Genomic DNA, 56825 nt, shown 5'->3' on the forward strand with positions numbered 1-56825 from the left:
GTTACGTTCTACCTTGGCTACTGATATAATAAGACCAAAATAAATAAGGTCAACCAGAAATATTTAGCATTCTGGTTAACCTTATAATACGAACGGGGCAGTTTAGTTTTTTTACTCTTTTTAAGGGGGTGTAAGGAATGAGGTCCGCAAAATGAAAATAATGAACGTAGTATGGGTTTTATTAATCGTAATAGGTATTATGTTATCTGGTTGTTCCGAAGGTCCTCAAATTGACCACTTTAAAGAGAAAATAGTAGAAGCAACCGTAGTCAAAAAAGAATACGTAAGAGATGATGTGTCGGAATGGGAACTCACCCTCCGATATAAAGATAACGTCATCGTATATGGATATGACCATTCGGACTATTACAATCAGATAAAAGAAGGGGATAAAGTGCCTGTTACCTTAAGAAAAGGTTACACAAAGGAAAATAAATTAGAAGCTGAAACGATAGAACCAGTCAACGAATAAAAAAAGCGATGAATTATAAAGATTCTTATGGAACTAACGGGTGCGTTAGTTGATATATTTAAAGATGGGATGGCTATTACGAACCCATCTTTTTTATTATTCAACTTAAAGGGTTAAAATACCTAAATGTCTAGGTAAGAGAATTTACAGGGGCTGGTAGGCAATGCTTCAAATGAATCTGATTAAAAAATTGAAAACTTCATATCAAATTAAACTTTCGAACAACCACCGTTTTTTATGCCATACTATGGGTAGTAAAACCATTGTTTTTGATTCAAGTTCTTGGGAAAAAATTGCGGAGCTTAGTAAACCTAAAGATCCTGGCTATACCCAGTTCTCACAGAACGATAACTACTTATATATAAAAAGGACAATCGGGGCATTTTGTGTTTATGATACAGAGGGGTTTCAATTAGTCAAAACCCTTAAATCTAATAAAAAATATGGATTTGTCGAAGGGGACTTTGTAGTAACTAATACTCCCTTCCTTATCCTTGATACACTGAAAACCAAAAATGGGCAACAGCTGGCATTAATCAACATTGATAAGGGGGAACACAGAATCCTAACGGAATTTGAAGATTCAACAACAACCCTTATCAATTATAATCAGTATATCAAAAATGCAAATTCCTATTTATTTACTTTGAGTTATGAAAATCACGAAGGTTACAGAGTTAATAAAATAGTAAAAGTAAAAGACCCCTTAAATACAGGGTCGATTAAAGTGATGGAGAATTCAGAAATCTGGCACTGGAAATCAGTTATCTATTGTTCAAGTTATAACACATATATTGTTGTGGATAATTATGAGGTATTTATACTCGATGGACAGTTTGAAGAAATACTAAAGACAGTCTGCTTATCAGAACAGGATTATCCTGACCACTTGGGCTATTTTCAACATCTTCACCAGTCAAACGATGGTCGATATATTATCCTTACATATAGTCAGACAGTTTTAATACTGCGATACGATGATTTAAAACCCATAGTAGTTGAAAAAATTAGATACGCTTGTTTTGGGGAATTCAGTAGCGATGACCTATTTTTACTAATAGGAACTTGGGAAAATGGCTACATTCTTGAAAACAATTTACGTTAAACTGTAGTTAACATTGGTTATACCCCATTAGGATGTTACTTTTGATCTAAAATAAGATTGTGAAGAAATGTACTTAAACAAACGGGTGCGATAGTTGTACAACGCTTTAGAGCCGATAATTATAAAAGAAATGGTGGTTAAAGTATGGATAAAAATATCGATAAAAAAAGTTTAAGTGAATTTTTTGATTCTGGTGTAGGTTTAGATTTCTATATCAAAACTAAGGATTCTCGAAAGCATATAAAGTTTAGAGAAGAATTACAAGGTTTTCTTTGCATAAGTGAAAAATATTGGCAACGATATAGAGCAAATGGACCAAGAGAGAAGTTTGATTTACTTTTAGGTTTAGATCAATATGGTGACAAAGATTTTTCCATACAAGAGATAAAGGAATTAATAAACATTTGTGATGGTTTATCGGAAAAATACAATTCTAATAACATAGATGACCAAAAAGTAAGATACTTTTCAATAAAGTTAAAGGAGTTATGTGAAGAAGCACTCCGAGGGAAAAATTTAGTAGAAGCAATAGGAGATTGAGATAATTGTTTGCCTTATGTAATTAGTTGGAATTGCAAAAGATGGTATTAGGATTATAAAATCCTGTATTGAAACTACTGATTAAAATTTAAAATGCGTCTTACCGAGGCGTTTCTTAAACAAGCAGTAACACTTTATTATTAGTTTGAAGGTCTTATGATTATTGAAATTGACTATACTGGCTTTTTAAAGTTTGTGAATATTTGTACTTAAACTAATGGGTGCATTAGTTAAAGTAATGGAGGTTGCTTCAGCAGCCTTCGCTAGAAGTATTTATTGTAGAAATCTTTCCTTATTTTCCCGCTAAGATGGGCGTAGACCCTGGTTGTTTCACTTTTTTCGTGTCCGAGTAAAGTCTGAATAACTTCAAGAGGGGCCCCATTATTTAATAAATGAGTCGCATAACTGTGTCGGAATTGGTGAGGGTGGATATTTTTATTGAAGGCTGCTCTTTTCGAAATTCGCTTTATGATGTAACGTATCTGGGCTGTACTCATCCTATGAGGACAGCGTTCCGTGACAAATAGGGCTGAATCTTGATCCTGCCGTTCATCCAGGTAACGCTTTAACCAAATGTCACTGCGAGTATTGAAATAAACTTCGCGTTCTTTATTACCTTTCCCTCTGACTATCGCTGATCTGCTGGGCCAATCTATGTGCTCTTTGTTAAGTATTGCAACTTCACCAATCCTGCACCCCGTCGAAAACATAAATTCAAACAATGCATTTTCGAATGGGGAATAACAAGCCTCTCTAAGTAATTCAATCTCGTGATCAGTAAGAAATTTCGGTATTCTGCCCCAATTTAGGCTCTTTTATTTTTACGGCTGGGTTGTTATATAGATAGCCCTCTTCATATGCCCACCTAAGTAAGGACTTTAAGAATCGTATACGGTGTGCAAGGCTCGCCGGCTTCAAATGATTCCCAGTACTTATAAGGTATTGTTTTAAATCTTCTGTGGTAAGTGTTTTAATATCAATATCCTTGAAATATCTTATCAGTAAGTACAATTGGAATTTGTATGCTTTTATCGTATGAGGTGAGTAACCCTCAATACGTTTATCGAATTCATAATTTTCCCACGCTTTGGATAATAACATATAATCTCCTCCTAATTATCTATCTAGAAGGGATTATCCCCAGTTAAAATATCACTTAGTACACTTTTGTCTGAATGTTGGCCTTAAGCGAGCGATAGTTGAACAAAGTTATTTGTTATTCCGCTAACTGGCAGGTTAGTAGAAGAAGAAGTCCTTCTTATTCCATATCCTTTATTAGTGATTACCACTTGTTCTTAATATTCTTGTTGTAGGAATGTAACGGAACCTAGAAAACATCCGTTTATAGAAATAGGAGGAATGTTCATGAAAAAACCCATATGGCTAGTAGGACTGGTTGGTTTGATTCTTTTTGGAGTATACATAGGTGTGGGGATGCTTCAGGCAGAACCACCACAACCCGCTGTGAACGCAGATGGTAAATCCATACGGGTATATCCCGGGTCGTATTGCTGGAATTCCATGTTTAACGCAAGGTGCGTTGATACCATCGGTCCAGTTGGAATAATCCAACACCACCAAGCTAAGCCCATATCGATATCTCCAGGATCTACAATCACATTTGGATACGGGAAGAAGCCGAACAAGGGCAGCGTGGGGGCGAACCGTTGGAATCCGGATAATGAAAGTGCAACAGTTACCCTAAAAGGGAACTCCTTTACAGCACCAAATGAAAAAGGGACATATGTATACGATGTCTTTGCAAGTTGGGAAAAGGGCAGTGCAAGCCACGTGTTTGTCGTAGAAGTAAAATGAAGCATCACAATTGCGGAATGTTCTACAGTGGAAAGAGTGCCGATGTAGTTAAGGCAGAGCCTTCTTGTTCAACTAAAGGGGCAGAATAGTTCAATAAGGATTTTTGGTAAAAACATGATAATACCTTATATTTTTCATAAAAAGAACACTTCTTAAGTTAGAATATATAGATACTGTAAAGAAAAATATTTAAATATAAGTAGGTAAACAAATAAGAAAAATGAGGAAAAATATGAAAACTTATCCTTTAACAGAAAATGATTTTAAATTAATTGATGAAGCTAAAAGTAAAATTACTCACCTCTATGAAGATGATAGGCATCATGTAGGAGCAGCGTTAAAAACAAAGTCGGGAAATATCGTTTCTGCGGTACATATAGAAGCATACATTGGACAAATTACAGTATGTGCTGAAGCTATCGCGATTGGAAATGCAATTTCAAACGGAGAAAAATACTTTGATACAATTGTTGCCGTTAGACATCCTTATTCTGATGAAAAAAATAGAGAGTTAAGAGTAGTTAGTCCGTGTGGATTGTGTAGGGAATTAATCTCCGATTATTCACCAGATTGTTTTGTTGTTTTAGATATAGATGGCGAGTTACAGAAAACTAAAATTGGTGAACTAATTCCACTTAAATATAGTCGGGAATCATAAATGAAAAACCTTAATGAACTAACGGGTGGTTTACTTCAATAAGAGAGTTGCTTTGGCAGCTCTTTTTGTTATGGAACTATCGGGAGGGGGAATTTGACCTTGGACAAAACTCAAGTAAAGGTTTACTTCAGCTTGTATGGAGCTGAATTTCCAATAAATTATGCGACCAAAACGTTGGAAGTTAAACCAACAAAAACCTATAAAAAGGGTGAAGTGATTGTAAGACCTTATAATCCAAATGTTATTTCAACGAAAACTCTATATCGAAAAGAAACAGCCTGGGAATTAAGTACGGGCTATCGAGAATCCTTTGATGTGAAGGAACAAATGGACCAGATTTTAGGACCGTTAAAAAATAAAGCAGCTACAATAAATCAGTTAAAAACAAAGTATAAACTCGAATGTAAAATCTTCATTGATTATTATGGAAAATGGAGATTCACCGGGTTTGTATCTGGATAACGAACAGATTGAATTTGCAAATAGTGTTAAAGCTGAAATTGATATTGATTTGTATGCAAACCCTTATGAAAATGATTTTGAAGACTAAGCACAAACCTTCTTCAACTAACGGGTGCGATTGTTCAATAAGAGCAGTCGCTTTTCTTGTTTCGCTAACGGTGCAGGATAGTTAAATATGAGGGATAATATGTAACTTTGAAAAACAAAGTCGGAAACTGACTTTTTAGTAAGTGAGAACAAAGTTGGCTACTCCACCTAAAAATCCTGTTTAACCGATATATATTAACCTATCAAATAAAATTAATCGGTTTAAATTTGGTGTTTGGTTGGTTCCCATCCTTTTTTAGTTACCGACTTTTTCATTCTGTTATCCCTTCACTATTCCTCTTTGCTTCCTCCGTAAATAAGATGACCATCTGCTCCATAAACTGTTATATCCGCTGGTTTAATCATTTCATCTTTAGAAGTAATATACCAAACCCACAACGCAGCCGTACCTGAACCTCCGCTCATTCCAGCCAAGTCGTCCCGAACATAAAGTTTATTTGGCTGTATATTGCCTTCACTATTTATAATGATGGTCTTTGCCTTGTCTCTGGCAAATCCGTATAGAATGGAGAAATCCTTTTGGACATTATTTTCAACTCTCCAGGTTATTGGTCCATTCTCCTCCTTTTCCTCTCTGAATTCTTGGAAATCTAATCCTGGAATCATTTTTACCATTTTGGTATGGTCTTTGCTGATAAGAACAGGATGGATTCCGAATTCAGTCTCGACAAAAGCCACATTTGAATCGGTATCAATTAAAATCACTTTTTTGCAATCCTCATTCTGTGCTTCTACTTTTGCACAGATTGCTTCTTCCAAGGATGTAGTAGGAATATAATTAGAACCAGGACTTGAACCAGGACTTGAACCAGGACGGGAAGCTGAAAAATAAAGTACCACAATTAATCCTAAGCAGAGTAAAGCTATTAAAATTTTTTTACTCATCTCCATCGCTCCCATAATTTTATACTACTCAGATAATTTCAATTATAAACCACACTCTTTCATCTTAGGAATAAATAGGGATTTTATATTAATACTCTCAAATTCTTGTTCAACTAACGGGTGCGTTAGTTAAAGAAGGAGGGCTGCTACATCAACTTTTTGTTCTTCAGCTAACGGGCAGGTTAGTTCAACAAGCTGATAACTCTAATAAGCCAGTGAAAACAACAGTTTCAAGTAGTATATAATAAAAATATAACTATCCGACCCTTTTAAGAGAGGCGAATAACATGAAGGTAGAAATAAGCTACTTCCCTCAAGAAAAAATAATAACTGTACCTGGCCCAGAAGCCACTTATCCTTTTGAGATAACCGGTGAGTTCCAAAATATCGTAGAGTTTTCTTGTTATATTGATGGGGACTATACAGATGTCCATGAAGAATTCTTTTGCAATTGGCTGGAAAACCCAAATTATTACCCTATTTATTCACTTGCGGAAATCGATGATTTTCAACTAGCAGAGTACGAAGAGCTGTTTAAGGTGCAAAATATAGAGTTCAATTGTATGAAGGGAAGTCGTAAAGACATGTTCTTTGTAAAGGCAATTATCCGCAGCCCACAGCAATTTAAACAATACTATCCTTATTTGCATGGGAATGGGAGCATGTTGAACTTATCATTATGGTCCTTAAAACAGGATATATTCAAACTAGAGGAAAGGGAACATGAGTCACCTTATCCTGTAAAAAGGACTAAAAATAACCGAACCAGACTTATTAAACTAAAATGGATAGCCAATACCCCGATAGCAACTTTAACTGAGAGTTCCACTATGTTTTGGGTAGGGCATGATGGCGATTATATAGCCGCATTCTCAAACGATGAACACTTTTCAACAATAGACTCTCTTCAAAAAATAATGCCAGAAAAGGTTGAGCTGGTGACTGATTATGAATGGGAATAGTGTTCTCCCTTTCCATACCCTAATAGAACTAACGGGTGCTTTACTTCAATAACAAGGGTTGCTGCGGCAGCCTTTTTCTTATGGCACTAACGGGGCAGGTTAGTTGAAGAAGTTACTCCCTTTTTAGCTCGTTGCTAAAGCCCGGAGACTTACGTTCTCTTTTTTTTACAATTGAGGTAAGATAAATTTAAAATAGTTTAGAAAGGAAAATTATGAACAGTAAACAAGTTGCAGAAATGTTTGACCTATCGGTCGACACTCTTCGTTACTATGAAAGAATTGGTGTGATACCACCAGTTACACGTGATAAAAATGGTTATCGTAATTATCAAACCAGTGATTTGAATTGGATTTTTCTTGTAAAAAGTCTTCGTTCGGCAGGATTATCCATTGAGTCATTGATTGAATTCGCTTCACTTGCGAGGCTTAGAGAAACCCAAAATGTGGAGGAGGCTCAAAAACAAATATTGGTTGACCAATTGGAGGAAGTTGAAAAAAATATAGAGAAAATGAAAGAAGTACATTCCCTCTTACAATATAAGATTGACACCTATGACGTTCATATAGCGAAGTTCAAAAGTGGTGAATTGACGAAAGATAAAGTGGAGAAGTTATGGGAGATGAAACATTTCAAAAAACTCGAATAAATTTCTTGCTATGGAGTTGACTCCATAGTTTATAGTAGCCTTATGTAATTAACCAATACGGAGGCAGAAAAAATGAAAACTATACAACTCAATAATGGTGTTGAAATTCCAATTTTAGGTTTTGGAGTATTCCAAATCCCTGGAGAAAAAACAGAGCAAGCTGTGATTAATGCTATCAAAGCTGGTTACCGTCATATTGATACTGCACAATCTTATATGAATGAAACGGAAGTCGGATTAGGAATTAAAAATTCAGGCGTTGCTCGCGAAGAGCTTTTCATTACAACCAAGATATGGATTGAAAATGTATCGTATGATGGCGTAATGAATTCTTTTCAAGGTTCACTTAATCGTCTTGGCTTAGACTATGTTGACTTATTACTTATCCATCAGCCTTATAATGATATTTATGGTGCATGGCATGCGATGGAAGAACTTCAAAAAGAAGGGAAAATACGTGCCGTTGGTATTTCAAATTTTGCGGTTGACCGGGCAGTGGATTTATCATTGTTCAACGAAGTAACTCCAGCTATCAACCAAATTGAGATTAACCCATTCAACCAACAAACAAAAGCTATTGAAGCGTTAAAAGCACAAGGGATTTGTCCTGAAGCATGGGCTCCTTTTGCAGAAGGGAAAAATGAGATTTTCCAAAATGAAATTCTTAGTGAAATAGGTAAGAAATATAATAAGTCAGTTGCACAAGTCATTTCACGTTGGCTCGTGGAGCAAGAAATTGTAGTCTTAGCAAAAACAACAAATCCAGAACGTATGGTAGAAAATATTGATGTCTTTGACTTCAGCTTAACTGATGGAGACAAAGCAGCTATTGCGACCTTAAATATTGGAGAAAGCCAGTTCTTCTCACACGCAGACCCAAATATGATTAAGTGGCTTGCCGAAAGAAAATTAGATTTATAAGAGAATTAGAATAGTAATCGCATGAAATTAGCTCATTTAGAGCGTTGATTTCATGCGATTATTTTTTTACCGATTAAAGAAAAACCATCCTTTAATAAATTCACAAATATTCCTGCTTTAAAGTGTGTTTTAAGGTTTCTAGTAAACCCAACTTAAATAACTCTTCTTCAACTAACGGGTGCGTAAGTAAACAAGTGGCTAGCCTTTAAGGGTAGCTTTTTCTACGATGTAGGAGAGTTCAATAAGATAAAATTATGGATATGTATAATTATTCTATATTTTCTTTTGAGAATTGTGCTTGTTATGATAAAGATGAAAAATGGGACCTTATTTCTTAAAGAAGTATGTATAGGAGGGGATGGAACAAATGCAGTATTCTATCAAACCAATTGCCTTTGTAAATAATACTAGAAAAGATATCTTGGATGATAATTGGGGTTCAATCATATCTACAATTGAACTAGCGGAAAATATAAATGATTCTTCATTGAAAGGTATTAATGAATTCTCACACTTAGAAATCATTTTTTTCTTTGATAAGGTATCAGATGATAAAATTCAGTATGAAGCAAGACATCCAAGAAACAATAAAGATTATCCCGAGGTTGGAATATTTGCTCAAAGAGGAAAAAATAGACCAAATAAATTAGGTGTAACTATTGTTGAACTTGTTGAACAAAAACAGCGTATATTAATAGTTAAGGGATTAGATGCATTAGACGGAACTCCGATTATCGACATTAAGCCAGTATTGAAAGAATTTCTACCAAAAGATGAAGTAAGCCAACCCGATTGGTCAATCTCTTTGATGGAAAATTATTGGGAGGATTTAAAGTAATTATTTCATAAACTCTGTAAAAGTAACTTTTGACCGTTTATTGAAATGAAGACCGAAATTAGATTGTGAAATATTGTACTTAAACTAACGGGTGCATTTGGATAAGTTATTTTGATGAAGGTGTTTTCGGAAATGGAATATCAACAGAAGGTTTAGTTTTATTCGATTTTACTGGTAGTGTTATTTTTAGATATCGTTCCGACTTAATGGATAGACCATTCATATCAGATTGTTATGCTATTTGTAAAGGGGAGGGGTCCTCCGTTTGGCTATTCCCCACACCGACTTTCCTTTATTACAGATTTATCCTGAATCTAAAATAATAAATTATCATAAAGTCCCAGAAAAATTGTACGGTTCACATGCTTTATGTGTTAGAGGAAATTATGCTTATTTTTTTGGTAGTTATGATTCTAATGGTGAGTTGTTCTCTTGGTATATTGGTAAGAAAAAACCTCAATTTCTTGGAAAGATTGATGGTATGGTAAGAGGCTTAAGTCATCGTGAGAATAACCACTTTATTTCTATATCTGAAGAATTCGTTACGTTATATAAAATAATTAATGATGAGGAATACAGCAACTAGTTCTTGTTGAACTAACGGGTACGTTCGCATTATAGAGTTAACCAGTTTTTACTGGTTGCTCTTTTTTTATAGGACCTATTATTTCGTAGCCAGGGTAGAACGTACGGGTGCGTGGGACTAAGATCTCGTGAACTAGACTGTTCGCCCCCTACTTGTAGAAAGATGTTTGAGGCTGGTTGGGACAAGATCTCGCATAACAAGCGAAGCTATGACCAATCTCCCCGGTACCAAAAACTACAATCCGACGATCATAAAACATATTTATAATTCGTAGCATCACTTTTAGTGGTCCAATTCTTTCCGATTGCTGGACCCATATCCTTTGATATATAAAGCTCTGTGCTGAACAGCTGAACTCCAGAATATTTCTTGAATGGCTAACGACTTTGTACTAGCATCATAACAATATTGGGCTTTCACTTGTTTCACTACTGGATCATAATGTGAATACTTAATGAAATCGTGTTGTTCTTGGTAAAATCCAGTTTTATCTTTGTTATAAACGGAACTCCAGGCACTAACAAAAGAAGAATTGTAATCCACCAATGCTAGTTATGAGAGATTAAGATTATCGACATATAAGTTATAGTGGTCCATTTTTTCTTGAACTACGATGTATTTAGTTAAACAATATATGATAAAAATACTTAATTTATGGAGGGGAATATGGGTTTAGAACACAAATTTTACCTTGTTTCTGAAACGATTGAAATTAATGAAATTTGGACGCTTATAGAAAACATCAGGGTGATTGATAATGTTGTAATTCACGATGATATTGTCCATTACATTTCAGACTCATTAGAATGGATACCAAGTAAAAATCCTGCGAAAAAAGGGAATCCAAATGGTCGAGGCATTAATTATTATGGAGTCACTCTTTTTGATGAACAATCTTCTAAATTATTAAAAGGTATTTTTACATCTTGGAGAGATTTATTTGAGAATGCACCAAATACCTTTGAAATAACAGGAAATTTTGTTTATGGAGATAATGAACAAGATGGAGAATACGAAAGAATTAATATTAATCGTGATGAAGTGATTAATCAGCTTGGAAAGATTATTTCTATGTCAGAACATTTAGCAAAAGGTAATTGTTATCTTTACCATTTGGGCATATAAAGTGTTTTACAATACTCTTCAATAATATAAAACAAGGACCAAATCTAAGGTCCTTGTTTTATATTCCATTATCAACAGTATTATTTAACAGAGCCCTTTTTAAACATCAACACTATTCTTTAACATAGCTAAATAAAAAAGGGTGATCCATTCACCCTTCAGTCCGATGCAGGCAATATAAAGTTATTAAATATGGGTGTCTGTTCTTTGGGGTTTTGATTTTACTGTAAAGTAAACAATAAAATATAGAATTAAACCAATGATAAAAGTATAAGTTGAACGATAGATAAAAAATCCAGTAATCAATGTGGCGATGCCAATAAGATATAATAATATTTTTTTAAAATCCAAGCTGGACATCTCCTTAAAAAATCATTTTCGTTCATTGTACCATATTATGGAATTTTAAGTTTTGCATAAGTAGTTGTCCTGCTATATCCTTTTGCAAAAAAAACGAATGTTTTCATACACTGCGTCTAGTAAAAGCATGCTCCATCGCCTGCTGATAATGACTGAATGTTTTAAGGACAAAGAAGTGTAAGGTCACAAGACAAGCAGCAGCCTTTAAGGCGGCTGTTTTTTTCTTCAGACAAACTCGCTCGAATGGAGGCCGATTTCGCTCGAATGAAGCTGAATTTGGCTCTAATCATCAAGGAATTGGCTCTAATTACAGCGATTTTGAACTTATTATCCATTTAAATGGAAAAAGTGAAGTCTCTTATACCCGCAAAATAGGAGAATTAAATGAGATTTGTCCCTATTGTTGATGAATTATGATCTTTTCCTCAATAATCATGACATTTGCAGGTTCATCCTGAATACATTTGTAAGTAAGTTTCCGAGAGTTGACTGTGCTATCTGATTTTGAAAAGGATGATGAAAATTTTATGATGAGTGACAATCAGAGAAATGCCTATCTTGATGCGATATATGCGGCTATTGAAAAAGGGATGGCTGCGAAGGAAGTGGTGTGCTCGATTACAACGGGTTTTCGTTCGGTTAAAACGTTGCGGGTCCAGCCTGGCCTTAATCCGTATCATGCTTCTGTTGCGGATATTGGTTATGGATTTGATGCTGTGCAGGGAACGATTGACCGTTTACGAAGAGGTGTGACCTCCAATAAGCTGGCCATGCTTGTTTTTGATCTGGATACTTTAAGAATTTCTGAGCAGTAGCTGAGCCCTAACTTTGAATTGGCTGTAAAAAATGCACCTCCTGATGTTTATTATTTAGTTGATTACAGCAGGAAACTGAACAGGCAAATTGCAGGCAGTATTTGGGAGGGAAATGATCTTTGCAAAGAGCTGCTTGGATCTCAGTGGGATATGATTTTGTCGCAGACTGAACCGGTTCAAGCCATTCCGCGCCTTTAACGGTAAGGAGGATGTGAATGAATCATGATGAGAATGAGCTCCTGCTGGATTGGTGGAAGATGATGGAGGAGGCAAAACCATTGGTGCGAAGGGTGATGTCATTGATGACGGAGCTCCGGCTGCATCCGGAATCAAGCCATAGCACCGGAATGATTTTGCTGTATAGAGCTGCGTCTGAGGTATCATACGGGTATGCAGGAGTAAGGGGCTGCATCAGGCGCGCGTTTACAAACGAGTACGGAGAAACATTGAGAGTCAATATGGCGAGGTGCCATAGCTTTGTGCATAAATTTTCAGCGGATACTAAAGTACTTTTGAAGCATGTGAAAGCAAACACTGCCGGTGCCCATGCTCAGCAAATCATCATCCAGCTTGAAGAGGTGTTAATGGAAAATGACCGCTTTTTAATAGAAATAGAAGAAAAAGCATAGGCCTTTTTTGGAAGGGACACATTCATGGCTTTGAATGAAAAAATGAAAACATAAACAAGAAGAGTGAAGCCAACTCTTCTTGTTTTTTGTCTTAGACACTTATTGTGTTTTCAGCCTGTAATAGTATTATTGTGCAGAAGATAAAGTATATTGTTGTGCAGTGCATGTGACAATAAACGGACCCAAAAACCGTACAGTTTTTGGTTGTAGTGCTGTATGGTTAATTCATAGGAGGATGAAAGATGCAATTAGATGAACGAAGTGCTCACTTACTGCGGATATTGCAGCAGTCGTCTCCTTTAAAGATGGATGAGCTTGAAGCGCAGACCAGCTTGACCCGAAGACAGGTGCAATATGGGATAGGGAAGGCGAATGATTGGCTTCACTATCATGATTACAAGCCTATCGGATATGAACGTAAAGCAGGTTATTACTTGTCAGACAGCATCCTTGCTGAAGATTTGCAGGTGAATCTGACTACGCGCACATATTTGTTTTCCGAAGGAGACCGTGAGAAGGTTTTTTCTTTGACCCTTCTGCTTAGCAGGGAGGAATTGTCTCTTTATCACTTTCAGTATATTTCAGGAGTTTCCCGAAATACAGTATTAAAGGATCTGCAGCGATTAAAGGAAAAAATGAAGCAGGCAGATCTTACAATTAGATATTCCAAGCAGGATGGCTATCTTGTAAAAGGCTCGGGCACAGCAAAAAGATATGTGGCTGAACAGCTGATACATGAGGTTCTCCATAGTGCAAACAGTTCCCTCATCATGGAATGTGTATGGGGACATGCAGCAAAACAGATTCATTCCATCCAGCATGAGCTCGAAACCATTGAACGCAAGCTCGGCATTACTTTTACAGATGAGAGGCTCCAGGAATTGACGTATCTGTTTTTGACTGCAGATGCGCTGATTGCAAAAGGAGACCCGCTGGAATCCATTGACAGCTGGAAAGAGCTTACGGCTGCGAAGGAATGTAAGCTTGTTGAAGACATGGTAAAAACGGATGGCTTTCAATCAAAATGGAATGAAACCGACATACTTTATGGAACGCTGCATTTATTAAGCATGAACCGGACAAGGGATGTGTCTCCACTGCAGGAGGATCATGTCATTTTGCAGCTTTTGAAAAACATTGTTGAGGAATTTGAGAGGCTGGCATGCCTGCATCTGCAGGATAAGGAATTGCTTTTAAATCAGCTTTATATTCATTTTAGGCCGGCTTATTACCGCATGCAGTACCGCATTTCACATGCAAACAGCATGGCAGAGCGGATTCAGAGGGTTTATCCGGAGCTGCACCATTTGACTCGAAAAGCCATGAGCCCAATGGAGCAGGCAATAGGCTGCAAAGTTCCGGAAGATGAAGCAGCGTATTTTACGATTCATTTCGGCGGCTGGCTCCGAAGGCAGGGCACTGCGCTTGATGACAGGAAGCGTGCGATTGTGGTTTGCCCGAATGGAATAGGCATCTCAAGCATCCTGATGTATACGCTTAGAGAGTTATTTCCTGATGTACTGTTTTTAGATGCATTATCGATCAGAGATATGGTGAATTACCCTTTATCATATGATCTCGTATTTTCCACAGTCCATCTTAGGACAGATGCCGCCTTATTTATTGTGCCGCCGATTTTGGAGATTGCAGATAAGCAAAAACTCCGGCAGCAGGTTATGCAAAAGCTTTACGGTTATTCAGGGCAAAGCCTTGATGCCGGTGCGCTTTTGAAGGTTATCGCACAATATGCGGACATTCGTGATCATGAGCAGCTTGAGGCAGCTCTTTCATCCCACATTTTTGCCGGGACACAGAAGATGAACAAGCATTCAATAGAGGAGGCAGAGAAACCTGTGCTGGAAGAATTATTAACATCACAAACCATTCAATTAAAAGCGTCTGTATCTGATTGGAAGGAAGGCATTAAAGCTGCTTCACAGCCCCTGGTGGATTTAGGGACGATAGAAGAAAGATACGTATACAGCATGATTTCATCCATTGAGGAAAACGGGCCATATGTCATCATTACTCCAGGTGTTGCCATTCCCCATTCAAGGCCCGAAGCTGGCGTGCGGTCATTATCTATGAGTCTATTAAAGCTCGATGAAGCTGTGGATTTTGCGCCGGGTAAACCGGTCCGTCTGATCATTGTGCTTGCAGCAGCGGACAGTGAATCGCATTTGCGGGCATTAGTCCAGCTGACACAATTGCTTGGTGAGCCATCAAACATTGAAGATATTCTGCAAAGCTCAGATAAAAACGTTCTGCTGAACTATATTCATAAATATTCGAAGGAGGAAAAGGTATGAAAATCATGGTGGTATGCGGAAATGGATTAGGAAGCAGCTTTATTATGGAGCTTAACGTGAAAAAGGCACTTACAGAGATGGGAAAAACAGCAGAAGTGGATCATACGGATTTAACATCCGCAAGAACGGTCCAGGCTGATATTTTTATAGGAGCGGCTGATATCATGGGCCAGCTTGATGATGGGAAGCGCACGGTTGTTACCCTGGAAAATATGATGAGCATTCCGGAAATCAAATCTAAACTAGAATCGCATTTAGCGTAATAAGGAGGAAATAGTATGAAGAAAATCATGGTAGTATGCGGAAATGGATTAGGAAGCAGCTTTATTATGGAGCTTAACGTGAAAAAAGCGCTTACTGAAATGGGTAAAACAGCGGAAGTGGATCATACGGATTTAACATCCGCAAGAACGGTCCAGGCCGATATTTTCATAGGGGCGGCTGACATTATGGGCCAGCTTGATGATGGAAAACGCACGGTTGTAACCCTGGAAAACATGATGAGCATTCCGGAGATCACATCAAAGTTAGGTTCCGTTTTAGAATAATACGAGCAGAAGGAGATAAAAGCTATGTTAGATCTTTTAATGAATGATATCCTCGGTACGCCATCTATATTAGTCGGGCTTTTCGCTCTTATTGGTTTGCTGCTTCAGCGCAAATCTGCGGCTGATGTAGTATCAGGCACGCTAAAAACAGTGATGGGCTTCATTATTATAGGAGCAGGTGCTACTGTTTTGACTGGTGCACTGACCATTTTCAGCAAAATGTTTGTCCACGCCTTCCATGTGCAGGGCGTGATACCGACAAATGAGGCGGTTGTAGCGGCTGCGCAGGGCAAATTCGGAGCCTCAACAGCGCTTATCATGGTATTTGGAATGATCGTCAATATCATTCTTGCCCGTTTTACCCGTTTCAAATATATCTTCTTAACAGGCCATCACACGTTATTTATGGCATGCTTGCTGGCTGTTACCTTATCTGTTGGCGGATTGAAAGGATTTCCGCTTATCCTGGCAGGTTCAATTCTTTTAGGGTTATGTATGGTACTCTTTCCTGCTTTACTGCAGCCATATGTCCGCCAAATTACAGGCAGCGATGATTTTGCAGTCGGCCATTTTGGCTCCATCGGATATTTTACTTCTGCAAAGGTCGGAAAATGGTTTGGCAACAAGGAAAAAACAACGGAACAAATCAATGTTCCAAAGTCATTGGGATTTTTGCGCGATACATCCGTAGCGGTTTCTCTGACAATGACCATTTTCTTTGTCATCGTAGCCTTGTTCGCCGGGCAGGGATATATTGAATCGAAGCTTTCAGGCGGTTCGAATTTCATCATCTTTTCATTAATGCAAGCGATCACATTTGCTGCTGGGGTTTATATCATACTGGCTGGTGTACGTATGCTGATTGCTGAAATTGTTCCTGCATTTAAAGGAATTGCAGAAAAGATTGCACCAAATACGAAACCTGCACTGGATTGCCCGACGGTCTTCCCGTTTGCGCCAAATGCAGTCATTATCGGATTTTTATTCAGCTTTCTTGCCGGTCTTTTATCCATGTTCATTCTTCCGGTCATCGGTTTGAAAATCATCGTTCCAGGCCTTGTTCCTCACTTCTTTACAGGTGCAGCGGCAGGGGTATTCGGGAATGTGACAGGCGGAAGACGTGGAGCTATGTTTGGTTCGTTCGCCAACGGCCTTATTATCAGCTTCATTCCAGCCATTCTTTTAGTCTTAATGGGGAATGTGGGCTTTGAAGGGGCAACATTCGGAGACTCGGACTTCGGAATCGTCGGAATCATCATTATAAGCATCCTGAAGTTTTTTGGATTATCATAAGGTACATAGAAAGAGGGGACTATGGTTCCCTTCTTTTTTTTGCATTCCGGTAAGACTCGACAAGGAGCAAACAGCATTTGCTTTGCCTTTGTCTAAAAAAGTCGATTTATTTTAATAGCTTCAGAGAGTAAGCTTCTGTTCAAATATGTTACAATTTTGATAAAATAAAAGTTTGAAATTAAAAGATAAAGGGAATCGTGAAATAGAGAAATACTAGCAGATTACTCTTTTTTGGATATGAAATTGGCTATGAGGTGGATGGCTGCTCATATGGACTGCCAAAGGCTAGCGCGACAAACCCTATAAAAGCCCTTTGTGCTGCCAAAAAATACTTGCTGCTGATAAGAAGCTAGGGAGTTGTCCAGTATGGAAATAGTACCGGAATTGATAAAAAACCTAAAACAAACGAAAGGCGGTCATATATTTTATCCTTTTGATAATATCGAGAGCTACCTTTGCAATGCCGTTTCGTTTATAGTCACCGCAGCTAAAAATGGTGATCATGTCATGTTTATTGAAAATGACCGAAATCTCCTTTATATCAATAAAATACTGCAAAAGAAGTTAAGCCATGCTGAAATGGCTAAAGTACATATCATGAATAATTTTGACTTTTATTATTCAAATGGAAACTTCCACCCGCATACCGTTCTTAATTACTTTTTAACCAGTATTGCTCCTCATCAGGAAGCCGGTGATTCCATATGCACATGGGGTCTGATTGAATGGGGAAATGATCAGGAAATCCACAATGAAATTGAAAAATATGAGCGTGAATTAAATAAATACATACTAAATAAAGGAGTCATTTCTGTTTGTGCATATGATGCCGGAAGAACTCCTGAATCTTTAAAAAAGCTCTTAATGGAATGCCATGGAATTTTATTGACGGATAAAGAATTCAGATTTTTGCAATAAAAGAATATTGCCGGTGCGTTTGGGGCAATTAAACAGGGCGCACAATCTGCTGTGCGCCTTTTGTTCAATTTTGATATTTATTCGGGAGCGTCCGCCCATTTGATGAAATGGTCTTCTCCCGGGTCATATGCAAGAATTTCAGAATTCGATCCTTTTTAATCCTTGGAATAACCTGATCAGTCACCATTTTTAAATGGATATAAAGCAGGGAATGTAAAGCCTTTTTAATTCTGGCCGGATTCGCTTTGCTATGGAAAACAGCGATATCATCTTCATTTCTGAACCATTCTGCGTTATATTTTTTAATCATTCTGATTGCCGCTTTTGGCAGCATCATAAGGGTATGTCAAAAAAGATATCTACCACCTGCAAAACGTGAACAACTATCATAAACGTTTAAAGGGGTGGATGGATAGGTTCTAAGGAGTGGCGACCAAGTATTTGGACAACCACCTAAACTGGTTCAGTTTCCTTCAGCAAAGTAAGAAGATGGCGGAAAAAGAGCAGATAAACCAAATGCTCCTCAGTTCTTGTCAGAATTCAAATAGTATAACTGTGAAGTTTTTGCGTGAGGTGTAAAAAAAACAACCATTCCATTATGAAAGGGCTGTATCCTTTTATATATTAAATAATTTTCCATCTATTTGCTTCAACCCTTTTAGCTGAACTCTGTACACGTTGAGCGGCATCTTCTCTTATTACGCGATGAAATGCATCATATAAGCGAGTAAACTTTAATTCATTCATCCTTTTAAAGATTCTCTCAATAGTCACACTTGGCAAGGGGATGAGGTTAGGATAGCTGTACATAAAACTTACCCAATTTCGGTCAGCTACTACGCGTATAATATCTCCACAAAGTAGAACCCCGTTTTGTATATTGCCGTTTCATTCTAGAACGGTACCACCTTTAAAATGTCCGCCTATCCTAAGTAAGCTTAGCTTTTCCCCTGGAATTATCACCACATGATGTTTATGTCCAGGAATTTCCATAATATGTGTAATTATTTTTAAGCAATTTTAGAGATTTGATTCAGAATAAGAAGCGAGGGAATTGCGGAGGAATTAAATTCGAAAAATGGTGGGTATTAAACTGTTTAGTTGACGTGCATTCTGTTCATGCAGCACTACAGACACATATTGCGAAAAAAAAAGAACTGTACCAGAAGGTCAGTTCATTTAGAGTTATTTTTTTGAGGGGAGATAACATTATTATAAAAAAATCTCTCCCAACGAACTAGCAAACTGTTTCCGTTTTCACCACGTTGTATTTCAGTTTCGTGTTTTTTGTGAAATTCTGCTACTCGTTTATTATGCTCTTTGTGCCATTGATTTAAAGAAACTTGCTTCATTTTCAAATCCTCCTTTTAGTTTATAACTTAATTATATTTGTGAGCTCAAAAAAATGAAAGGCAATTTAAAAATCGTTTTAGTGCACATTTCGTTTCTAATGCGTGACAGACAAAAACTTTGAGGGAGTGAAAACCATTTTTGAAAACATATAAAGCAAAAGTATCTGCAACTGTAGAAATCACTGCAATTGTTAAAGAATATGATAATAGTGAGATTGAAATTGTGGAAGTGGATGAAGTTTTAGAAGTAAATGACTTTGATAACGTAAGACCACTTTAATGAACTATTGTTCCATATGTTAAAAGTCTTTAAATATTGAATTTTTAAAAAAATATAAACAACAACAATTATTTGCTTCTCATTATCTTACGAAAGAGTGCCATTTTGTCTTGGATGATGGAATCCAAGGTATATAGTATGGAGCAAATTCTAAATGAAAGTGGTTTCGTAATAAATCAAAAGAAGAGTTAAAAGATATTATAAATTTTTTAATGAAACAATAACAAGATGGGTCCAATTGCAGTGGGAAAATACTGTGATAAATAAAACTTCTTGTTTTTAGAATGCAGTGGACTTATAGTCTTAAGTATTGCGTTTACGATAAAAGTTTTTTCAGAACAATATCTAAATTCAAATCAAATTGGGTCTTTTCAACTAACAGGTCTGTTTTAGGACAGCTCCTTTTTCTTATTGGGATAAACGATGGCATCCGTCAGTGCCCCGTGCAGACATTAAGACACTAATGTAAGTATTAGTTGTCCCTTTGCTTGGAGAGATAAATTCCAACAGCGATTCGACCAGCAACGCTAAAAGTAAGGCCTGTTCCAGCGAATATGTAGATTATGGTGAAAATCTTTCCTATATTAGTCGGTGGAACAAATTCAGCATTCCCTACCGTGGTAAGAGTTGTCACGCAAAAAATTTAAAGCATCCAGTATGGCTATGGATGATCAAAATGGCATCCAAGAATTTAAAAGTTGGAACATTTTAACAAAAATCAAAAGCGGTGCAGTAAAAATGATTCTACTAAAGTGGATTAGGAGTATAATAAATTTTGGTTATTAAGGGTTGTTTGCCCATTAATAAAGGTTCACAAGAACGTTTAACAATTAGTAATTAAATGAGGAGAAATGTGAACCGATATACAAGGTAAAGAATGATTATATAGGAGGAAAACATTTGAAAGAACTATTTGTATTATTAAAACAAGGAAATAAATCGGCATTAATGGCTGCCATTGTAAATGCCGTTATTGCTATCCTTCGTGGGACGGCATTTTTCTTTACCGGGAATGTGGCCATGTTCGCAGAAACGATGCATGCGATAGGTGATGCAGCCAACCAATTCTTTGTCTTTATCGGCTCCGCTTTATCCAAAAAAACACCTACCAAACGATTTCCAAATGGATTTGGACGATTGGTGAATTTGGTCCTGCTTGGGGCCGTCATCGTGGTAGCGATTATGAGCTACGAAACCATAAAAGAGGGAGTACATCATGTCCTTCATCCAACCGAGGCTGAAGGTTTCTTCATTGTCGTGGGGGTTCTCCTGGCTGGAGTCATCCTTGAATCAATGGTACTAGCAAAAGCCATGAAAGAGGTCATCCATGAAACTCACGTGGAGGCAAAAGGGCTCGGAATCCTTGTCCAAAGTATTAAAAATGTAGGGAAAGCAACACCTGCTACGAAGCTCGTCTTTATGGAGGACTTGGTTGCTACTGGAGGAGGATTACTGGCTCTATTGGCTGTTCTACTATCTAAATGGACAGGCCAGCATGTATTAGAAGGAATTGCGTCCGTTTTGATCGGTTTGATGATGTTGTTTGTTGTCGGAAAGGTCTTTATAGATAATGCGGCCGGTGTTCTGGGAGAAGCTGACGATGAAATGGAAAAGAAAATCGGACACATTCTCATCCAGGATCCTGAGGTAAAAGATATTCGGAACATCACAGTGATGAAGGAAGGGGAAACACTTCACGTAGAAGTAGAAGTAGAGCTAGAGGCATCTATCACCATCGAAGAAGCAGATGTGATTAAAGAGCGTTTAGCAGGTCAGGTCATGGGGCAGAAGGGCGTAGCCGATGTCCTTATCGAATTTAGCAAAGATGATGGAGAGGTTGATTGGAAAATGCATTACACGTAAAAGAGCAGCGGATTCTCCGCTGTTCTTTTTTTTCTTAATGATAACCGCTGTGATGGAGGAGGGGCTGCCTACTTGAAAAAAGGATTTACATATTAGAAATGCTGATTGTCATCGCCATGATTTCCATGTCACTATCTATTGTGTATGACACCGTAACACTCCTTAATCTCTCACCATACCGAAATGTTTCCGCTGTTGGGTGCCCATATGAATTTTTGCTTGCCTACACTGATAGCCGAGTATGTAGGTCTGGCAATACTTAAAAATTTTGCGCTGGTTGAAGTATTTGCTCCATGATGTCCAACTTTTAACACATCTACTTTGGATATTAACTTTTTAGCCATCATGTCATTTTCCAGATTTGAATTCGGCATCTCTTGTTAATAAGAACTTTTAACTCCATGCTTAACGATTAGTACGCCGCTCCAGTCATTTAAGTCAGACTGTGCAAATGTTTTTACAGGAGCAATAAATTTTATTTCTGTATTGTTATCTTTATCAGGAATAATGACACCTTTTGTGCCGTTTTTATGGTCAGCTTTTTGTTTTTAACTGCGGTTAAGAAATTCTTAAACGCCTGAGTAGTATGGGACACCTTTGGTGCATAAACAGATTTAACAGGACACATTTCTAAAGAAAAGTATATGGAAGGATTTATAGAATTGGATTGTAGAGGGTATGTTTGGAAAGATAATGTTTATCAGCAACTCGTTGATGAACTTAACATTTTTGGAATTGCCCCAGCAGAGCTGGATTGTCAACACTAAATCAAACAGCATTTTAAGGGAGCATTGCCCGTACCTCAGTAGACTCACATTGCCGAGAGTTTTATGGATAAGCAGCCTAGACCTGATTAGCTTAGTTTAATAAAGTATTTTAAGCTTTGAGGTATTTTTATGAGAAGCCCTAAAGAACTATAGTTCTTTAGGACTTTAAAATGCTGTTTATCTGCTACAATGAATTTCTTCAGTAAACTTTTCAATTATTTCTTGTATGCTCATCACACCAATGTTTCCTGTTTTACGTTTTCTTAATGCCAGGGATTGGTTTTCCATCTCTTTGTCACCTATAATAAGCATGTAAGGAGTTTTTTGTTTTTCAGCTTCTCTAATCTTTAATCCCATCTTTTCAGTTCTAGAATCGACTTCCACACGTACCCCTGCTAATTCCAACTGGGATTTCACGTCATTTGCGTAAGCTACATGTGAGTCAGAAATAGGGATTATTTTTGCTTGAACAGGCGACAGCCAGAGGGGGAATTCCCCAGCAAAATGTTCAATTAAAATGGCCATAAAACGTTCTACAGAACCAAAAATGGCTCTATGAATCATTACGGGGCGGTGAAGTTTATTATCTTCACCCACATATGCACATTCAAACTTTTGTGGCATTTGAAAATCCAATTGGATAGTGCCACATTGCCAGCTTCTTCCGAGAGAATCTAAAATATGAAAATCAATTTTCGGCCCATAAAAAGCGCCATCGCCCACATTAACTTGGTAATTCACTTCCTTACTTTTCAAAACAGATTCCAAGGCAGATTCAGCTTTATCCCAAATCTCTTTAGAACCCATATATTCCTCAGGTCTTGTAGAAAGTTCTATCTTATAGTCAAAACCAAAGTGAGAGTAGAACTCGTCGATTAGTACAAGGATTTTATCAATTTCTGACTCTATCTGGTCAACACGTATAAATAAGTGCGCGTCGTCTTGAGTAAAGGAGCGAACCCTTAGAAGTCCATTTAAAGAGCCTGAAAGTTCATGTCTGTGAACTAATCCAAGTTCGGAAAAACGGATAGGTAATTCTCGATAGCTTCTTCGTTTGTTGTTGAAAATTAATATCGCACCCGGACAGCTCATTGGTTTAATTGCATAATTTTGATGATCCACATTAGAGAAGTACATGTTTTCATGGTAGTGATCCCAATGACCTGATTGCTCCCAAAGTTCCTGTTTCATCATAATAGGTGTTTTAATTTCCTGATAACCTGCCTTTGTATGTTTTTCTCTCCACAAATTTTCCAACTCGTTCCGAATTACCATTCCATTCGGCAAGAAAAAAGGCATTCCTGGGGCCTCCTCTAACGAAGTAAACAGTTCCAGCTCTTGACCCAGCTTTCGATGATTTCTTTTTTCTGCTTCTAGTTGATTAAACATTTTAATTCCTCCTAATTTTAAATTGTATAAAAAAAGACCACACTCCTCCCAGAAATAAAGGGACGAGTGTGGTCGTGGTTCCACCCTGATTTCATAAAGCGCACATGAAAAATGCTTTATGCTCAAAAAAGATAACGGATTTACCGATTATAGATACTCTGGTTGGCACATTTCCCTATAATAGCTCCAAGGTGGTAAATCATTCGCTTTTCTTCAGGGCTTTCAGCCAGTGGCCCTGTTCTCTGGTAAGAAAACGAAGAATGATTCATGTCCTTATCAACGCCTACTATTTAATTTTGTATACAAAAAGACCACACTCCTCCCGGAAATAAAGGGACGAGTGTGGTCGTGGTTCCACCCTAATTTCATAAAGCAACAATGAAAAATGCTTTATGCTCAAAAAAGATAACGGATTTACCGATTATAGATACTTTGACTAGTGCATTTCCCCATAATAGCTCCAAGGTGGTAAATCATTCACTTTTCTTCAGGACTTTCAGCCAGTGGCCCTGTTCTCTGGTAAGAAAACGAAGAATGATTCATGTCCTTATCAACGCCTGCTATTTAATTTTGTATACAAAAAGACCACACTCCTCCCGGAAATAAAGGGACGAGTGTGGTCGTGGTTCCACCCTAATTTCATAAAGCGCACATGAAAAATGCTTTATGCTCAAAAAAGATAACGGATTTACCGATTATAGATACTTTGACTAGTGCATTTCCCCATAATAGCTCCAAGGTGGTAAATCATTCACTTTTCTTCAGGGCTTTCAGCCAGTGGCCCTGTTCTCTGGTAAGAAAATGAAGAATAATTCATGTCCTTTTCATAGCTTAATTAAGATTGTAATTTGTTGTTGCTGACAATTCTAATACACATATTGGAAAAAATCAAATGTTTATTTAAAGAAATACAATAACTAAGCGATCAGTTTTGATTAGCAATTATCTATATAAGTTCATAGTGTAATTTTACACCGTCACACAAAGTCGCCCGTCCTCCCTACAATCTCCTTATGGGTATAGCCGGAAAACCATAGGAAAACTGCCTGGTACTGCTTTATCCTTTGGAGCATTTTACTTATTATATACATGAAAATTGTAAAAGAAAAATGCTTAATTAAATTTACAAGTAGCTTATGAATACAAAACAAACGCTTGCTGAATAATCCAGTGGCTTATCCGTTTTAATACAAAGTCATATTCCATATTAAAAATTTCGTTTATGACTCTTGCAGCTCCATCCTGAGTATTAGTCTTTGTTTCGCTTAATGACATTTACTTTCGTCCCATGATCAGCGGAGCTTGCTTTAAAATTCGTTCTCCATCCTAAGCTGCTTTAATTCCTTACGTAGTGCTAAAAGCTCCCGCTGTTCAGGAGACCGGTTGTCTATCTCTTTAAAAGAGCCGGAGGTTTCATCCTGGTGAATCCAGCGGTCAAGAGAGGCCGGAGTCAGATCATATTCATCAATAATAGCTCGTTTCGTTTTTCCATTCTGGTACAGCTGCACCATTTGCTTTTTGAACTCAGGCGTGAATGTGCGGCGTTCTCGTTTTGTCATATTTAAAGCCCCTTATCTGTTTTAGGTCAAGTGTATGTGACCTTAATTTTTCTGTCCAGATAAGTGTAGACGCTCCAAGCTACTTCAGGATTATCTTGATGAATTTAAGAATAATTGTGTTCCATTTGATAACCTAAATCAAATGCTGGAGAACTTAAAATAATAAACTTTATTTAGGTATGATTACGAATGGGTATGGTCAATTCCAAATGGATAAGATAAAGGCTTTAGGTATTGAAGGCTACTTTAATGTTATATTGATGTCTGAATGGGAAGGAATAAAAAACCAAGTCCTGAAATTTTTTGCAAAGATATTCAGAAACTTGGTGTATCAGCTAATGAGTGCATATTTATGGGGAATCATCCTGATATGACGTTAAGGCTGCTCAAAATATTGGTATGAAAGGTTTTTGGAAAGTTATAGAGGAATAGGCAGGAATTTTAAAGAGGCGAAAGATTATCAATTTTAAGAAATTTTGGTTGACGAAGGTTTTTTCAAGTAGTAATATGAAAGCGTAATCAAATTAAGTAACCGTTTACGTAAATTATTTAATCAAAGAAAAATGAGGGAAATTATGGACCCTACGATTAAGCATGTTGCGAAAAAAGCGAATGTTTCAACAGCCACAGTATCTAGGATTTTAAATAATAAACCAGGTTTCTCCCTTAAAACGAAAAAAAGAGTATTAGAGGTTATTGAAGAGCTCGGCTATCAGCCTAATGCCATTGCAAGGGGATTAATTAACGGGAAAACAGAAACCATTGGGGTATTGATGCCGCGGCTGCTGGATATGTTTGCATCAAGAGTTTTAGAAGGAATTGACGAGTATGTTCATGAACGGGGTTCTAGTGTCATTGTCTGCAATACGGATAACAATAGAGACCGGACAATGAAATATCTGCAGTTCCTCGGGGAAAAGCGGGTGGATGGCATCATCTTTGTCAGTCAATTGCTAGAGGAAGACTATTACAGGATGATGGCGGATATGAAGATTCCCATTATCCTGGTTTCGACTATTTCTTATGAGTTTCAGCTTCCATATGTAAAAGTCGACGACTATCATGCCGCCTTCAGTGCCACGCAGTATCTTATTCAAAAAGGACATAAGAAAATTGCCATGATAGCAGGAGAACAGACCGATCCTGTGGCAGGGATACCCAGAATCGAAGGATTTAAATCTGCCCTGAAGTCTGCAGGATTAACCCCGGATGACCGCTTTATTGTATCCACTGGCGGTTATAGCCACAGTGACGGTAAGCGGGGGATGGAGCAAATACTTGCAAGGGGACTTGATGTCACGTCGGTCTTTGCCTGCAGTGATGAACTCGCAGTAGGAGCCATGTCTGTCGCTTATAAAAAAGGTATTTCAATACCAGATGACTTGTCGATCATCGGCTATGATAATACGCCGTTAGCTGAAATGTCGTTCCCTCCATTAACAACGGTTGCACAGCCTTTGTATGATATGGGAAACAAGTCGGCAGAGATGCTGTTTAACATGATGGAGACTGGTGAACGATCAGAAAGCAGAATCATGCAGCATAAAGTGATTGAAAGAGAAACAGTTAAAGAGATACTTTGTTGACCCCGTATCTTTTTTTCTAAACAAACGTAAACGTTTACTTAATTACGTAAACGTTTTCTAAAAACAGGAGGGAAAACTATGGAAAAGCAGTGGTGGAAAGATAGTGTTGTGTATCAAATTTATCCAAGAAGTTTTAAAGACAGCAATGGTGATGGAATAGGGGACATTCAAGGGATTATTTCCAAGCTGGATTACTTACATAAACTTGGCATCGATATTATCTGGCTGTCACCTGTATACAAATCTCCAAATGATGACAATGGCTATGATATCAGTGATTATCAGGATATCATGGACGAGTTTGGCACAATGGAGGATTTTGATGAGCTATTAGGTGCTGCACATAACCGGGGCATTAAAATCATGATGGACCTGGTGGTGAATCATTCTTCAGATGAGCATCAATGGTTTGTTGAATCACGTTCTTCAAAAGATAATCCAAAACGCGATTATTATATTTGGAAGCCGGGCAAGGACGGGGCAGCACCAACAAACTGGGAAGCGGCTTTTAAAGGCTCTGTATGGGAATATGACGAAACTACAGATGAGTATTTCCTTCATCTTTTCAGCAAAAAGCAGCCGGATTTGAACTGGGAAAACCCGAAACTCCGCAGTGAAGTGTATAACATGATGAAATGGTGGCTGGATAAAGGGATTGATGGTTTCCGTATGGATGTAATCAACTTTATCTCCAAGGATACAAGCTATCCTGATGGAGAGGTACAGCCCGGGAAGCAATATGGAAATGGAAGCCCTTATTTCATGAACGGCCCGCGCATCCATGAATTTTTCCAGGAAATGAATCAGGAGGTTCTTTCCAAGTACGATATTATTACCGTTGGGGAGACACCGGGAGTTACTCCTGAGGAAGCGAAATTATATACCGGAAGAGACAGAAATGAACTGAACATGGTCTTCCAATTTGAGCATATGGGCTTGGGTGACGGCCCTGAAGGCAAATGGAGCAATGGTCCTTGGAAGCTGACGGAGCTTAAGCGTATTTTGACCAGATGGCAAAAGGGTCTGGAAGAGGATGGCTGGAACAGTCTTTACTGGAATAACCATGATCAGCCCCGGGTCGTCTCACGATTCGGAAACGATCAGGAATATCGTGTGGAGAGCGCCAAAATGCTGGCAACCCTTCTTCATATGATGCAGGGAACTCCTTATATTTACCAGGGAGAAGAGATCGGCATGACAAACGTTGCGTTCGATACCATTGAGGAGTACCGGGACATCGAAACGCTGAATGCCTATAACGAACTTGTTGGGGAAGGAAAGATGAGCAAGGAAGAAATGATGTCAGCTATCTATGCCCGCAGCAGGGATAATGCCCGGACACCAGTTCAGTGGGATTCCTCGGAATATGCTGGCTTTACATCTGGAAAGCCGTGGATTGATGTGAATCCAAATTATACAGAGATCAATTCAGAAAAGGCGATGGAAGACCAGGATTCTATTTTCTACTATTATCAAAAACTGATTAGCCTTCGCAAGGAACACAGCATCATAGTCGATGGTACCTATGATCTGATTTTAGAAGATAGCGAGAATATTTATGCGTATACACGCAGCATGGAAAATGAAAAGCTGCTTGTGATCTGCAACTTTACGGCTGAAACAGTACCGTTTGACTTGCCTGAACATATTTCATATACAAATAGCGAGATACTGATTCAAAACTATCACACAGACAGCAATGATATTCAGCATATTGAATTAAAGCCATATGAAGCACGCGTATACAAACTTTCATAAAAGGGGCGAAATTGAAAATGAAGAATAAGAAATTAGTAGGTACAGTTGCAGCATTGTCTATTGGAGCTTCATTACTGGCAGGATGTTCTACTGGAGGATCGAAGGATGACGGAAAAACGCATATCGAATTTTTCTCGACAAAAGTAGAAAACTCCAACACATACAAAGAATTGATTAAGGATTTTGAGAAAAAGAATCCGAAAATCTCGGTCGATCTTACTTCACCGCCAGATGCAGGTACAGTTATTAAGACTCGTTTAACAAAGAATGACCTGCCTGATATCATTGCTTCAGGAGATGACACTACATTCACGAATCTGGCAGACTCCGGAGAGCTTCGGGATCTTTCTGACAAAGGCTTCAAGGATAATATCCAGCCGGCATTCATCGATATGGTTAAAAAAGATTACAAAAAAAGCAGTGCACTTTACGGAATTCCATATGCAACAAACGGGAATGGCGTTATTTACAACAAAGACAAATTTGAAAAGCTTGGCATCAAAGAAACGCCAAAAACATGGGATGAGTTTATCGCTGATTTGGATAAAGCAAAAGCGGCAGGCGAGATTCCGATTTACTTTACCCTGAAGGATGCATGGACTGGAATGGTTGCACTTAACTCTGTTGCTGCTCCAGTGGGGGCCGACCAGTTTGCCAAAGATAAAACAGACGGTAAAACAACGTTCAAGAAAAGCTACAGTGAGGTTGCTGACAAGCTGCTGACACTTGAAAAGTATGGACACAAAGACAACTTGGGCGTTGCTTATGGTGATGGAAATACTGCTTTTGCACAAGGTAAAGGCGTATTCTATCTTCAGGGAAACTGGGCAATCCCAGAAATTCTGAAAGCAAATCCTGATGCGAAGCTTGGCGTGTTCCCTTTCCCTGCTACAAATGACGTGAAGCAAAACAAGCTTGTATCAGGCATCGATGTACTGTTTTCTGAAACAAAAGCCACCAAGCACCAAAAAGAAGCAGATAAATTCATTGAGTTTTTGGCAAGCCAGGATTCAGCCCAGACTTATACAAAAGAGCAAAAATCATTCTCTGCAGTTAACGGCGTAACACAGGACGATCCGACTCTTGCAGGCTATAAGGACAGTTTTGCAAACGGAAATATTGCGGGCTATGCCGACCACTTCTTCCCAGCAAGCTTAAATGCTCCAAACATTGTACAGGACTTCTTTATTAAGAAAAATAAAGATGCCTTCCTGACAAAAATGGACAAGGAATGGGATAAGGTAGCAAACCGAAAATAATAAAGTAAGCATAATGGAGCAAATAGGGTATCCATCTGGATGCCCATTCTCTTTCTAAGGGGTGGTTATTGATGAAAAAGCGCAATTATGCCTATCTGTTTATGGTATTGCCCGGTGTATTACTGTTCTTCATCTTTCATACTTTTCCGGTTTTAAAAGGGATTTTTTATAGTTTTACAGACTGGAAGGGCTACGGGGACTGGAACTTTGTCGGCATAAAGAATTATCTGAATGTGTTCAAGGATGACCGGGCGCTTCATGCCTATTTATTCACCTTTAAATTTGCGATTGTTTCGACCATTATCGTAAATGTGTTAAGTCTATTAATTGCGATTGGACTTAACTCGAAGATTAAGGCAAGGAGCTTTTTCAGGGGAGTTTACTTTCTGCCCAATATTCTAAGTGTGTTAATTGTAGGTTTTATTTTTAACTACATATTTGCCCATATGCTTCCGCAGATCGGGGACGCGCTGCATCTTGATGTATTATCAAGAAATATTCTCGGAGACCCGGATCTTGCCTGGATCGGTGTGGTCATTGTCGCATCATGGCAATCGATTGCTTTTAACACCATCCTTTACCTGGCTGGCCTGCAGACGATTTCGTCGGATATTTATGAAGCCGCAGCTATTGATGGGACAGGAAAATGGCGTGAATTCTGGAGTATTACATTCCCGCTGATCGCCCCATTCTTTACGATTAACATGGTGCTTTCATTAAAGAACTTTTTAATGGTGTTCGACCAAATTGTGGCGATGACAGGCGGGGGACCCGGCCAGTCTACAGAATCAATTTCGTATCTGATCTATAAAGGCGGTTTCCAGGGAGGAGATTTTGCCTACCAATCTGCCAATGCGGTCATTTATTTCATTGTGATTGTGGTTATTTCCGTTCTTCAGCTTAGATTCCTGCAAAAACGGGAGGTTGACATGTAATGAATAAAACAAAAACAAATTGGACCGTTCAAATCCTGATCGCGCTTGGTGCATTGTTTGTGCTGATTCCCTTATACTTAACCATCACCATTGCCTTAAAGGATCCGCAGCAGCTGGCACAATCTGTTCTGGCTTGGCCGGATAAGCTGCACTTTGAAAACTTTTCCGAAGCCATTCAAATGACTAACTTTTGGGCTGCATTTGGAAACAGTGCCATTATTACAGTCAGTGTCGTGATTTTGACGCTGCTGACGAATTCAATGGTTGCCTATGCAATTGCCAGAAACATGCATAAACGTTTCTTTAATATCTTATACTATTTTCTTGTCAGCGCCATGTTCATCCCGTTTCCGATTATCATGCTTCCTATCGTGAAGCAAATGAGTGACTGGGGACTGGATAATATGGTCGGGCTTATTCTCCTGTATGTGGTTTACGGCCTTTCATTCAACATTTTCGTATATGTCGGATATATTAAGTCGATACCAAAGGAGCTGGAAGAAGCGGCTATTATGGACGGAGCCAGTACGTGGGGAGTGTTCTGGAAAGTGATTTTCCCTCTATTGACACCCATCAACGCAACTGTTGCCATCCTGACTGCTCTTTGGGCATGGAATGACTTTATGCTTCCTCTCGTGTTATTGGATCAAAATTCAGCTACATTGCCTCTCGTACAATATGTATTCCAGGGACAATTCAGCACAAACTACAACCTGGCTTTTGCTTCTTATATCATGGCTCTTGCGCCAATGGTCGTTGTTTACCTGTTCGCGCAAAAGTGGATCATCAACGGAGTCACAAAAGGGGCCATCAAATGAGAAACCGGATTTTTCCGGTTTCTTTTTTTTTGAGAATTAAAAGATTTGCGGGAGTGTGAAAAAGTGTTTAAAGGATAGCCTTTGTTATTTTGGCCGGCTGATTTCCACTGCAGGATGCTCGCTTTCCGCGGGGCGGGCGGCAAGCCTCCTCTGCTGCGCCTGCGGGGTCTCACCTTCCCGCTAATCCCGCAGGAGTCTCGCACCTTCCGTTCCAATTAGCCTGTAGCTATTAAAAAAAATATTCACCTAACTTTAGAAGAACAAATTCCTCAGTCATTTAAGAAACAAAAAGTGTTTAAAGGATAGTCTCGGGTATAATGGACAGCTATTTCCACTGCAGGATGCTTCGCTTTCCGCGGGGCGGGCGGCGAGCCTCCTCTGCTGCGCCTGCGGGGTCTCACCTTCCCGCTGATCCCACAGGAGTCTTGCACCTTCCGTTCCAATCAGCCTATAGCTATTTATAAAGTTTCTACCTAAATTCAAAAGGTGAAGTTACTGAGGGATTTAAGGAACAACAACCATTTAAGGGTGAGAGGAGGGGAGTATTTAAAAGATATTCTGAGTTATACTGGCCTGCTGACTTCATGAGGGATTGCCTCACAAAATAAACAAAAAACATCAATCGTTAAGAAATGATTTTTTATATTTTGTTTTTTTAATAGGGTAAGGTTGAATTTACTTTACAGAGATAAAGTTTACTTTATCAATATGAAAAAATACTGCACTATGGGATATTTATAATTCCCAATAGTTATATATGGACTTCACTAATTAAAGAATGAGTATTTCCTTCTGTGTCTTTAAAAAAGGTCATCCAAGTTTCAGTTTGTTCCATTTTTGCAACTATATGTGGTTCGTCAATAAAATAAACGCCTTTTTCAATTAATTCTTCATGAACTTCTTTAATATTCTCAACTTGAAAATATATGACAGAACTTGATTGAGCAAAATCTTCATTTTCAGGAAGGCTAAGAAGAAGGCGAGTACCATCACAATCAAAGAATGCCATAGAGTCTGTGCTGAATAGTAAAGGAAGTTTTAATAAATCCTTGTAAAAACCAACTGCTTTTTCTAAATTTTTTACGGGTATTCCTATTTGTCCAACCTTCTGAATAGAATTTGCAATCATTGAAAACAACTCCTTAATTTTATTCTATCTAAATTTTTTGAATATAAAATAAACTATATAATGGTAAATATACCAATAATTATATTATGCTGTCTAGGTGAAAATATCAAAAAAAGAGGGCCGGAAAAGTCCTCAACTAATTTAATACTCTTGCAACAATCTTTCAGAACATAGCCTAAAAATATATAAGAAAAAAACATTGTTGGAAAACTTATTTTCTGGAAGCTCATTTATGGTTTTTTGTTTATAATAACTGGTTTGATACGTATTGCAGTAGATTCTATGCCCTCATTTTATGAACAGCATTTCCGTATTAGGACGGCTGAATTTGCAGGCAAATATATGAAAGAACCTTTTTTGATTGGGGAATGATTTTTTCTTGTGTTTTTAGAATAATAGATACAGGGGTGGTAACATGAAGATAGAGTTCGTGCATGAATATGATATCAGTAATGAACTGTCTGCAAAAATAGAAGAACTATTAAATGACAGTTTCCCCGAGATATATCCCAAGAATAGGATTTATTTTAAGCAGCTTCCGCATTTTAGATTTCTTGCCTATGGTCAGGAAAATCGGCTTATTGGACATGCTGGCCTGGATTATAGAGTGATGAATCTGAACGGAAAACCTTTAAGAATACTGGGTGTTATTGATTTATGCGTTGCGGGGAATGCGCAGTCACAAGGTGTGGGTTCGAGTTTATTGCTGGAAATTGATGCGTTTACCGAGGGGCGCAAGATTGATTTTATCCTATTGTTTGCAGATAAGATGAACCTATATGTGAAAAATGGATATCAGCCGGTTAAAAATCTATGCAAGTGGCTGAAAATCAATCAGGAAACACATGAAACAAAGGGGATAGGGAGCGAACACATCGAGGGGCTAATGATTAAAAAAGCGGGGAAAGCCAATTGGGAAGAAGGGGAACTTGATTTATTAGGGTATCTGTTTTGATGGGTGCCTTTGTTATATGGGCCGGCTGATTGGAACGTAGGGATGCTTCGCTTTCCGCGGGGCGTGCGGCGAGCCTCCTCGACTTACGTCTGCGGGGTCTCGCACCTTCCGTTCCAATCAGCCTATAGCTATTTAAAAATATTTACCTAACTTCACGAAGTCAAATTCCTCAATTAATAAGGAATTTGGCTATTGGCTATCATAAGTCGAATCAGTCTGGAACAGGCAGCTATCATTCCCCATGTTACTAACCGTTGTTGATTCATTACAGAATCTAATGACATCTAAGAACTGCAGCCAATTCCAATTCGATAAGGGTCAAGGTATTTGGTGCCAAAGGTACATCCAGTCATAATCATAAAATAGGCTCAGTGGACCGGTTTTTTATGAGCACGATTTTATTTTAAGATCATTCCATATTTTTTATGACGCTGTATGAACCTTCTGTAAATTAGTATATAATGGAAATTATAGGGGGAGTGAAAATGAAAAAAATAGTTAGTGTTTTTCTCACGGTAATTGCGTTTTTAGCGGTGAACTATTTTGTTAGCACAGTAGCTAAAGGCAGTTTCTTAGATTACTCTTTCATTGTGGGGCTGCTTCTTACAGTTATAGTTAAGTTTTTCACCTCAAAAGGCGGAGTTTCTGCAAAAATGGCTGAGGGATATACCCAAGCTACGACCACTGAACGAATGGAGCATAACAATAAGGAATATTCCTTTTCCCCAGGTGCTGTTTTTTATACAGGAATCGCTTATACCGGATTATCTGTATTGATTACTGTTATTCATTATAGAAGTTATTTCTAAATCAGATGTAATATGAATAATAGGCTGCTTCGGCGGCTTTTTTTGCTTTATAATAAAATATACATATTTTAGAAATGAACCTGGGGATTGGGAGGGACTATATTTGGGCAGTTTTATCATTGAATTCCTTTTTGAAATTGCTGTTGAAGCAGTTTTTCATTGGCTTCCTAAACGATCACGTGAAAAAATACTTGCCAGGCACATTAATAGATTAAGAAAAGAAGACTGGTTTTGTGAGCTTGAGAGGGATTACCGCTATGAATATATCATCTGCCAAAACAGCAGGGTAAGGAAATTTTTAAGCAGAGAAAAGAATATTAAACTGATTACGAATGTGGACACCGAAAAAGATAAATTCATTAAGCTAATTGAAGAGGAGCATCACAAGTTCACTACCGGGCGTTAAAGATATATAAATAGGAAAAAAGGAATTAGAGAAACATTTCCTCTTGCGTTAAAATTAAGTAGTTCAGTATAACAGCAACTTAGAAAAAAAGAGGGGAAACATCATGAAAAAGAATTGGATTGCCGCCTTACTAACTGCATCTATTGCTTTGTTCGGTGCAGGCTGCAGCGGAGCAGATACAACAGCAAGCAAACCGGCACAAACAGAGAAGCCGGCAGACAGCAGCACCCAACTGTCTGGGAATACTCAAAAGACGAAGGAAAAACCTTCACAAACTTCACCGAATGCTGCACCAGCTTCAGGTGTGTTAAAGGTCTATTTTTTTGACGTAGGACAAGGTGACAGCACATTAATTCAGACGCCTAAAGGTGAAAATATATTAATAGATGGCGGTAACAATGATAAAGGGGACGATGTGGTACGCTATCTGAACCAGCTGCATGTAAATGAATTGGATGATATGATTGCTACCCATCCAGATTCAGACCATATTGGCGGACTGGACACTGTCCTTGATCACATAAAAGTTAAAAACGTATACACTCCGCGTGTTACTCATGACACGAGAACATATGAAGACTTTTTATTAGCCGTAAAAAATCAGGGACTTAAACTGAAGCAGGCAAAAGAAGGAGTCGACCTTGGGCTAAAAGGCGCAGAAATGAAGCTTGTTGCACCGGTCAGGAATTATGGTTCCGAGATGAACGACTGGTCAGCTGTTGCCAAATTGACGTACGGGAAAAAGGGCACCTTCCTGTTTACCGGGGATGCTCCATTCCGCTCAGAAGATGACATGATAGCGTCAAATCAGGATATTTCGGCACAAGTGCTGAAGGTAGGTCATCATGGTGCCAAAACGGCAACGAGCCAGGATTTTTTGAATGCGGTGAAGCCTAAATATGCCGTTATTTCAGTAGGCCAAGGCAATAGCTACGGACATCCGACTGAAGAAGTATTGAATCTGTTAAAAGCAAATGATATAAAAATCTTCCGTACGGATGAAAGCAAAACCATTTTAGCGACAACGGACGGAAATGACATTCAGTTCAAATCGGTTTCAGCTTTGACGCCAAATCATTCGGGCAGCAGAACCGCAGCCATCACACCGCCGCCAGTTAAAAAACCAGCTATGCCGAAAACGTCTGTTCCGCCAGTTACGAAACAAACACAGCCGAAAGCCGGTACATTAAAGGCAGCGCTTGATGACAAAACGCCGCAGCAATATCATGATGTCCATTTAATGGTCACAGGCATAACAGGAGCCAAGTATACTGCAACCTTTCATTATAAAAGCAAAGACACCGTCTACGAAGGAACAGTTGGAACGCCGCTTGAGGTAAGAATAAGCAGGGCTGCTGCGGGGTATGAAGTAAATATAGACGTTGAAGCAACATCCAATGGCAAAACCTACACCACCCAAACTTCATTTATCCCGCAATAAGGAGGGCAAAGTAATGAAATATATTGTTGACCGTATCGAAGGCGAGCTGGCAGTTTGTGAAAAAGAAGACAGATCAACAGAGGATATTCCGCTAAAAGAACTTCCTGCAGGCGTACAGGCAGGAGACGTGGTGATCAAAGAGAACGGAAAAGCACGAATTGACAAATCCGGAACGAAAGAGCGCAAAGCCTATATTGATTCATTAGCCAATGAGCTATTTGAATAGAGCCATGAGAAATCATGGTTCTTTTTTTGCTCTGCTGATAAGGGCAGAAGGCCGCTTTTTTTCAGGTGGTTTGTTTATCCTTGATTATGAGGACGAAATTTTAGGTATCCTTAACAGACGGAGAGGAAATATACACATGGATTAGGCCCTGCAAACATGCAGGGCCTCAATAACTCAATCCTTGTGCTGCTGCTGGCTAAGCCAGGAATCAACATGATCTAAATTAAAAACAATCATGTCGGACAGCGGTCTAAGATGCGGAATGCTTTTATTAAGTATGAGCTCAAGGATTTCCTCCTCAGTCAGCGGATAATTAACTGAATGAAGATATTTGATTAAGCTCTTGATGCCAACAACTTTTCTCATCTAATCACCTCCCGCCAAGCTCTCTTTGTTTTGCAACAAAGAAAACTTAGTAGAAGGTATTAAAGAGAAATGCTGACTTGCTTTCTAAGTAAATACCCTATTTTTTATAGAAATACACATCAAGGCATTTACGCAGGAGCGGGATGCCATTATGATGCACAAATGAAAAACAGGTGAATCCGTTATTCACCTGTTTTTATTGAACTAGTATTACGCTAAGCTCATTGTTACATTCCTAACTGAAAATCCCATTTGCTTGTAAAGGTTAATAGCCTGATTTTCTGAGAATACATTCAGACGTATTTCCTGGTATCCTTCTTTTTTTAGACTATTGATTCCGCTGTTCATTAGCTGCTTGGAGATACCTTTGCCCCTGAATTCTTGTTTTACATATAGTTCGTAGATAAAGCCAATTGCTTCATCCGTAAACTGGTCTTTACTTTTACCTAATAAAATCCACCCCATCAGCTGATCCTCCTCTGAAGCTATTAAGTAATAACAGCCTTTTTGCAGCAGAGGTTGAACTATCTGGTTGATTTTCTCATCAGTCGGCATGAAACTGCCTACTGTTCCTTCAAATAAGGCTTGCGGTGACAGCCTTATGATTTCTTCAAGCTCATTTTCGGATGGTTTTCTGATTTCCATAGTACTCATTCCCTTCGTACAGTTTCGGCACATCATACATTTTTTTCCTATCTATAAAATATCATAAATACGTCCCGTTTTACCCTTTTTAATGGGAAACCTGCAATTCGCTCGAATGGACCGTGATTTGGCTCTAATGAAGCTGGATTTCGCTCGAATCAGATGTGAAATGAATCGATTATCCATATAAATGGAAATTTTCGAAAGAAAATCGTGCCCCGAATACAACTTTTTTTATCTCTGCCTCTTTTTTTGCCGAAAGTATTGTTACTAGGACAAAAACACGATGAAAATATTGATGAAAACCCTCCCATCATATATTGTTAAATGAAAGGGGGAGGAATAATATGGCAAGAAAACTGGATTTTCAAGAAGATAAATTGGTGATTCATTTTACAGGGATGACGAGTGTTGCCGCTTTGAAAAGTATACTGGAGGTCCCTTATACTGCTATTAAAAATGTGAGCGTTGGAAGCTTTGACATCCCTTTGCTGAACTTCCGGGTAGGCACTTCAGGCTTCGGTGTGCGGGAAGGAAGATTCCTTGTTGACGGAGAATGGTGCTTTGTTTCATATGAGAAAAACAGTAATTTGGTCATCATGGAACTGGATGATCAGGAGTTCTCGAAGGTCGTATTTGAGACCGATGAACCTGAGAATGTAAAGGACGAGATTTTATCAAAAGTGAAGCAATAGATGAAAAAAGTGCTAGGTTATCAGATGAAGGTTCCATTCCTATTGGCTTACCACACAATTGCTGGTATAAGAAGGGGTGTTCTATAAAAATGCTTAGTAAAATATCCATTATTTTTGCTGTTATTGGCGTTCTGTTCCTGGGTTCCTCTTATATTTATTCTGGGAATCTTGAATTTTTAATGATAACAGGAATTGGTGTATTGTTCATTGGCTTACTGTTAAGTTTTGGTGCTATGTTTAAAAGGGAACAAGGAAGCATAAAGTTTCTCGCTATTGCAGTGTTTTTCCTCTTTAGTTTTTTAATTACTGCGTATGATCCATTCCAGATTGTAAGATTGTTAACTTGGATGAAAAACTAATCAGTATATATTAAAGGAGCCTGCTAATCAAGCTCCTTTTAAGTGTGCTTTTTTTCGGAACATAACAGTTCTCACCTTGTAGTGTCCTGATTTTATAAAAAAAGGAAAACACCCTCTTTGGATAGAAGTACTCTTTATCAGAGGAGTGTGATTTCATTGAAAAGAGAAGTGTTGAAGGTCATGTCGCTGCCGGGATATGAAGCGGAAATTGGCCGATGGTTATGGTGCCTGGAGGATGTCCGTTATACTTTGTTGAAGGAAATAGACGGAATCAGCCAGCGTGTGCTTGACGGGAAGGTTGATGAAAGGCAGAGTATTGGCTCGCTGCTTTATCATATTGCGCTGGTGGAGGCGGATTGGCTGTATACAGAAGTACTGGAGTCTGAGTGGGATCCAGAGATTCAGTCGTTATTTCCTTTTGAGTTCAGTACGGAAGATGGCAGGCTGACACATGTTGGGGGACAAAGCTTGGGGGAACATATTAGCCGCCTTAACATGGTGCGTGAAGTGTTTCTTTCCCATTTTCGCTCGATGGATTTGGCGGACTGGCAGAGGGCAAGGGTGCTGGAGCGTTATGATGTGACACCTGAATGGGTCGTGTACCATTTGATTGAACATGAATCCCATCATAGAGGACAGATTGTTCACCTGCTAAGAAAACTGCAGAATGGCCAAGAGTAGCAGTCATGCTTTACCTGGAGGGGAAACGGTGAAGATTAAAGTGCTTATTGCAGATGATAACTCTTTTATGTGTTTAAAAGGAATGCACAAGGAGCTTGGCTTTGCGTGATAGACAACTCCTATGGCACAGATCTAATCAATAGCCCGGCACTTTAGCTATTTAACAAAAAGTGGATTTACAAGGTATTTCGAGAAGGGAATTTTTTACTTTATGTCGAAAGTAATCTTTATCCGGAAAAAGGGGTGTAGAGAGTTATGAGAGGACTTTCCATTCAAAGTATGGTAGAAGATTTAAAAAGTAAACTCGATGAAGGCAGCATGCTGAGCAATGAGGTGGGCGGGAAGCGCAAATGTGTGTTTAAGGAGCCGGGAGATGCTGATTCTTTAGATAGGGTCATTGCCGAAACGGGCTGGCACATACCGGAGGATTTAAAACATTTTCTGCTGATGCATAACGGCGCAGACTTTTTTACCAATGAATATGGACCCGCTTTTCAGATCTTTTCCATAGAAGAACTGCGGTTCAATTTTGAATTGATGGTGCTTACCTTAACACATGATTCCCTGTCTGCTGCTGAGTACCTGCGGAATCATTGCTTTCCGATTGGCTACTTAACAGACGTTGGCCCGATTGTTATGGATTATAGCAAGCTCAAGAATCTGGAAAGTGAGCATATCCTCATTGTAGGCGAAGAAATCAAAGACCTGAATTGCGATTTTAAAACCTGGCTTGATCGGATGATACGTGTCCAGGGCGACATGTATTGGGAATGGAGTGCAGAAACGGTTCTATTAGACTGACTGTGTGGTTTCTTCAAATAAATAAGATTTAGAGACCGGGGCAATCTTTTGTTTTGGTCTTTTTTTTCGGTGAAAATTGATGACTTGCATGATTTGGACTTCTGTCAATTAAGAACTGCTTGAAAACTCTTACAGGATTAATTTCTAAATTACGGTGCTTTTATATTTGATAATACATATTTAGGAGGGATATAAATGATTTTTGAAATGACTACTCAGGTTAGAATAGCCAATATTGAAGAAGGGCAAAAGTGGTATGAAACACTGCTTAATAAGAAGCCTGATTTTACTCCACACGAGGGATTTGCTGAGTAGGAACTCATTCCAGGATGTTGGTTGCAGGTCGCAGAAGGACCTCTTACCGAGGGTAACGGACCTATACGTTTAGGAGTTACTAACATTGAGGCTGAAAGAGACAGACTTATTGAAGATTTAAAGATTGATCGTTTTGAAATATATTCAAGACCCGAAGTACCAGTGAAATGGGGAACATTTACAGACCCTTGGGGAAATCGACTTGGGTTTTTCGAATACTTAGATAAGGGCGAAGAGCAAGAACGTATTAAAACTATCATTGGAACAATAGAAATTTAAAAAGTCTTGTTAGAAAGGGAACTCCGAGGGAAGTTCCCTTTCATCTATGATTAAAATAAAACAACAAAGTTTACGAAAATAGCGATTAAAAAAAGCTGTTCGGATATAGTTTCTAAACAGCTTTTCCTATTTTAGTTCAGTTCTAATTGGGTTTTCATTTCTTTTTGGATCCGCTGCTTTTCATCGTCAGCTACGAGTCCGTAGTAGATTTTGTTGATCATGGTGCCGGTTTCTTTGATGCTCATTTGCTGTATGTTGCGGCCGGCAGCTTTGTAGTTTTTCTGGATATCGATCATTTCCTTGAAAGTTAGGTTGGTTTGGACGTTTGTGCTCAAGGCTTTGAAGATATCTCCGTAATTGGCAAGTGTTGATACGCTTGCTCCTTCATTGATGACCTGCTGGATGATTTCACGCTGCCTCTGCTGGCGGCCGAAGTCTCCGCGCGGGTCTTCATGCCTCATCCTTGAGAATTTTAATGCTCGTTCTCCGTTCAATGTAACATTGCCTTTAGGGAAGTGGGTGCCATCAGAAGTGAAATCCAAATCATTGTAGACTGTGATTCCGCCAACGGCATCGACGATATCCTTAAAGCCTTCCATATTGATTTTCATATAATAATCCACCGGGATATCAAGGAATTTTTCGACTGTTTCCATCGACATTTTCACTCCTCCAAAAGCGTAGGCATGATTGATTTTGTCTACGGTGTTATGGCCGACAATTTCTGTTCGGGTATCACGCGGAATGCTGAGCATTTTAACGGAATTATTGTTCGGATTGACGGTCAGTACTATCATGGTGTCAGAGCGGCCGCGATCTCCTTTGCGCTCATCCACGCCAAGCATAAGGACGGAGAATGGATCTTTCTTCGCCAGTGCTACCGGTTTTGCGCGTTTTTCGGATTTATCCCGGTCAATGGGTCTATGCATGGTATCGACAACGGCAGTTAAAGAGTGATAAACAGAGTATGCATAAGCGCCAGCGGCTAAAACAAGCAATAGGACAATGATGCCAAATGCTTTTGGCCATTTCCTTTTCTTTCTTCGTCTTTTTTCTTTGCTCATGATCGTTTCCCTTCTTGTTTCATATCAATCTTTATTTAGATAATTATAGGATAGCGCGGAGCAGTTGAATAGAATTTTTTATCTAAAATTGTATTTTTTTACAAAGAATGATTATTTTTCAAAAATAGGTTTGACACTTTCGTTTGTCTCAGTGTACTATTTAACTAGAACACTAATATAACAAAAAAATACAGTGAAGGTGCTGATTCGTATGTTTGCGTTGAAAGGATTGCTGAAAAAGGAGTGGCTGATTGGTAAAAAGATGCTGTATGTGCTGCTGTTTCTGCAGGCTGCCTTCTTTATCATTGGATATGCCTCGTCGTGGTATTTCCGTAACTCAAGCGTGTTTACCCTGATGATGTTTGGCATGATTTTATTTCATATGGGAGGCATACCGGCATTTTTGTGCTATTTGCTTTCGGCTGACGGAAAAACGCAGCTATGGCTGCATAATCCGAATTCCTCGGGGCTTTTGCTTGGTGCAAAGCTTATAATGAGCCTGTTTCTTCATTTCCTGTCCATCCTAGCTGCCTGTTTTCTTGCATTTGTGGTCCTGCATTTTAGTGAGGATATTTTTTTCAGAGGAGGAGCGAAGGTAATAGGTGAGCCAACATTTGGCGAATTGCTGGTGCTTGCGGCCGCCGTTTCAGTTTCAAGCTTATTTATCGGAGGCATTGTCCTCTTGCTGTGGAATCTTTATCATTCACTTGCAAGGGTCAGGATTGTGAGAAGGGTCCGCTGGCTTGCTGCTATTCTGGGTTTTGCTGCAATTACTGTTTTATGGAACTGGATGACAACATTTGCTTTTTATAAAAAAATGGAGAGCATCGGAAGTTTTCATTTCCATACGGTAAGCAATTTTAAGATTACCTTCCATTCAGTAGGATTTTTAACAGCCGAAAACAGTTCTTCCATTATGATTCTCGCATTAAGGACCATTTTCTTCATTTTTGCTTTTTGGCTATCAGCACGGCTTTTTGACCGAAAGATTGAGGTGTAAAACATGGCAGAGGAATTTCATTCTTCAAAGCCCATATATCTGCAGGTAGCAGACAGGATTTATTCCTCGATTGTGCGGGGCGAAATCTCGTATGGAGATAAGCTTCCGTCTGTGAGAGAAATGGCTGTGAATATGGGTGTGAATCCAAATACGATACAGCGGACATACGCTGAGATTGAGAGGGAAGGCATTGTGGAAACGAAGAGGGGCCAGGGGACATTTGTCAAAGAAGATCCGGGGATTGTCTCTTCCCTGCAAAATCGCATGAAAAAAGAGCTGATTGAAACGTTTGTGGGCAACATGAAGGAGCTTGGGCTGACAGCAGACGAAATGGTTGAAGGCGTGCAGCACTACTTCATGGAAAAAGGGGGCAATGCAGAATGAGTGTCAGCTTAAAAAACGTGATTAAGCATTACGGGGGGACATATGCATTAAAGGATGTTTCGCTTTCCTTTGAGAAAGGGAAAATATACGGCTTGCTTGGTTCCAACGGCAGCGGAAAATCGACCATGCTTAAATTGATTTCCGGTTTGGCAAGACCCTCAGAAGGTGAAATCAGGGTCGACGGGGAGAAGCCCGGCAGAAGAATCGCCTCAAAGGTAGCCTATTTACCTGAAATTGATATTGTCTATGGACAGTTTACCGTAGCAGAACTGATTGATTTTCATCATTCCCAATTTCCCGATTTCCATAGACAGAAGGCGGATGAAATGCTAGAATTTATGGGAATTGCTTCCATGTCGCGCGTCGCTTCCCTGTCAAAGGGGAATCGCGGAAGGGTTAAGCTGGTTTTGGCCCTGTCCCGCACGGCGCCGGTTATTCTGCTGGATGAACCTTTTTCAGGACTGGATCCCATGGTCCGTGATTCATTGGTCGCAAGCATGCTTTCATTTATCGATTTCGAGCAGCAGACAGTTATCATCGCTACACATGAAATCGACGAAATTGAAACCATCCTCGATGAAGTGATTTTAATTGATGCAGGACATATTATTGCCAAAGAAGAAGTAGAAAGCATCAGGGAGCTTCATGGTAAATCTGTGCTAGGATGGATGAAGAGTTGTTTTGAACGCAAAAAGGAGAGTGTTTGAGTGGAAACCGTTGTTTCATTAACAAATGTAACGAAGAAAATTAAAAACAAAACCATCATTGACGACATCAGCTTTGAAGTATATGCAGGAGAGGTATTCGGGTTTCTGGGTCCAAACGGCGCCGGTAAGACGACTACAATCAGGATGCTTGTAGGCCTTATGCAGATTACCTCAGGAGATATCCATATTTCCGGACACAGTGTGAAAACGAATTTTGAAGATGCCGTCAAGAATGTTGGAGCCATCGTCGAAAATCCGGAAATGTATAAATTCATGTCAGGCTACGATAATCTGAAGCATTATGCCAGAATGAATAAAAGCATTACAAAGGAAAGAATAGACGAGGTGGCAGATCTTGTCGGGCTGAAGGACCGCTTGAAGGAAAAAGTGAAAACCTACTCCCTTGGGATGAGGCAGAGACTTGGCCTTGCTCAAGCCTTGCTGCACCGCCCAAAGGTTCTGATTCTGGATGAACCGACAAATGGCCTTGACCCGGCAGGAATCCGCGAAATGAGAGATTATATGAAGAAGCTCGCCCGCGAAGAGAATATCGCGATCATTGTATCGAGCCATCTTCTTTCTGAAATGGAAATGATGTGCGACAGAATCGGCATCATCCAGAAAGGAAAAATAGTCGATGTGCAAAATGTCCGCGAAATCATGAAGGAAGAAAAACATGCCCATCATATCCGCGTGAAGCCTCTGCAAAAGGCACAAGACATTCTGCGCGCGTCATATCCTGAAGCGGATATTAAAGTGTCTGGCCAGAATCTTGAAATTGATGCCGTCCAGATTCCGATCCCGCAGGTTATTAAAAAATTAGTAGAAAACGAGTGTGAAATTTTTGAGGCCTCTCCTGTACATGTTTCACTGGAAGATAAATTCCTCGAAATCACCGGTGAAGGAGGAGTCGCATAATGGGTTTGATTATAAACGAATGGGTGAAAATTTTTAAACGAAAAGCAACGATAATCATGCTTGGCCTGCTTGTGCTGTTGGTGCTGGGAGGAGCTATCACTCTTAATATCTTCAACAAGGATGATGCAAAGCCAAATTCCAATTGGAAAACAGAGCTTAAAGCAGAAAACAAACAGTTAGAAGAAGATATGAAAAGTGTTCCCGGTGATTCAGCTAAGAATTATATGAAAAAAAGTATTGCTGAAAATGACTACCGCATTGAACATAATCTGCCGGAAGACCATTATACCGTGTGGAGCTTTATGGATGATATGCAGGGTGTCATCAGTTTAGTAGCACTCTTTACTATTATCATAGCAGCTGGTATCGTAGCCAATGAATTCAGCTGGGGCACCATTAAACTGCTCATGATCCGCCCTATCAGCCGTGTGAAAATCCTAATGAGCAAGTATGCGGCGGTCATCGTCTATGCACTGTTAAATCTTGTTGTCCTGTTTGTGCTAAGCCTTATTTTTGGAGCTATATTCTTCGGGTTTGGCGATACATCTCCATATCTGGCATATACAGATGGCCATATTGTTGAGAGAAATCAGATTATGCATCTGATTGGGGCTTATGGGATTTCTTCTATATCGATGCTGATGTACACCACAATGGCCTTCATGATTTCAGCAGCTTTCCGCAATAGCTCGCTTGCAATTGGAGTATCCATTTTCCTGCTTTTATCAGGAGCAAGCATCACCAACCTTCTTGCCATGAAATTCGATTGGGCAAAATACCTGCTGTTTGCAAATGTGGACTTAACACCATACTTTGACGGCAACGCTTTGATCGATGGCATGACCCTATCATTCTCGCTCGTCATGCTGCTCATTTACTTTATTATCTTCCATGTTGTCGCCTTCCTTACATTTGTGAAGAGAGATATCGCGGCATAAAATGAAAGCTTCAGATCTCGGCCCTTTTTGGGTGGATCTGAAGCTTTTTTTGCGTTAGATAGATTTGTAGCATTTAAAAGGTGTAGTTTTGTCCTTAATGCAGGGTTTTCATAGTGACTTATTTCCAATTAATTGGATAATAGGTTGCAACTCCTGGTTGATTCGAGCCAAATTCCCTATGATTCGAGCCAATTCAGGCCAGATTCGAGCCAAATCCCCTATGATTCCAGCGAATTACATTCGGCGGTTCACCATGTTTTTTTCAAATATCGTTTTCTTCAAGTAGCTGTTTTTCAACAGTACTTTTAATAGAATAAAAGCAATGATGGCGCCGGTGAAGGAGCTGAGTATGAACGCAGGCAGAAATCCGAACAGGGCAATTTTTTTGCCGAGAAACAAAAGGGCGATCGGGTAGCAGCAGAGAGACCCGATGACACCGGTGCCTATGACCTCCCCGAGGCAGGCAAAAACCACGCCCTTCGTTTTTTTATACAAAATGGAGGCAAGAAGGGCACCAATCATGCTGCCCGGAAAAGCAAAAATCGAACCTGTTCCTGTCAGGTTGCGAAGCAGGGAAACGGTAAATGCCCCGGCAACCGCATAAGCTGGCCCGAGCATGACGGCAGTAAGAACATTGGCAAGATGCTGAATCGGGAATATTCTCGCTGCACCGGCTGGGAAATAAACGAATGAGCTGCTGGCTGCCGTTAATGCAGTAATCATGGCTGTAAGTGTAAGCTTTTTAATATTGTTCAATGAAATCCTCTCCCTTTAATTTTTTTGACTAACAAGTTTCAGCAGGGCACTGAGAGGAGACATGGTATTAAAACAAACAAAAAACCCCGCTTTGAAAAAAAGCAGGGTACGATCTCATCTTTAAATCGGCAATCCGCTTTCCTCCGCCGGCATGACCCGGTTCAGGTTCAAAGGGTTTAGAACAGTGTTCAATCTCAGCCGAAAAGGCTCCCCTAGCTTAAACTTGCTATCCAATTATTAGCATCATATCACGGGAGACGATAAATGTAAGCAGAAATTTACCGAAAAATTGTCAAGGAACATTTTAGCAGGGCTTATAACCTAAAAAATTTTTTAATAATACCTTGTATTATTAGGTAATATATTTTATAAATAATTAAGGAGGTGGAAAAGTTTGGAGATTAACAAAGAGGTTTTAAAAGGACATATAGATACATTAATTCTATCGTTATTACATAAAAGGGATATGTACGGATATGAAGTAGCGAAATTGGTTCGTGAAAAAAGTGAAGAACAGTTTGAACTTAAAGAAGGTACGCTGTATTTGTCATTAAAGCGATTGGAAAATAACAAATGGATTTCTTCTTACTGGGGCGATGAACAAGGACCAGGAGGAAGACGGAAATATTATAAACTTACACCATTAGGTGAAGAAGGCTTTAAGGAAAAGCGAAAGGAATGGCAATTTGTTAAAAAAATTATTGATACATTCATCGAAGGGGGAGAATAACTTTGAAACAGGTAGATAAATATGTAAATTCTATCTATAAAGATGTTACTGGTGATAAACAAGATATCGAAGAGTTAAAGCAGGAAATGCGTTCACATTTATTAGAAGCTGTAGAGGAGTTAAAATCAGAAGGAAAAACTGAGGAAGAAGCAATCCGTATAGCAATGGAAAATTTCGGAGGAAAAAACCAAATTGTAAAAGGGTTATCCGAGTTTTTTAAAGTTCAAAAGAAATTTACTAATTATGTATTATCGTTTGCACTTATCTTTTTAGTATTGTGTATTTTCTTTCTCACAACTCCATTCTCAGGAGTAAAGGAATATAATGAAGAATTAAAAAACATCAAAGTAGCCGATCAAGAAAAAGAAACGATTATGAATGATATATTCGATGTATTGGATACTTCAAGTAAAGTGTCCGAAAAAGAAAAAGAACAGATACTAGATGTGTTTAAAAAATACCAAGATAAACTGAATTTGGTAGCCGTCTTTCCAGCCTCTGATTTAGGAAGTTGGTTAAAAGATAATGAAGAAGTGAAAAAAGGGCCTGACACACACTTTCCAATTGAATATTCAAAAGCGGCTATTGTAATTGGAAATGGTGATGTTGTTAAAGAAAAAGATCAAATTGTACCGAACGATTATGATTTAGGCACAGTTATCGAGGCAAATGGAAAGTGGATTGTTCAATATGAATACAAAAAATCTTATGAAAAGACGATTGAAAAGTACCATCAATTAAAATATTATGGACCTAGTATTTGGTCTTTTTACCAGCTGCCAATTTTATTCTTTTCTTTATTTATTGTTCTTGTTGTTGTTTGGTTGAGTGTGAGGAAACAAAATAGACAGTTAAAAGGTGTATTGAATTAAGCAAAATAAATTCGAAGATAAAAGATAGCAACTGATATATTCAGCTGCTATTTTTTGTGATATTTTATTAGGTCAAACGATTTCCGCTGTTAATGGCATAGAGCGCTCTTGGAGCTTAGCGGAACGAAGGCTATAGGAAATTGTTTTCTTTTTGTACTGTTTGACTACATCCACATGGTCTTTGTAGCTGTACAAAAACAGCTTTACATCTTTTTTGCCTTGTTTGGTGTCAATGACTAATGGAGTTCCGCCGTTTTCAGGATGCAGAAACATTTGTTCATTTCCTGGGAAGATATAATATTGCTCTAAAAATATGCCTTTGTTGAAAGTATCAATGACTTGATTTGCCTCTTCACCTTCAATGCGTTTACCTTCATAGGTCACGACAGTATTTTCAGCATTAAGCTTTGCATGCATTTCATACTTGCCTATAATCCATTTCACTGAATCGGAAGGAAGACAGGAAATCAATATTTTTAATAGTCCAAAGAGAATGGTCAAAACCAAAGCAAGTCCAGTCATACTTTATCATCTCCGTAATGTTTTAAATTGATATATACATCATTTCATATTTATAATATGCCTACCATTTTTGTAATACAATAAAATGTGAAATATGTCACAAAAAGTTCAAGAAGACAAATTGGAAGAAGCTGAAGGAAAGGGCTGAATAGGTTACAGAGATTAGAAATAACTTAGTGAAAAAAGGAATTCTTATTGCGGAAAAAGAATAGTATATGTACACCATTTGTGGATGACTAATTTTCTGAGGGAAGTGTGAGTGTGGGGCTATTCGATTTTTTATTTAACAAGGTGCTCGTTTATACAGCAGTTGGCGATGAACATTATTTTAAAGCAGCTCAGTGCTTCCAAAGCGAAGGCTTGCGCTACAAAGTTAAAAGCAATTCAGGAAACCGCCCGGCACTGGGCCAGCAACATATCAATAACACAAGCACTATAGCGATATATGATTTTTATGTTAAAAAAGAAGATCAGCACAAGGCGCAAAACATACTGTCAAAACTCAGGTCATCATGAAACACTGGTAATCATTTGAATTGAAGCAGAAAGCGGAAAATAAAAGAATTTTGATGGTCTAACAATTGAGGCTGTTATCTAAAACCTGCATGGGCGTTTGATTAAGGAGAAGATAATAATGAAGCAAGCATTATTAATTATTGATGTACAAAATGGAATGTTCAATGTAGGTAACGAAGTATATAAGAGTGTTAGCCTGCTTGAAAATTTAGAACGTTTAATAAATCAGGCGCGTTTGGCAGAAGCGTCTATTTTTTATATCCAGCATAATGGGCCTGTTGGACATCCTCTGGAATATGGTACAAAGGGCGGGGAGATTCACCCCAATATTTCTCCACGGAACCAAGATGTTATTATACAAAAAACAACGCCAGATGCGTTTTTTAAAACCGCTTTAGAGAATGAAATGAAAACACGGGGTATTGAGCATTTAATTATAACGGGCATTCAAACAGAGGCGTGTGTTGATACAACATGCAGGAGGGCGTTTAGTGCTGGATTTCAAGTCACTTTAGCTTCTGATGCACATAGTACATGGAATTCGGGTGAAATCACAGCTCAACAAATTATTAACCATCACAATTCCGTATTACGCTGGTTTGCAACTGTTATTCCTAGCACTGAGATAATATTTAATACATAACTGAATCCGAAAAATGCGCTTTATCTATTTAATGTGTTTGTTAAAGAAGTAGTGCAACTGTGTTTACAATTTTAAAAATGATAGCGAAGTATTTCAAATAAAAATTTCTCCTTTCTATCAGGAGTTTACCCTCAGAGTAAAAGATAAGAAATCGTGGAAATCGATCTGGCTAATTATCGGTGCATTCCCGATGTGGTTTTTCGTTCAGATGGGTGGCGTGAGATTGTATAAATCTGTATATCCCCATATTGTCAATCCAATATGTTATAATGTTTACAAACCTTTTAAGCTTTAAATCTTTTTATATTACCTGTACCATCTCCCTGCTCGAAACATGAGCAGGTTTTTTTATTATGCAATTTCAGGAGAATATAAAAAAACAAGCTCTTTTAACAAAGAACTTGTTTGTGACATTCATATGGAATTAAGCTTTTTGAACGTTAGTCGCTTGTGGTCCGCGTTGGCCTTGCTCAACGTCAAAAGTAACTTTTTGACCTTCGTCTAAAGATTTGAATCCTTCAGATTGAATAGCAGAGAAATGTACAAATACGTCGTCTCCATCTTCGCGTTCGATGAAACCGAAGCCTTTGTCTGCGTTAAACCATTTTACTGTACCTTGTTCCATTTTTGTTGCCTCCTAGTGCGTAAAAACACAATATATTAATATTTTTGCTCACGAGAAGAAAAGTCCACATTGATACTATTTCATTACACCGAACAAAAATATTCCCTTTTATGATAACAGCATACTGAAGATATTGCAAATTACTGGATCTGTTACAAAAATGCAGCTTGAATTAAATGTATACATGACATTTATCATGTACTGGACATGACATCTGGGCCTAATAATGTCCTTATTCTTCCTTTATAATTTGAAGTACAGCACAAACAAAAGGAAGTGCATTTGAATAATGACCTTACAAAATACAAAAAACTTGAAAAAACAAATTGCTCCATTTGAACAATCGACGACGAAGGAAAGTATTTGGCAGATTATTAATACGCTTGGGCCATTTATTATCTTATGGTATCTGGCATATCTGAGCCTTTCCGTTTCTTATTGGTTAACATTAGTTCCAGCTGTGATAGCTGCTGGATTCTTGACTCGTATTTTCATTATTTTTCATGATTGTACGCATCATTCCTTTTTTAAAAACCGCCGTGTCAATAGAATCGTGGGAACAGGAATGGGTGTTCTGACTTTATTTCCGTTTGATCAATGGGGACATGAGCATTCTGTTCATCACGCTACAAGCGGTAATTTAGATAAGCGAGGCACAGGAGATATTTGGACTCTTACAGTGGATGAATATTTGGCTGCACCGCTTAAACTTCGTTTAGCCTATCGTTTTTATCGCAATCCATTGGTTATGTTTGGATTAGGTCCAATTTATGTTTTCCTTCTTAAAAATAGATTTAACAGAAAAGGTGCTAGAAAGAAGGAGAAAATGAATACCTATTTGACAAATGTACTCATCGTTGTTTTAGCAGGAGTACTATGCTTGGCAGTGGGCTGGCAATCATTCCTTTTAGTACAAGGCTCGATATTCTTAATATCTGGTTCAGTGGGCATCTGGCTGTTTTACGTACAGCATACTTTTGAGGATTCTTATTTTGAAGAAAATAAGGATTGGGAATATGTATTAGCAGCAGTGGAAGGAAGTTCTTTTTATAAGCTTCCAAAATTGATGCAATTCCTTACTGGTAATATCGGATACCATCATGTTCATCATTTAAGTCCAAGGGTCCCTAACTATAAATTAGAAGAGGCACACAATAATACGCTTCCGTTAAAGAATGTACCGACAATTACTCTTGCTACAAGCTTACGGTCGATCCGTTTCCGCCTATGGGATGAGAAAAACAAGAATTTCATCGGCTTTAAAGAAGTAAAATATTTAAGGAAAAAAAGTGTTCCTATTAAAGTGAACCCCGAACTATAACGGGCCAGACTCCCCTTAATCATTTGTATTCAGGGGAGTCTTTTTAATAGGCTGTTTTCGTAAACTTTGTTGATATGCAAGAGTATCGCACCTTACTCTCCAAAAATGGGATTGCCTCACAGAACTCATTAAATAACACAATCTAAAATAAAAAAGCCTTTTAATATAAGCTGACCAATAAGGAGAGATATGAATTGATACGAATTGTAATTGCAGAGGATCAGGAAATGCTATTAGTGGCAATTAGTTCTCTACTCAATTTTGAAGAAGATATAGAAGTTGTCGGGCTAGCGAGTAATGGGGAAGAAGCACTTACTATGGTGCACGAATTGCAGCCAGATATATGCATGATGGATATAGAGATGCCTAAAAAGAGCGGGCTTGATGCAGCAGAAGCTTTACAGCCATTTGAATACAGGGTGATCATTTTGACAACGTTTAGCAGGAATGGTTATTTTAGGCGTGCTTTAAAAGCGAATGTAAGAGGTTATTTATTGAAAGATAGTCCGAGCGACGTGCTAGCAAGCTCCATACGAGGCATCATGGATGGAAAGAGAATCTATTCCCCCGAACTTATCGATGATGCCTCCGCTATAAATGAACACGAAATGGAATTGTCAGGACTGATGGATGATAGTCTTAACACAAATAAAGCCTCTAATCAGCAAAATAACCTGATTGGTACGGCAAGAAAATATCTTTCTGCCATCAAAGGTAAAATGAAATTACCGGCCGGGTAGAAATATTTTTTCAACCACATAAAGGGTCACCTATTTTTGGATAAGGCCGCTAATAGTTGGAAATGTAGATTGGCGCTTCTTAGGGGAATTAGTTAAAGTTGAGAATTGCCGCAGTCTATTTTTTGAGTTTTATGGTATTATTAACCTATTGAAGCTAGGAGCTGATTAATGTGACAACGGATACTATCACGAAAGAACAGACCATTTTTAGTCATACGGGAAACAGGATTCAAACGGAAGACAGAGAAATCCGCATCCTTGCCAGATTTGAGGAACCATTGGTTGTCGTTTTGGGAAATGTCCTGAGTTTTGAAGAATGCGCTGAACTCATCCAGTTATCGAAAGCAAGGATTCTGCGCTCAAAAATAGGTGCTGATAGCAGCGTAAACGAAATACGGACAAGCAGAGGTATGTTTTTTGACCAAAATGAAAACGATACCATTTCTAAGATTGAAAAGCGAATAACATCCATCATGGGTATTCCCAATGAAAATAGCGACGGTATCCAAATCCTGAACTATAAGCCTGGACAAGAATATAAACCCCATTACGATTTTTTCTCCTCCACTAGCAAAGCCGCTCAAAACAACAGGATTAGTACACTTATAATCTACTTAAATGACGTAGAAGAAGGCGGGGAAACATTTTTCCCTAACTTGAACTTTTCTGTAACACCTCAAAAGGGACTTGCCGTCTATTTCGAGTATTTCTACAACGATCAAACACTAAACGAACTGACCCTTCATGGGGGAGCACCTGTTATACAAGGTGAAAAATGGGTAGCAACCCAATGGATGAGACGACAAAAATTAAGATAGCAAACTATAAATTCCCTACCCATTGATGTAACTCCAGGATATAGGTGGATATAGGTTTGTTTTTAAATATCACTTATAAAATTACTTTTTGGTGCCTATATTACTTTAAAGTGCGTACTTTTTTTTTGAGTGTATTGATTTATAATCAATTTGTCAGAGGATAAATTTTCATTAACCTTTTCTAAGACATAGAGTATGGGATCATTAAAAAAGGCTGTTTTCGTAAACTTAGCTGTTATTGAACAAGAGACTGATTTCCGCTAATCCCGCAGGAGGTCAGCACCCTATGCTCCAATCATCCTGGTACATTTCGTGATATGACGATATAATAAAAACCATGAAACCAATTGACATTTTTAAAGCATTATCAAATGAAACAAGACTGCAAATCTTAGAATGGTTAAAAGAGCCAGAGAAGCATTTTTCTTTACAAGAAATGAGGGATTTTCACGAAGTAGGGGTGTGTGTGACACAGTTCCATGAAAAATTGAATGTTACACAATCAACAGCTTCTCAGCATCTTTCCATTCTGTATCGCGCCGGACTTGTGACAGCAACACGTCACGGAAAATGGACATATTATAAAAGGAATGAAGAAGCTTTTAATCAGCTTAAAGAAATCATTGAACATGAAATATAAGATCTAATGATCAATAGAGCATGTTCAATGTTTTTCTGTATTTTATAAGTTCCTTGCATGATTTCTTTTTTTATAATACATATCGTTATTATGCGAAATGACGATTTATGTTTATTGAAACCTGTAATGGTAAATAGAATAGAAGAAATCAAAGTCTTTTTTATGCTGTTTTCGTAGACTTTGCTGCTATGGAACAAGGGGGTTATTTCCGCTCCCGGAGTCTCGCTTTTAGTGGGGCGGGCGGTGAGCCTCACGAGCAATGGCTGCGGGGTCTCACCTTCCCCCAAATCCCACAGGAGTCTCGCAACTTACACTCCAATCAATCCGGTTTAACAATGGGATCGCTTTATTGTTCTCCATATATAAAGCACTCTAACCTAATATAAAAAGGAGTAATAAATATGCAAATGAAAAACATTTTAAAGGGTAAACTTGGTTTTGGTTCTGCACCACTAGGAAATATGTATCGTGATATTCCAGACGAAGAAGCAATCGCAACAGTGGAAGCTGCTTGGGAAAGCGGCATTCGTTACTTTGACACAGCTCCGCTTTATGGATCTGGATTGGCAGAGATTCGTCTTGGTGAAGCACTGTCGAAAAAAAACCGTGATGATTACATTTTAAGTACAAAAGTGGGCCGGATTATTTCCGATGAATTGGAAGAGCCATCTGGACGTGATTTGGGAGAAAAAGGGGGACTCTTTGAATTCGGCCGTAAGAATAAAATTATTAATGACTATAGCGCGGATGCAACCCTTCGCTCTATCGAGGACAGTTTGAAACGTTTAAAAACAGACTATATCGACTTTGTTTATATTCACGATGTAGCACAGGATTTCTATGGTGATGAATGGATTTCTCAATTTGAAATGGCCCGGACAGGTGCATTCCGTGCGCTCACACGGTTACGTGAAGAAGGAGTGATTAAGGGCTGGGGACTCGGCGTGAACCGGGCAGAAGCGATTGAACTAATGCTGGATTTGGAAGAAGCAAAGCCAGATGTATCCTTGCTCGCTGGGCGTTACACATTATTGGACCATGAACGTGCACTGCAGCGGGTCATGCCTGATGCAGTAAAACACAATATGGATATTGTCGTCGGAGGTCCATACAGTTCAGGTGTACTTGCTGGAGGTACTCACTTCGAATATCAAAAAGCCTCACCGGAAATTATGGCAAAAGTTGAGAAAATCAAGAACATTGCAGATCGTCACCAAATCAGCATTAAGGCTGCTGCTTTACAATTTTCATTGGCTAATCCAGCAGTTGCTGCTGTCATTCCTGGAGCCAGCCGTCCAGAGCGGATTACAGAAGATAAAGAGGCATTGAACACTGTAATTCCTGCAGCATTCTGGGAAGAAATGCGTGAACAAAAACTGATAGCACCACATGCACCGCTGCCAATCAGCTCTAAATAAAAGTAGAGTAAAGTAAAAGGAGTGTCTCTGGTTCCATTTAGAGACACTCCTTTTTTTGCATCTATAAAAGAAAGCTATGAACAAAACAAAATATAATTAATAATTCAAAATATATTGAATTATAGATTCGTATATATTAGAATTTAGTAAATTGAAATTTTGGAGGAATCGCATTGAAACAGCTTTACCAGATGTCGGACGCTGCCGAAAAAGTAAATCTATCAGTGGAATTTTCGCCCGTATGGGAAACTATACTTGGGATTTCAGGTTTTACTCACGAAAAACTTAGACATACATTTGATTTAGATGAAAAGTGGGCTTTAGAAGAAGCTAAAATGTCAGGAGTCTTAAGGGGACATTTAAAAACAATAGAAATGACAAATTTCTGGTACGCACTTATTATGCTTCAAGATGACTTATCATCACCCACTATTCAAGATTTTTCGCACAGTCTCGCTGACATGACGGCATCTAAATTCTACAAAATACTGTTGCCTTATAAGAACCGGGAGAGTGAACCACTGAGAAGGGAAACTTTGAGGGATTTTCATGATCCTGAAGCTTTTGAAAAATATGCGGTTATTTTTAAAGATCATGAATATCTAGGAGAATACACACGCTTTCTCGGAAAATATTCATTTGAAGAAATTTGTGATTTGTTAATAGAGGTCTTGAATGGCTGGCACCAATGGGTAAGTCAATTTGAGGAGTGGGAAAAATGGATACAAGCTCTTGAGTTTGAGCAAAAACAATACAGTTCCTTAAAAGTGGATAATCCTATTGAACAGATTGAACAAATTACAAATGGAATTATATATACTCCAGAACCATCTGTTTGGAATGTGAAATTGGTTCCTCATGTCTCATACCGGCCCTGGGTATTGACATTCAGATCACCAGAAACAAAGATTTTCTTTTACCCAATAAACGAAGACTGCCTTCTGGACACTGGTGTTCCTTCAAATCATTTAATTAAGGGGCATAAGGCATTAGGCGATGATCTCCGCTTAAGATTGCTCTATCAATTGGTAAAGGGTCCGCTATCACTCCAGGATTTAAGCAGCCAATTCAACATTTCAAAAACGACGCTGCATCATCAGTTGTCATTGTTGAAGGCAGCAAAATTTATTAAAGCAGAAAAAGGAATATATTATGCGGATATTAATCAAATCCAGACTTTTTCAGGACTGCTGACAGAATATCTTGGAGGTCAAATATGAAAAAATCCTCCAGGGCTTTTAAAGCGTTATGGGCTGGAGAAATAGTTTCGGAATTTGGCGGAGCTGCAGGAGCAATTATTAATGGCCTTGTATTATATGAAATTACCGGTTCTAAAGAATGGATGGGAGTACTGTGGCTTGTATACTTTATCCCTTCTTTAATTCTGCAGATGGTCAGCTCCCCATTTCTTAACCATGTTGAAAAAGGAAAAATGCTAAAAAACATCCAGTTAATCCGTTCGATTTCTTATACGCTCCCGCTTTTAGGCTATTGGGCTTTCTCAAATACAGGGGCAATCACAGGACTTGTCTTATTACAATGTA

At 38.6% G+C, this 56825-nt stretch carries 66 protein-coding genes, 6 pseudogenes, 1 riboswitch and 2 other annotated features (1 of these 75 running past the window's edge); of the genes and pseudogenes, 56 read left to right on the forward strand and 16 right to left on the reverse strand.

The window, feature by feature from the left end:
* The first annotated feature begins 199 nt into the window (after positions 1-199).
* The 3 genes from BM126_RS19215 (at position 200) to BM126_RS19225 (ending at position 2117) form a co-directional block, all read left to right on the forward strand.
* Entirely contained in the window at positions 200-472 is a 273-nt protein-coding gene (locus tag BM126_RS19215) for a hypothetical protein (RefSeq protein WP_177201511.1), read from the forward strand.
* Between the two features lie 172 nt (positions 473-644).
* Complete coding sequence (locus BM126_RS19220) at positions 645-1577, forward strand: hypothetical protein (RefSeq protein WP_141770109.1); 933 nt, start codon at positions 645-647, stop codon at positions 1575-1577.
* Between the two features lie 144 nt (positions 1578-1721).
* Positions 1722-2117: a hypothetical protein gene (locus tag BM126_RS19225; RefSeq protein ID WP_090991051.1), complete on the forward strand. Its 396-nt coding sequence runs from the start codon at positions 1722-1724 to the stop codon at positions 2115-2117.
* A 263-nt stretch (positions 2118-2380) separates the two neighbouring features.
* Here the strand turns inward: BM126_RS19225 and BM126_RS19230 are convergent.
* Positions 2381-3218 (reverse strand): annotated as a pseudogene (locus BM126_RS19230) (tyrosine-type recombinase/integrase).
* Positions 3219-3482: 264 nt separating this feature from the next.
* On the opposite strand from BM126_RS19230, the gene BM126_RS19235 reads away from it, so the two are divergent.
* From BM126_RS19235 to BM126_RS23435, 3 genes and pseudogenes are all read left to right on the forward strand, one after another.
* Positions 3483-3932 carry a hypothetical protein gene (locus BM126_RS19235; protein WP_090991052.1) on the forward strand — a complete coding sequence of 150 codons (450 nt, stop codon included), beginning with the start codon at positions 3483-3485 and terminating at the stop codon, positions 3930-3932.
* A 232-nt stretch (positions 3933-4164) separates the two neighbouring features.
* Positions 4165-4590, forward strand: a complete 426-nt coding sequence (locus BM126_RS19240; protein WP_090991053.1) for a cytidine deaminase — start codon at positions 4165-4167, stop codon at positions 4588-4590.
* Positions 4591-4764: 174 nt separating this feature from the next.
* Positions 4765-5038, forward strand: a pseudogene (locus BM126_RS23435) (DUF4279 domain-containing protein); the annotation flags it as partial.
* A gap of 392 nt (positions 5039-5430) precedes the next feature.
* Here BM126_RS23435 and BM126_RS19250 read toward each other — a convergent pair.
* Entirely contained in the window at positions 5431-6045 is a 615-nt protein-coding gene (locus tag BM126_RS19250) for a hypothetical protein (RefSeq protein ID WP_090991054.1), read from the reverse strand.
* A 287-nt stretch (positions 6046-6332) separates the two neighbouring features.
* On the opposite strand from BM126_RS19250, the gene BM126_RS19255 reads away from it, so the two are divergent.
* The 5 genes from BM126_RS19255 to BM126_RS19275 all read left to right on the forward strand — a co-directional run bounded on the left by BM126_RS19255 (position 6333) and on the right by BM126_RS19275 (position 9999).
* Positions 6333-7007 (forward strand): hypothetical protein, encoded by a 675-nt coding sequence (locus BM126_RS19255; RefSeq protein WP_090991055.1) that lies wholly within the window; start codon positions 6333-6335, stop codon positions 7005-7007.
* A 212-nt stretch (positions 7008-7219) separates the two neighbouring features.
* Positions 7220-7654, forward strand: coding sequence for a MerR family transcriptional regulator (locus BM126_RS19260; protein ID WP_090991056.1), 435 nt, complete (start codon positions 7220-7222; stop codon positions 7652-7654).
* Between the two features lie 72 nt (positions 7655-7726).
* Positions 7727-8575, forward strand: coding sequence for an aldo/keto reductase (locus BM126_RS19265; RefSeq protein WP_090991057.1), 849 nt, complete (start codon positions 7727-7729; stop codon positions 8573-8575).
* Between the two features lie 367 nt (positions 8576-8942).
* A complete protein-coding gene (locus BM126_RS19270; RefSeq protein WP_090991058.1) occupies positions 8943-9413 on the forward strand; it encodes an SAM-dependent methyltransferase in 471 nt (156 codons plus the stop codon).
* Between the two features lie 265 nt (positions 9414-9678).
* The gene (locus BM126_RS19275; RefSeq protein ID WP_090991059.1) at positions 9679-9999 is read left to right on the forward strand and encodes a hypothetical protein; all 321 of its coding nucleotides are present in this window, start codon (positions 9679-9681) and stop codon (positions 9997-9999) included.
* A gap of 282 nt (positions 10000-10281) precedes the next feature.
* Here BM126_RS19275 and BM126_RS23440 read toward each other — a convergent pair whose 3' ends face one another.
* Positions 10282-10542, reverse strand: coding sequence for a VgrG-related protein (locus BM126_RS23440; protein ID WP_371261478.1), 261 nt, complete (start codon positions 10540-10542; stop codon positions 10282-10284).
* A 123-nt stretch (positions 10543-10665) separates the two neighbouring features.
* Here BM126_RS23440 and BM126_RS19280 point away from each other — a divergent pair, with 123 nt between their 5' ends.
* The 9 genes from BM126_RS19280 (at position 10666) to BM126_RS19315 (ending at position 17996) form a co-directional block, all read left to right on the forward strand.
* Positions 10666-11124 (forward strand): hypothetical protein, encoded by a 459-nt coding sequence (locus BM126_RS19280; protein WP_090991060.1) that lies wholly within the window; start codon positions 10666-10668, stop codon positions 11122-11124.
* Positions 11125-11969: 845 nt separating this feature from the next.
* Complete coding sequence (locus BM126_RS23050; protein WP_256213190.1) at positions 11970-12299, forward strand: hypothetical protein; 330 nt, start codon at positions 11970-11972, stop codon at positions 12297-12299.
* An 18-nt stretch (positions 12300-12317) separates the two neighbouring features.
* Positions 12318-12497: a hypothetical protein gene (locus BM126_RS23055; protein WP_256213191.1), complete on the forward strand. Its 180-nt coding sequence runs from the start codon at positions 12318-12320 to the stop codon at positions 12495-12497.
* Positions 12498-12514: 17 nt separating this feature from the next.
* A complete protein-coding gene (locus tag BM126_RS19290) occupies positions 12515-12928 on the forward strand; it encodes a hypothetical protein (protein WP_090991061.1) in 414 nt (137 codons plus the stop codon).
* A 242-nt stretch (positions 12929-13170) separates the two neighbouring features.
* Positions 13171-15237, forward strand: a complete 2067-nt coding sequence (locus BM126_RS19295; RefSeq protein WP_090991062.1) for a BglG family transcription antiterminator — start codon at positions 13171-13173, stop codon at positions 15235-15237.
* Positions 15234-15500, forward strand: coding sequence for a PTS sugar transporter subunit IIB (locus BM126_RS19300; protein ID WP_090991063.1), 267 nt, complete (start codon positions 15234-15236; stop codon positions 15498-15500). Before BM126_RS19295 ends, BM126_RS19300 begins: the two co-directional genes overlap by 4 nt.
* Positions 15501-15515: 15 nt before the next feature.
* On the forward strand, positions 15516-15785 hold the full coding sequence (locus BM126_RS19305) for a PTS sugar transporter subunit IIB (protein ID WP_071352060.1): 270 nt from the start codon (positions 15516-15518) through the stop codon (positions 15783-15785).
* Between the two features lie 24 nt (positions 15786-15809).
* On the forward strand, positions 15810-17078 hold the full coding sequence (locus BM126_RS19310; RefSeq protein WP_071352059.1) for a PTS ascorbate transporter subunit IIC: 1269 nt from the start codon (positions 15810-15812) through the stop codon (positions 17076-17078).
* A gap of 366 nt (positions 17079-17444) precedes the next feature.
* Complete coding sequence (locus BM126_RS19315) at positions 17445-17996, forward strand: MEDS domain-containing protein (protein ID WP_090991064.1); 552 nt, start codon at positions 17445-17447, stop codon at positions 17994-17996.
* A gap of 64 nt (positions 17997-18060) precedes the next feature.
* Here the strand turns inward: BM126_RS19315 and BM126_RS19320 are convergent, their stop codons facing one another.
* Positions 18061-18333 carry a hypothetical protein gene (locus BM126_RS19320; RefSeq protein ID WP_090991065.1) on the reverse strand — a complete coding sequence of 91 codons (273 nt, stop codon included), beginning with the start codon at positions 18331-18333 and terminating at the stop codon, positions 18061-18063.
* A 2-nt stretch (positions 18334-18335) separates the two neighbouring features.
* On the opposite strand from BM126_RS19320, the pseudogene BM126_RS19325 reads away from it, so the two are divergent.
* Positions 18336-18575, forward strand: a pseudogene (locus BM126_RS19325) (IS1595 family transposase); the annotation flags it as partial.
* A 596-nt stretch (positions 18576-19171) separates the two neighbouring features.
* On the opposite strand, the gene BM126_RS22580 reads toward BM126_RS19325, so the two are convergent.
* Entirely contained in the window at positions 19172-19348 is a 177-nt protein-coding gene (locus BM126_RS22580) for a hypothetical protein (protein ID WP_177201512.1), read from the reverse strand.
* A 139-nt stretch (positions 19349-19487) separates the two neighbouring features.
* Here BM126_RS22580 and BM126_RS22585 point away from each other — a divergent pair, with 139 nt between their 5' ends.
* Positions 19488-19628: a hypothetical protein gene (locus tag BM126_RS22585; protein WP_177201513.1), complete on the forward strand. Its 141-nt coding sequence runs from the start codon at positions 19488-19490 to the stop codon at positions 19626-19628.
* 472 nt (positions 19629-20100) lie between these two features.
* On the opposite strand, the gene BM126_RS19330 is transcribed toward BM126_RS22585, so the two are convergent.
* Positions 20101-20262: an ion channel gene (locus BM126_RS19330; protein WP_256213192.1), complete on the reverse strand. Its 162-nt coding sequence runs from the start codon at positions 20260-20262 to the stop codon at positions 20101-20103.
* 266 nt (positions 20263-20528) lie between these two features.
* Between BM126_RS19330 and BM126_RS19335 the strand changes: the two genes are divergently transcribed.
* Positions 20529-21491: a cation diffusion facilitator family transporter gene (locus BM126_RS19335; RefSeq protein ID WP_090991067.1), complete on the forward strand. Its 963-nt coding sequence runs from the start codon at positions 20529-20531 to the stop codon at positions 21489-21491.
* Between the two features lie 170 nt (positions 21492-21661).
* Here the strand turns inward: BM126_RS19335 and BM126_RS19340 are convergent, their stop codons facing one another.
* The 3 genes from BM126_RS19340 to BM126_RS19350 all read right to left on the reverse strand — a co-directional run bounded on the left by BM126_RS19340 (position 21662) and on the right by BM126_RS19350 (position 25206).
* Positions 21662-21865 carry a hypothetical protein gene (locus BM126_RS19340; RefSeq protein WP_090991068.1) on the reverse strand — a complete coding sequence of 68 codons (204 nt, stop codon included), beginning with the start codon at positions 21863-21865 and terminating at the stop codon, positions 21662-21664.
* A gap of 570 nt (positions 21866-22435) precedes the next feature.
* Positions 22436-23647: a threonine--tRNA ligase gene (thrS, locus tag BM126_RS19345; RefSeq protein ID WP_090991069.1), complete on the reverse strand. Its 1212-nt coding sequence runs from the start codon at positions 23645-23647 to the stop codon at positions 22436-22438.
* A gap of 329 nt (positions 23648-23976) precedes the next feature.
* Positions 23977-24210, reverse strand: a binding site (T-box leader).
* 40 nt (positions 24211-24250) lie between these two features.
* Positions 24251-24484, reverse strand: a binding site (T-box leader).
* A 470-nt stretch (positions 24485-24954) separates the two neighbouring features.
* A complete protein-coding gene (locus tag BM126_RS19350; protein WP_090991070.1) occupies positions 24955-25206 on the reverse strand; it encodes a transposase in 252 nt (83 codons plus the stop codon).
* 76 nt (positions 25207-25282) lie between these two features.
* On the opposite strand from BM126_RS19350, the pseudogene BM126_RS19355 reads away from it, so the two are divergent.
* From BM126_RS19355 to BM126_RS19380, 6 genes and pseudogenes are all read left to right on the forward strand, one after another.
* Positions 25283-25623, forward strand: a pseudogene (locus tag BM126_RS19355) (HAD family hydrolase); the annotation flags it as partial.
* 158 nt (positions 25624-25781) lie between these two features.
* On the forward strand, positions 25782-26792 hold the full coding sequence (locus tag BM126_RS19360; protein ID WP_090991071.1) for a LacI family DNA-binding transcriptional regulator: 1011 nt from the start codon (positions 25782-25784) through the stop codon (positions 26790-26792).
* A gap of 78 nt (positions 26793-26870) precedes the next feature.
* Complete coding sequence (locus tag BM126_RS19365; protein ID WP_090991072.1) at positions 26871-28550, forward strand: glycoside hydrolase family 13 protein; 1680 nt, start codon at positions 26871-26873, stop codon at positions 28548-28550.
* Between the two features lie 17 nt (positions 28551-28567).
* A complete protein-coding gene (locus BM126_RS19370; RefSeq protein WP_090991138.1) occupies positions 28568-29809 on the forward strand; it encodes an ABC transporter substrate-binding protein in 1242 nt (413 codons plus the stop codon).
* 71 nt (positions 29810-29880) lie between these two features.
* Positions 29881-30744: a carbohydrate ABC transporter permease gene (locus tag BM126_RS19375; protein WP_071352055.1), complete on the forward strand. Its 864-nt coding sequence runs from the start codon at positions 29881-29883 to the stop codon at positions 30742-30744.
* A complete protein-coding gene (locus BM126_RS19380) occupies positions 30744-31562 on the forward strand; it encodes a carbohydrate ABC transporter permease (protein WP_090991073.1) in 819 nt (272 codons plus the stop codon). The genes BM126_RS19375 and BM126_RS19380 overlap by 1 nt, the downstream gene beginning before the upstream one ends.
* Positions 31563-32313: 751 nt before the next feature.
* On the opposite strand, the gene BM126_RS19385 is transcribed toward BM126_RS19380, so the two are convergent.
* Positions 32314-32691: a VOC family protein gene (locus BM126_RS19385; RefSeq protein ID WP_090991074.1), complete on the reverse strand. Its 378-nt coding sequence runs from the start codon at positions 32689-32691 to the stop codon at positions 32314-32316.
* A gap of 415 nt (positions 32692-33106) precedes the next feature.
* Here BM126_RS19385 and BM126_RS19390 point away from each other — a divergent pair, with 415 nt between their 5' ends.
* The 5 genes from BM126_RS19390 (at position 33107) to BM126_RS19410 (ending at position 36528) form a co-directional block, all read left to right on the forward strand.
* Positions 33107-33646, forward strand: a complete 540-nt coding sequence (locus BM126_RS19390; protein WP_090991075.1) for a GNAT family N-acetyltransferase — start codon at positions 33107-33109, stop codon at positions 33644-33646.
* Positions 33647-34131: 485 nt separating this feature from the next.
* Positions 34132-34455, forward strand: coding sequence for a hypothetical protein (locus BM126_RS19395; RefSeq protein ID WP_090991076.1), 324 nt, complete (start codon positions 34132-34134; stop codon positions 34453-34455).
* 103 nt (positions 34456-34558) lie between these two features.
* The gene (locus BM126_RS19400) at positions 34559-34861 is read left to right on the forward strand and encodes a hypothetical protein (RefSeq protein ID WP_090991077.1); all 303 of its coding nucleotides are present in this window, start codon (positions 34559-34561) and stop codon (positions 34859-34861) included.
* Positions 34862-34964: 103 nt separating this feature from the next.
* On the forward strand, positions 34965-36302 hold the full coding sequence (locus BM126_RS19405) for a ComEC/Rec2 family competence protein (RefSeq protein WP_090991078.1): 1338 nt from the start codon (positions 34965-34967) through the stop codon (positions 36300-36302).
* A gap of 13 nt (positions 36303-36315) precedes the next feature.
* Entirely contained in the window at positions 36316-36528 is a 213-nt protein-coding gene (locus BM126_RS19410) for a DUF3006 domain-containing protein (RefSeq protein WP_090991079.1), read from the forward strand.
* Positions 36529-36702: 174 nt separating this feature from the next.
* Here the strand turns inward: BM126_RS19410 and BM126_RS19415 are convergent, their stop codons facing one another.
* Both BM126_RS19415 and BM126_RS19420 read right to left on the reverse strand, forming a co-directional pair.
* Positions 36703-36894 carry a hypothetical protein gene (locus tag BM126_RS19415; RefSeq protein ID WP_090991080.1) on the reverse strand — a complete coding sequence of 64 codons (192 nt, stop codon included), beginning with the start codon at positions 36892-36894 and terminating at the stop codon, positions 36703-36705.
* Between the two features lie 210 nt (positions 36895-37104).
* Positions 37105-37539 carry a GNAT family N-acetyltransferase gene (locus BM126_RS19420; protein WP_090991081.1) on the reverse strand — a complete coding sequence of 145 codons (435 nt, stop codon included), beginning with the start codon at positions 37537-37539 and terminating at the stop codon, positions 37105-37107.
* 347 nt (positions 37540-37886) lie between these two features.
* Here BM126_RS19420 and BM126_RS19425 point away from each other — a divergent pair, with 347 nt between their 5' ends.
* The 6 genes and pseudogenes from BM126_RS19425 to BM126_RS19450 all read left to right on the forward strand — a co-directional run bounded on the left by BM126_RS19425 (position 37887) and on the right by BM126_RS19450 (position 40669).
* Positions 37887-38234, forward strand: coding sequence for a hypothetical protein (locus BM126_RS19425; protein ID WP_090991082.1), 348 nt, complete (start codon positions 37887-37889; stop codon positions 38232-38234).
* Positions 38235-38323: 89 nt separating this feature from the next.
* Positions 38324-38593, forward strand: coding sequence for a hypothetical protein (locus BM126_RS19430; protein WP_090991083.1), 270 nt, complete (start codon positions 38324-38326; stop codon positions 38591-38593).
* Positions 38594-38749: 156 nt separating this feature from the next.
* Positions 38750-39274, forward strand: coding sequence for a DinB family protein (locus tag BM126_RS19435; RefSeq protein ID WP_090991084.1), 525 nt, complete (start codon positions 38750-38752; stop codon positions 39272-39274).
* A gap of 66 nt (positions 39275-39340) precedes the next feature.
* Positions 39341-39430, forward strand: a pseudogene (locus BM126_RS19440) (DUF4440 domain-containing protein); the annotation flags it as partial.
* Positions 39431-39553: 123 nt separating this feature from the next.
* The gene (locus BM126_RS19445; RefSeq protein ID WP_177201514.1) at positions 39554-40075 is read left to right on the forward strand and encodes an SMI1/KNR4 family protein; all 522 of its coding nucleotides are present in this window, start codon (positions 39554-39556) and stop codon (positions 40073-40075) included.
* A gap of 195 nt (positions 40076-40270) precedes the next feature.
* Positions 40271-40669: pseudogene (locus tag BM126_RS19450) on the forward strand (VOC family protein).
* A gap of 131 nt (positions 40670-40800) precedes the next feature.
* On the opposite strand, the gene BM126_RS19455 reads toward BM126_RS19450, so the two are convergent.
* Positions 40801-41733, reverse strand: coding sequence for a polyisoprenyl-teichoic acid--peptidoglycan teichoic acid transferase TagU (locus tag BM126_RS19455; protein WP_090991086.1), 933 nt, complete (start codon positions 41731-41733; stop codon positions 40801-40803).
* A 211-nt stretch (positions 41734-41944) separates the two neighbouring features.
* Here BM126_RS19455 and BM126_RS19460 point away from each other — a divergent pair, with 211 nt between their 5' ends.
* From BM126_RS19460 to BM126_RS19480, 5 genes are read left to right on the forward strand one after another with little or no spacing between them, the layout of a single operon-like run.
* On the forward strand, positions 41945-42733 hold the full coding sequence (locus BM126_RS19460) for a hypothetical protein (RefSeq protein ID WP_090991087.1): 789 nt from the start codon (positions 41945-41947) through the stop codon (positions 42731-42733).
* A gap of 3 nt (positions 42734-42736) precedes the next feature.
* Positions 42737-43117 (forward strand): GntR family transcriptional regulator, encoded by a 381-nt coding sequence (locus BM126_RS19465; RefSeq protein WP_071353317.1) that lies wholly within the window; start codon positions 42737-42739, stop codon positions 43115-43117.
* Entirely contained in the window at positions 43114-43824 is a 711-nt protein-coding gene (locus BM126_RS19470; RefSeq protein ID WP_090991088.1) for an ABC transporter ATP-binding protein, read from the forward strand. The genes BM126_RS19465 and BM126_RS19470 overlap by 4 nt, the downstream gene beginning before the upstream one ends.
* Positions 43825-44742 carry an ABC transporter ATP-binding protein gene (locus BM126_RS19475; protein WP_090991089.1) on the forward strand — a complete coding sequence of 306 codons (918 nt, stop codon included), beginning with the start codon at positions 43825-43827 and terminating at the stop codon, positions 44740-44742.
* The gene (locus BM126_RS19480) at positions 44742-45680 is read left to right on the forward strand and encodes an ABC transporter permease (RefSeq protein WP_371261476.1); all 939 of its coding nucleotides are present in this window, start codon (positions 44742-44744) and stop codon (positions 45678-45680) included. The genes BM126_RS19475 and BM126_RS19480 overlap by 1 nt, the downstream gene beginning before the upstream one ends.
* A 234-nt stretch (positions 45681-45914) precedes the next feature.
* Here BM126_RS19480 and thiW read toward each other — a convergent pair whose 3' ends face one another.
* On the reverse strand, positions 45915-46436 hold the full coding sequence (gene thiW / locus BM126_RS19485) for an energy coupling factor transporter S component ThiW (RefSeq protein ID WP_090991091.1): 522 nt from the start codon (positions 46434-46436) through the stop codon (positions 45915-45917).
* 121 nt (positions 46437-46557) lie between these two features.
* Positions 46558-46660, reverse strand: a riboswitch (TPP riboswitch).
* A gap of 170 nt (positions 46661-46830) precedes the next feature.
* Here thiW and BM126_RS19490 point away from each other — a divergent pair.
* Both BM126_RS19490 and BM126_RS19495 read left to right on the forward strand, forming a co-directional pair.
* Entirely contained in the window at positions 46831-47166 is a 336-nt protein-coding gene (locus BM126_RS19490; RefSeq protein WP_090991092.1) for a PadR family transcriptional regulator, read from the forward strand.
* A 2-nt stretch (positions 47167-47168) separates the two neighbouring features.
* Positions 47169-48038, forward strand: coding sequence for a permease prefix domain 1-containing protein (locus BM126_RS19495; RefSeq protein ID WP_090991093.1), 870 nt, complete (start codon positions 47169-47171; stop codon positions 48036-48038).
* Positions 48039-48110: 72 nt separating this feature from the next.
* On the opposite strand, the gene BM126_RS19500 is transcribed toward BM126_RS19495, so the two are convergent.
* On the reverse strand, positions 48111-48560 hold the full coding sequence (locus BM126_RS19500; protein ID WP_090991094.1) for a YfmQ family protein: 450 nt from the start codon (positions 48558-48560) through the stop codon (positions 48111-48113).
* Between the two features lie 261 nt (positions 48561-48821).
* Here BM126_RS19500 and BM126_RS19505 point away from each other — a divergent pair, with 261 nt between their 5' ends.
* Both BM126_RS19505 and BM126_RS19510 read left to right on the forward strand, forming a co-directional pair.
* Complete coding sequence (locus BM126_RS19505) at positions 48822-49076, forward strand: hypothetical protein (RefSeq protein ID WP_090991095.1); 255 nt, start codon at positions 48822-48824, stop codon at positions 49074-49076.
* Between the two features lie 118 nt (positions 49077-49194).
* Positions 49195-49719, forward strand: coding sequence for a cysteine hydrolase family protein (locus BM126_RS19510; protein WP_090991096.1), 525 nt, complete (start codon positions 49195-49197; stop codon positions 49717-49719).
* A 424-nt stretch (positions 49720-50143) separates the two neighbouring features.
* Here the strand turns inward: BM126_RS19510 and BM126_RS19515 are convergent, their stop codons facing one another.
* The gene (locus BM126_RS19515) at positions 50144-50344 is read right to left on the reverse strand and encodes a cold-shock protein (protein WP_090991097.1); all 201 of its coding nucleotides are present in this window, start codon (positions 50342-50344) and stop codon (positions 50144-50146) included.
* A gap of 289 nt (positions 50345-50633) precedes the next feature.
* Between BM126_RS19515 and BM126_RS19520 the strand changes: the two genes are divergently transcribed.
* The 7 genes from BM126_RS19520 to BM126_RS19550 form a co-directional block, all read left to right on the forward strand.
* Positions 50634-51665, forward strand: a complete 1032-nt coding sequence (locus BM126_RS19520) for a Delta(5) desaturase DesA (protein WP_141770111.1) — start codon at positions 50634-50636, stop codon at positions 51663-51665.
* A 194-nt stretch (positions 51666-51859) separates the two neighbouring features.
* Positions 51860-52405, forward strand: coding sequence for a response regulator (locus BM126_RS19525; protein WP_090991098.1), 546 nt, complete (start codon positions 51860-51862; stop codon positions 52403-52405).
* Positions 52406-52575: 170 nt separating this feature from the next.
* Positions 52576-53223, forward strand: coding sequence for a 2OG-Fe(II) oxygenase (locus tag BM126_RS19530; protein ID WP_177201515.1), 648 nt, complete (start codon positions 52576-52578; stop codon positions 53221-53223).
* Positions 53224-53560: 337 nt separating this feature from the next.
* Positions 53561-53863: an ArsR/SmtB family transcription factor gene (locus BM126_RS19535; RefSeq protein WP_090991100.1), complete on the forward strand. Its 303-nt coding sequence runs from the start codon at positions 53561-53563 to the stop codon at positions 53861-53863.
* A gap of 407 nt (positions 53864-54270) precedes the next feature.
* Positions 54271-55281 carry an aldo/keto reductase gene (locus tag BM126_RS19540; protein ID WP_090991140.1) on the forward strand — a complete coding sequence of 337 codons (1011 nt, stop codon included), beginning with the start codon at positions 54271-54273 and terminating at the stop codon, positions 55279-55281.
* A gap of 173 nt (positions 55282-55454) precedes the next feature.
* Positions 55455-56501 carry a helix-turn-helix domain-containing protein gene (locus tag BM126_RS19545; protein ID WP_256213193.1) on the forward strand — a complete coding sequence of 349 codons (1047 nt, stop codon included), beginning with the start codon at positions 55455-55457 and terminating at the stop codon, positions 56499-56501.
* Positions 56498-56825 carry the 5' portion of an MFS transporter gene (locus BM126_RS19550; RefSeq protein WP_090991101.1) on the forward strand. Its footprint extends 914 nt past the window's final position, so the window shows 328 of its 1242 coding nt (coding positions 1-328); the start codon lies at positions 56498-56500; its stop codon lies off the right edge, out of view. Before BM126_RS19545 ends, BM126_RS19550 begins: the two co-directional genes overlap by 4 nt.

Origin of the sequence: Bacillus sp. OV322, from assembly GCF_900112495.1 — a bacterium.
In the GTDB taxonomy this organism is placed as follows: Bacteria; Bacillota; Bacilli; order Bacillales; family DSM-1321; genus Peribacillus.

Coding starts and splice junctions, on each gene's coding strand:
- BM126_RS19215 (WP_177201511.1), top strand. CDS start 200: ATGTTATCTGGTTGTTCCGAAGGTCCTCAAATTGACCACTTTAAAGAG.
- BM126_RS19220 (WP_141770109.1), top strand. CDS start 645: ATGAATCTGATTAAAAAATTGAAAACTTCATATCAAATTAAACTTTCG.
- BM126_RS19225 (WP_090991051.1), top strand. CDS start 1,722: ATGGATAAAAATATCGATAAAAAAAGTTTAAGTGAATTTTTTGATTCT.
- BM126_RS19235 (WP_090991052.1), top strand. CDS start 3,483: ATGAAAAAACCCATATGGCTAGTAGGACTGGTTGGTTTGATTCTTTTT.
- BM126_RS19240 (WP_090991053.1), top strand. CDS start 4,165: ATGAAAACTTATCCTTTAACAGAAAATGATTTTAAATTAATTGATGAA.
- BM126_RS19250 (WP_090991054.1), bottom strand. CDS start 6,045: ATGAGTAAAAAAATTTTAATAGCTTTACTCTGCTTAGGATTAATTGTG.
- BM126_RS19255 (WP_090991055.1), top strand. CDS start 6,333: ATGAAGGTAGAAATAAGCTACTTCCCTCAAGAAAAAATAATAACTGTA.
- BM126_RS19260 (WP_090991056.1), top strand. CDS start 7,220: ATGAACAGTAAACAAGTTGCAGAAATGTTTGACCTATCGGTCGACACT.
- BM126_RS19265 (WP_090991057.1), top strand. CDS start 7,727: ATGAAAACTATACAACTCAATAATGGTGTTGAAATTCCAATTTTAGGT.
- BM126_RS19270 (WP_090991058.1), top strand. CDS start 8,943: ATGCAGTATTCTATCAAACCAATTGCCTTTGTAAATAATACTAGAAAA.
- BM126_RS19280 (WP_090991060.1), top strand. CDS start 10,666: ATGGGTTTAGAACACAAATTTTACCTTGTTTCTGAAACGATTGAAATT.
- BM126_RS19290 (WP_090991061.1), top strand. CDS start 12,515: ATGAATCATGATGAGAATGAGCTCCTGCTGGATTGGTGGAAGATGATG.
- BM126_RS19295 (WP_090991062.1), top strand. CDS start 13,171: ATGCAATTAGATGAACGAAGTGCTCACTTACTGCGGATATTGCAGCAG.
- BM126_RS19300 (WP_090991063.1), top strand. CDS start 15,234: ATGAAAATCATGGTGGTATGCGGAAATGGATTAGGAAGCAGCTTTATT.
- BM126_RS19305 (WP_071352060.1), top strand. CDS start 15,516: ATGAAGAAAATCATGGTAGTATGCGGAAATGGATTAGGAAGCAGCTTT.
- BM126_RS19310 (WP_071352059.1), top strand. CDS start 15,810: ATGTTAGATCTTTTAATGAATGATATCCTCGGTACGCCATCTATATTA.
- BM126_RS19315 (WP_090991064.1), top strand. CDS start 17,445: ATGGAAATAGTACCGGAATTGATAAAAAACCTAAAACAAACGAAAGGC.
- BM126_RS19320 (WP_090991065.1), bottom strand. CDS start 18,333: ATGATGCTGCCAAAAGCGGCAATCAGAATGATTAAAAAATATAACGCA.
- BM126_RS22580 (WP_177201512.1), bottom strand. CDS start 19,348: ATGAAGCAAGTTTCTTTAAATCAATGGCACAAAGAGCATAATAAACGA.
- BM126_RS19340 (WP_090991068.1), bottom strand. CDS start 21,865: ATGCCGAATTCAAATCTGGAAAATGACATGATGGCTAAAAAGTTAATA.
- thrS (WP_090991069.1), bottom strand. CDS start 23,647: ATGTTTAATCAACTAGAAGCAGAAAAAAGAAATCATCGAAAGCTGGGT.
- BM126_RS19350 (WP_090991070.1), bottom strand. CDS start 25,206: ATGACAAAACGAGAACGCCGCACATTCACGCCTGAGTTCAAAAAGCAA.
- BM126_RS19360 (WP_090991071.1), top strand. CDS start 25,782: ATGGACCCTACGATTAAGCATGTTGCGAAAAAAGCGAATGTTTCAACA.
- BM126_RS19365 (WP_090991072.1), top strand. CDS start 26,871: ATGGAAAAGCAGTGGTGGAAAGATAGTGTTGTGTATCAAATTTATCCA.
- BM126_RS19370 (WP_090991138.1), top strand. CDS start 28,568: ATGAAGAATAAGAAATTAGTAGGTACAGTTGCAGCATTGTCTATTGGA.
- BM126_RS19375 (WP_071352055.1), top strand. CDS start 29,881: ATGAAAAAGCGCAATTATGCCTATCTGTTTATGGTATTGCCCGGTGTA.
- BM126_RS19380 (WP_090991073.1), top strand. CDS start 30,744: ATGAATAAAACAAAAACAAATTGGACCGTTCAAATCCTGATCGCGCTT.
- BM126_RS19385 (WP_090991074.1), bottom strand. CDS start 32,691: ATGATTGCAAATTCTATTCAGAAGGTTGGACAAATAGGAATACCCGTA.
- BM126_RS19390 (WP_090991075.1), top strand. CDS start 33,107: ATGAAGATAGAGTTCGTGCATGAATATGATATCAGTAATGAACTGTCT.
- BM126_RS19395 (WP_090991076.1), top strand. CDS start 34,132: ATGAAAAAAATAGTTAGTGTTTTTCTCACGGTAATTGCGTTTTTAGCG.
- BM126_RS19405 (WP_090991078.1), top strand. CDS start 34,965: ATGAAAAAGAATTGGATTGCCGCCTTACTAACTGCATCTATTGCTTTG.
- BM126_RS19410 (WP_090991079.1), top strand. CDS start 36,316: ATGAAATATATTGTTGACCGTATCGAAGGCGAGCTGGCAGTTTGTGAA.
- BM126_RS19415 (WP_090991080.1), bottom strand. CDS start 36,894: ATGAGAAAAGTTGTTGGCATCAAGAGCTTAATCAAATATCTTCATTCA.
- BM126_RS19420 (WP_090991081.1), bottom strand. CDS start 37,539: ATGGAAATCAGAAAACCATCCGAAAATGAGCTTGAAGAAATCATAAGG.
- BM126_RS19425 (WP_090991082.1), top strand. CDS start 37,887: ATGGCAAGAAAACTGGATTTTCAAGAAGATAAATTGGTGATTCATTTT.
- BM126_RS19430 (WP_090991083.1), top strand. CDS start 38,324: ATGCTTAGTAAAATATCCATTATTTTTGCTGTTATTGGCGTTCTGTTC.
- BM126_RS19445 (WP_177201514.1), top strand. CDS start 39,554: ATGGTAGAAGATTTAAAAAGTAAACTCGATGAAGGCAGCATGCTGAGC.
- BM126_RS19455 (WP_090991086.1), bottom strand. CDS start 41,733: ATGAGCAAAGAAAAAAGACGAAGAAAGAAAAGGAAATGGCCAAAAGCA.
- BM126_RS19460 (WP_090991087.1), top strand. CDS start 41,945: ATGTTTGCGTTGAAAGGATTGCTGAAAAAGGAGTGGCTGATTGGTAAA.
- BM126_RS19465 (WP_071353317.1), top strand. CDS start 42,737: ATGGCAGAGGAATTTCATTCTTCAAAGCCCATATATCTGCAGGTAGCA.
- BM126_RS19470 (WP_090991088.1), top strand. CDS start 43,114: ATGAGTGTCAGCTTAAAAAACGTGATTAAGCATTACGGGGGGACATAT.
- BM126_RS19480 (WP_371261476.1), top strand. CDS start 44,742: ATGGGTTTGATTATAAACGAATGGGTGAAAATTTTTAAACGAAAAGCA.
- BM126_RS19500 (WP_090991094.1), bottom strand. CDS start 48,560: ATGACTGGACTTGCTTTGGTTTTGACCATTCTCTTTGGACTATTAAAA.
- BM126_RS19510 (WP_090991096.1), top strand. CDS start 49,195: ATGAAGCAAGCATTATTAATTATTGATGTACAAAATGGAATGTTCAAT.
- BM126_RS19515 (WP_090991097.1), bottom strand. CDS start 50,344: ATGGAACAAGGTACAGTAAAATGGTTTAACGCAGACAAAGGCTTCGGT.
- BM126_RS19520 (WP_141770111.1), top strand. CDS start 50,634: ATGACCTTACAAAATACAAAAAACTTGAAAAAACAAATTGCTCCATTT.
- BM126_RS19535 (WP_090991100.1), top strand. CDS start 53,561: ATGAAACCAATTGACATTTTTAAAGCATTATCAAATGAAACAAGACTG.
- BM126_RS19540 (WP_090991140.1), top strand. CDS start 54,271: ATGAAAAACATTTTAAAGGGTAAACTTGGTTTTGGTTCTGCACCACTA.